The sequence below is a fragment of the Streptomyces sp. NPDC102283 genome (genome assembly GCF_044766265.1).
Classification (GTDB): Bacteria; Actinomycetota; Actinomycetes; order Streptomycetales; family Streptomycetaceae; genus Streptomyces.
Genome location: NZ_JBIWLQ010000006.1, coordinates 359073 through 416123, shown reverse-complemented (window position 1 = coordinate 416123; position 57051 = coordinate 359073). Strand labels below are relative to the sequence as shown.

The 57051-nt window shown below is 73.5% G+C and carries 47 protein-coding genes and 1 pseudogene (2 of these 48 running past the window's edge); 28 read left to right on the top strand and 20 right to left on the bottom strand.

Going from position 1 to position 57051, the window contains the following annotated elements; all coding sequences use genetic code 11:
* From ACIRJT_RS15280 to ACIRJT_RS15265, 4 genes are all read left to right on the top strand, one after another.
* Positions 1–3252, top strand: partial view of a type 2 lanthipeptide synthetase LanM family protein gene (locus ACIRJT_RS15280; RefSeq protein WP_403908869.1) — the 3' portion only. The gene continues 12 nt to the left of window position 1, outside the view; the window shows 3252 of its 3264 coding nt (coding positions 13–3264); the start codon falls outside the window, past its left edge; its stop codon occupies positions 3250–3252.
* Positions 3253–3348: 96 nt separating this feature from the next.
* The gene (locus tag ACIRJT_RS15275; protein WP_403908866.1) at positions 3349–3546 is read left to right on the top strand and encodes a hypothetical protein; all 198 of its coding nucleotides are present in this window, start codon (positions 3349–3351) and stop codon (positions 3544–3546) included.
* 79 nt (positions 3547–3625) lie between these two features.
* Positions 3626–6556 (top strand): AAA family ATPase, encoded by a 2931-nt coding sequence (locus ACIRJT_RS15270; RefSeq protein WP_403908863.1) that lies wholly within the window; start codon positions 3626–3628, stop codon positions 6554–6556.
* A gap of 234 nt (positions 6557–6790) precedes the next feature.
* Positions 6791–8821 carry a BTAD domain-containing putative transcriptional regulator gene (locus tag ACIRJT_RS15265; RefSeq protein WP_403908860.1) on the top strand — a complete coding sequence of 677 codons (2031 nt, stop codon included), beginning with the start codon at positions 6791–6793 and terminating at the stop codon, positions 8819–8821.
* On the opposite strand, the gene lanKC is transcribed toward ACIRJT_RS15265, so the two are convergent.
* The 3 genes from lanKC to ACIRJT_RS15250 form a co-directional block, all read right to left on the bottom strand.
* Positions 8808–11429 carry a class III lanthionine synthetase LanKC gene (lanKC, locus tag ACIRJT_RS15260; RefSeq protein ID WP_403908857.1) on the bottom strand — a complete coding sequence of 874 codons (2622 nt, stop codon included), beginning with the start codon at positions 11427–11429 and terminating at the stop codon, positions 8808–8810. The genes ACIRJT_RS15265 and lanKC overlap by 14 nt on opposite strands.
* Positions 11430–11439: 10 nt before the next feature.
* Entirely contained in the window at positions 11440–12828 is a 1389-nt protein-coding gene (locus ACIRJT_RS15255; RefSeq protein ID WP_403908854.1) for an MFS transporter, read from the bottom strand.
* A 145-nt stretch (positions 12829–12973) separates the two neighbouring features.
* Positions 12974–13129 (bottom strand): hypothetical protein, encoded by a 156-nt coding sequence (locus ACIRJT_RS15250; RefSeq protein WP_403908978.1) that lies wholly within the window; start codon positions 13127–13129, stop codon positions 12974–12976.
* A 323-nt stretch (positions 13130–13452) separates the two neighbouring features.
* Between ACIRJT_RS15250 and ACIRJT_RS15245 the strand changes: the two genes are divergently transcribed.
* The 9 genes from ACIRJT_RS15245 to ACIRJT_RS15205 all read left to right on the top strand — a co-directional run bounded on the left by ACIRJT_RS15245 (position 13453) and on the right by ACIRJT_RS15205 (position 24336).
* Complete coding sequence (locus ACIRJT_RS15245; RefSeq protein WP_403908852.1) at positions 13453–14607, top strand: radical SAM protein; 1155 nt, start codon at positions 13453–13455, stop codon at positions 14605–14607.
* On the top strand, positions 14604–15359 hold the full coding sequence (locus tag ACIRJT_RS15240; protein ID WP_403908849.1) for an iron-containing redox enzyme family protein: 756 nt from the start codon (positions 14604–14606) through the stop codon (positions 15357–15359). The genes ACIRJT_RS15245 and ACIRJT_RS15240 overlap by 4 nt, the downstream gene beginning before the upstream one ends.
* A complete protein-coding gene (locus ACIRJT_RS15235; protein ID WP_403908846.1) occupies positions 15356–15574 on the top strand; it encodes an aroma-sacti cluster domain-containing protein in 219 nt (72 codons plus the stop codon). Before ACIRJT_RS15240 ends, ACIRJT_RS15235 begins: the two co-directional genes overlap by 4 nt.
* A gap of 155 nt (positions 15575–15729) precedes the next feature.
* Positions 15730–19071: an adenylate/guanylate cyclase domain-containing protein gene (locus ACIRJT_RS15230; RefSeq protein WP_403908843.1), complete on the top strand. Its 3342-nt coding sequence runs from the start codon at positions 15730–15732 to the stop codon at positions 19069–19071.
* A 3-nt stretch (positions 19072–19074) separates the two neighbouring features.
* Positions 19075–20001 (top strand): S8 family peptidase, encoded by a 927-nt coding sequence (locus ACIRJT_RS15225; RefSeq protein WP_403908840.1) that lies wholly within the window; start codon positions 19075–19077, stop codon positions 19999–20001.
* The gene (locus tag ACIRJT_RS15220) at positions 19985–20620 is read left to right on the top strand and encodes a GAF domain-containing protein (RefSeq protein WP_403908837.1); all 636 of its coding nucleotides are present in this window, start codon (positions 19985–19987) and stop codon (positions 20618–20620) included. Before ACIRJT_RS15225 ends, ACIRJT_RS15220 begins: the two co-directional genes overlap by 17 nt.
* 100 nt (positions 20621–20720) lie before the next feature.
* Entirely contained in the window at positions 20721–21509 is a 789-nt protein-coding gene (locus tag ACIRJT_RS15215) for a sugar phosphate isomerase/epimerase family protein (RefSeq protein ID WP_403908834.1), read from the top strand.
* 178 nt (positions 21510–21687) lie between these two features.
* Positions 21688–23520, top strand: coding sequence for a glycoside hydrolase family 3 protein (locus ACIRJT_RS15210; RefSeq protein ID WP_403908831.1), 1833 nt, complete (start codon positions 21688–21690; stop codon positions 23518–23520).
* A gap of 126 nt (positions 23521–23646) precedes the next feature.
* Positions 23647–24336 (top strand): hypothetical protein, encoded by a 690-nt coding sequence (locus ACIRJT_RS15205; protein WP_403908828.1) that lies wholly within the window; start codon positions 23647–23649, stop codon positions 24334–24336.
* Between the two features lie 89 nt (positions 24337–24425).
* Here ACIRJT_RS15205 and ACIRJT_RS15200 read toward each other — a convergent pair whose 3' ends face one another.
* From ACIRJT_RS15200 to ACIRJT_RS15190, 3 genes are all read right to left on the bottom strand, one after another.
* Positions 24426–25910, bottom strand: coding sequence for a S28 family serine protease (locus tag ACIRJT_RS15200; RefSeq protein ID WP_403908825.1), 1485 nt, complete (start codon positions 25908–25910; stop codon positions 24426–24428).
* A 165-nt stretch (positions 25911–26075) separates the two neighbouring features.
* Positions 26076–26435, bottom strand: coding sequence for a hypothetical protein (locus ACIRJT_RS15195; RefSeq protein ID WP_403908822.1), 360 nt, complete (start codon positions 26433–26435; stop codon positions 26076–26078).
* 289 nt (positions 26436–26724) lie between these two features.
* Complete coding sequence (locus tag ACIRJT_RS15190; protein WP_403908819.1) at positions 26725–30456, bottom strand: ABC transporter ATP-binding protein; 3732 nt, start codon at positions 30454–30456, stop codon at positions 26725–26727.
* Positions 30457–30685: 229 nt separating this feature from the next.
* Between ACIRJT_RS15190 and ACIRJT_RS15185 the strand changes: the two genes are divergently transcribed.
* A complete protein-coding gene (locus ACIRJT_RS15185; protein ID WP_403908816.1) occupies positions 30686–31042 on the top strand; it encodes a hypothetical protein in 357 nt (118 codons plus the stop codon).
* Positions 31043–31112: 70 nt separating this feature from the next.
* Here the strand turns inward: ACIRJT_RS15185 and ACIRJT_RS15180 are convergent, their stop codons facing one another.
* Both ACIRJT_RS15180 and speB read right to left on the bottom strand, forming a co-directional pair.
* Positions 31113–32795: a thiamine pyrophosphate-binding protein gene (locus tag ACIRJT_RS15180; protein WP_403908813.1), complete on the bottom strand. Its 1683-nt coding sequence runs from the start codon at positions 32793–32795 to the stop codon at positions 31113–31115.
* Positions 32792–33775 carry an agmatinase gene (speB, locus tag ACIRJT_RS15175; protein WP_403908810.1) on the bottom strand — a complete coding sequence of 328 codons (984 nt, stop codon included), beginning with the start codon at positions 33773–33775 and terminating at the stop codon, positions 32792–32794. The genes ACIRJT_RS15180 and speB overlap by 4 nt, the downstream gene beginning before the upstream one ends.
* A gap of 181 nt (positions 33776–33956) precedes the next feature.
* Between speB and ACIRJT_RS15170 the strand changes: the two genes are divergently transcribed.
* The 3 genes from ACIRJT_RS15170 (at position 33957) to ACIRJT_RS15160 (ending at position 38049) form a co-directional block, all read left to right on the top strand.
* Entirely contained in the window at positions 33957–35528 is a 1572-nt protein-coding gene (locus tag ACIRJT_RS15170; RefSeq protein WP_403908807.1) for a PucR family transcriptional regulator, read from the top strand.
* Between the two features lie 60 nt (positions 35529–35588).
* Positions 35589–36437: a GNAT family N-acetyltransferase gene (locus ACIRJT_RS15165; protein WP_403908804.1), complete on the top strand. Its 849-nt coding sequence runs from the start codon at positions 35589–35591 to the stop codon at positions 36435–36437.
* A 967-nt stretch (positions 36438–37404) separates the two neighbouring features.
* A complete protein-coding gene (locus ACIRJT_RS15160; RefSeq protein WP_403908801.1) occupies positions 37405–38049 on the top strand; it encodes a hypothetical protein in 645 nt (214 codons plus the stop codon).
* 148 nt (positions 38050–38197) lie between these two features.
* Here ACIRJT_RS15160 and ACIRJT_RS15155 read toward each other — a convergent pair whose 3' ends face one another.
* On the bottom strand, positions 38198–39616 hold the full coding sequence (locus ACIRJT_RS15155; protein ID WP_403908798.1) for an FG-GAP and VCBS repeat-containing protein: 1419 nt from the start codon (positions 39614–39616) through the stop codon (positions 38198–38200).
* Positions 39617–39809: 193 nt separating this feature from the next.
* Here ACIRJT_RS15155 and ACIRJT_RS15150 point away from each other — a divergent pair, with 193 nt between their 5' ends.
* Positions 39810–40706 carry a class I SAM-dependent methyltransferase gene (locus ACIRJT_RS15150; protein ID WP_403908795.1) on the top strand — a complete coding sequence of 299 codons (897 nt, stop codon included), beginning with the start codon at positions 39810–39812 and terminating at the stop codon, positions 40704–40706.
* A gap of 56 nt (positions 40707–40762) precedes the next feature.
* Here ACIRJT_RS15150 and ACIRJT_RS15145 read toward each other — a convergent pair whose 3' ends face one another.
* Positions 40763–41698 (bottom strand): N-acetyltransferase, encoded by a 936-nt coding sequence (locus ACIRJT_RS15145; protein WP_403908792.1) that lies wholly within the window; start codon positions 41696–41698, stop codon positions 40763–40765.
* A gap of 124 nt (positions 41699–41822) precedes the next feature.
* The gene (locus ACIRJT_RS15140) at positions 41823–42509 is read right to left on the bottom strand and encodes a GPP34 family phosphoprotein (protein WP_403908789.1); all 687 of its coding nucleotides are present in this window, start codon (positions 42507–42509) and stop codon (positions 41823–41825) included.
* 246 nt (positions 42510–42755) lie between these two features.
* Between ACIRJT_RS15140 and ACIRJT_RS15135 the strand changes: the two genes are divergently transcribed.
* Positions 42756–43025 (top strand): DUF1905 domain-containing protein, encoded by a 270-nt coding sequence (locus ACIRJT_RS15135; protein WP_403908972.1) that lies wholly within the window; start codon positions 42756–42758, stop codon positions 43023–43025.
* A 162-nt stretch (positions 43026–43187) separates the two neighbouring features.
* Positions 43188–44105, top strand: a complete 918-nt coding sequence (locus tag ACIRJT_RS15130) for an alpha/beta hydrolase (RefSeq protein ID WP_403908786.1) — start codon at positions 43188–43190, stop codon at positions 44103–44105.
* On the opposite strand, the gene ACIRJT_RS15125 is transcribed toward ACIRJT_RS15130, so the two are convergent.
* On the bottom strand, positions 44092–44682 hold the full coding sequence (locus ACIRJT_RS15125) for a GNAT family N-acetyltransferase (protein ID WP_403908783.1): 591 nt from the start codon (positions 44680–44682) through the stop codon (positions 44092–44094). The two genes, ACIRJT_RS15130 and ACIRJT_RS15125, sit on opposite strands and share 14 nt — an antisense overlap.
* Before the next feature lie 27 nt (positions 44683–44709).
* Between ACIRJT_RS15125 and ACIRJT_RS15120 the strand changes: the two genes are divergently transcribed.
* Complete coding sequence (locus ACIRJT_RS15120) at positions 44710–45204, top strand: hypothetical protein (protein WP_403908780.1); 495 nt, start codon at positions 44710–44712, stop codon at positions 45202–45204.
* Between the two features lie 19 nt (positions 45205–45223).
* Here ACIRJT_RS15120 and ACIRJT_RS15115 read toward each other — a convergent pair whose 3' ends face one another.
* Positions 45224–45691 (bottom strand): hypothetical protein, encoded by a 468-nt coding sequence (locus ACIRJT_RS15115; protein ID WP_403908777.1) that lies wholly within the window; start codon positions 45689–45691, stop codon positions 45224–45226.
* Here ACIRJT_RS15115 and ACIRJT_RS15110 point away from each other — a divergent pair.
* Positions 45641–45826 (top strand): annotated as a pseudogene (locus ACIRJT_RS15110) (zinc ribbon domain-containing protein); the annotation flags it as partial. The gene ACIRJT_RS15115 and the pseudogene ACIRJT_RS15110 overlap by 51 nt on opposite strands.
* Here the strand turns inward: ACIRJT_RS15110 and ACIRJT_RS15105 are convergent.
* Positions 45785–45943 carry a hypothetical protein gene (locus ACIRJT_RS15105; RefSeq protein ID WP_403908975.1) on the bottom strand — a complete coding sequence of 53 codons (159 nt, stop codon included), beginning with the start codon at positions 45941–45943 and terminating at the stop codon, positions 45785–45787. The pseudogene ACIRJT_RS15110 and the gene ACIRJT_RS15105 sit on opposite strands and share 42 nt — an antisense overlap.
* Before the next feature lie 49 nt (positions 45944–45992).
* On the bottom strand, positions 45993–46337 hold the full coding sequence (locus tag ACIRJT_RS15100) for a hypothetical protein (protein WP_403908775.1): 345 nt from the start codon (positions 46335–46337) through the stop codon (positions 45993–45995).
* Between the two features lie 133 nt (positions 46338–46470).
* Here ACIRJT_RS15100 and ACIRJT_RS15095 point away from each other — a divergent pair, with 133 nt between their 5' ends.
* Both ACIRJT_RS15095 and ACIRJT_RS15090 read left to right on the top strand, forming a co-directional pair.
* Positions 46471–47268: a helix-turn-helix domain-containing protein gene (locus ACIRJT_RS15095; protein ID WP_403908772.1), complete on the top strand. Its 798-nt coding sequence runs from the start codon at positions 46471–46473 to the stop codon at positions 47266–47268.
* Positions 47261–47470, top strand: a complete 210-nt coding sequence (locus ACIRJT_RS15090; RefSeq protein WP_403908770.1) for a DUF397 domain-containing protein — start codon at positions 47261–47263, stop codon at positions 47468–47470. The genes ACIRJT_RS15095 and ACIRJT_RS15090 overlap by 8 nt, the downstream gene beginning before the upstream one ends.
* A 30-nt stretch (positions 47471–47500) precedes the next feature.
* Here the strand turns inward: ACIRJT_RS15090 and ACIRJT_RS15085 are convergent, their stop codons facing one another.
* The 4 genes from ACIRJT_RS15085 to ACIRJT_RS15070 all read right to left on the bottom strand — a co-directional run bounded on the left by ACIRJT_RS15085 (position 47501) and on the right by ACIRJT_RS15070 (position 51329).
* Complete coding sequence (locus tag ACIRJT_RS15085; RefSeq protein WP_403908767.1) at positions 47501–49888, bottom strand: ATP-binding cassette domain-containing protein; 2388 nt, start codon at positions 49886–49888, stop codon at positions 47501–47503.
* 191 nt (positions 49889–50079) lie between these two features.
* Positions 50080–50493: a VOC family protein gene (locus tag ACIRJT_RS15080; RefSeq protein WP_403908764.1), complete on the bottom strand. Its 414-nt coding sequence runs from the start codon at positions 50491–50493 to the stop codon at positions 50080–50082.
* A 10-nt stretch (positions 50494–50503) separates the two neighbouring features.
* Entirely contained in the window at positions 50504–50923 is a 420-nt protein-coding gene (locus ACIRJT_RS15075; protein WP_403908761.1) for a helix-turn-helix transcriptional regulator, read from the bottom strand.
* A 64-nt stretch (positions 50924–50987) separates the two neighbouring features.
* Entirely contained in the window at positions 50988–51329 is a 342-nt protein-coding gene (locus ACIRJT_RS15070) for a DUF5713 family protein (protein WP_403908758.1), read from the bottom strand.
* A 264-nt stretch (positions 51330–51593) separates the two neighbouring features.
* On the opposite strand from ACIRJT_RS15070, the gene ACIRJT_RS15065 reads away from it, so the two are divergent.
* The 3 genes from ACIRJT_RS15065 to ACIRJT_RS15055 are packed head-to-tail and all read left to right on the top strand — an operon-like array spanning position 51594 to position 54669.
* Positions 51594–52751: an acyl-CoA dehydrogenase family protein gene (locus ACIRJT_RS15065; RefSeq protein ID WP_403908755.1), complete on the top strand. Its 1158-nt coding sequence runs from the start codon at positions 51594–51596 to the stop codon at positions 52749–52751.
* 17 nt (positions 52752–52768) lie between these two features.
* Positions 52769–53653: an acyl-CoA thioesterase II gene (locus tag ACIRJT_RS15060; protein ID WP_215101797.1), complete on the top strand. Its 885-nt coding sequence runs from the start codon at positions 52769–52771 to the stop codon at positions 53651–53653.
* 38 nt (positions 53654–53691) lie between these two features.
* Positions 53692–54669: a cation diffusion facilitator family transporter gene (locus tag ACIRJT_RS15055; RefSeq protein WP_403908751.1), complete on the top strand. Its 978-nt coding sequence runs from the start codon at positions 53692–53694 to the stop codon at positions 54667–54669.
* Positions 54670–54748: 79 nt separating this feature from the next.
* Here ACIRJT_RS15055 and ACIRJT_RS15050 read toward each other — a convergent pair whose 3' ends face one another.
* Positions 54749–55603 carry a phosphatase gene (locus tag ACIRJT_RS15050; RefSeq protein WP_403908748.1) on the bottom strand — a complete coding sequence of 285 codons (855 nt, stop codon included), beginning with the start codon at positions 55601–55603 and terminating at the stop codon, positions 54749–54751.
* Positions 55604–55972: 369 nt separating this feature from the next.
* Here ACIRJT_RS15050 and ACIRJT_RS15045 point away from each other — a divergent pair, with 369 nt between their 5' ends.
* Positions 55973–57051 carry the 5' portion of a glycosyltransferase family 2 protein gene (locus tag ACIRJT_RS15045; RefSeq protein ID WP_403908745.1) on the top strand. 649 nt of this gene lie beyond the right edge of the window, so 1079 of the gene's 1728 nt are visible here — the first part of the coding sequence; it begins with the start codon at positions 55973–55975; its stop codon lies off the right edge, out of view.

The window sequence follows — 57051 nt, the reverse complement described above, 5'->3', positions numbered from 1 at the left end:
GATCTGATCGACAGAGGTACGAGTCGTCGTCTCGCCCCCGCTGCTGCCGTCGTGACCCGCGAAGCCGCGGCCGTCGCGGCCGTCGCCGCCGGCGACGGCTCGCCCTCACCCGCGCTTCTCGCGTCCTCCCCGCTCCCCTTCCCTTCCCCCTCCCCGTTCGGGGACGCGGCAGGAGAGCCGTGGTGGCTGCCCGGTGTCGTCGGCGGCAGCCCCTCCGGCGAACCCGACTGGGCGCTCTTCGCCCGGGAGGCCGTCGCCTCGGCGCCGCGCGACGTGGCGGTCGCCGACGGGGCCTACCCCGGGCTCAGCGGCTTCGGGCCGGTCGTCGCCCCGTTCGTCGAGGCGGCGGCCCGGCGGCTCCGGGACGCGCTCGCGAAGGGCGGGCCGGCGACGGAGGGCCTCCTGGGAAGAGGCCCGGTAGCAGGACGCCCGGCGGCAGGAGGCGCGGTAGCAGGACGCCCGGCGGCAGACAGCTCCTCGCCCGTCCTGGCTGACTTCCGGGAACAGTTGACGCGTCGGCTGTCCCGGATCGCGGCACGCACCCTCGTCACGGAACTGCACGAGGCCCGACGGCTGGGCCGGTTGAGCGGCGAGGGATCCGAGGAACGCTTCCGGGACTTCGTGCGGCGGACCGCCCGCCGCGACGGCCTCGCCCTGCTCGTCACCGGCTACCCCGTGCTGGCCCGCCTCCTCGCGACGGCCTGTCTGAACGCCGGGGACGCGTTCGCGGAGATGGTCGCGCGGCTCGCCGCCGACCGGCACCTGCTGGCCCCGTCGGGGGTGCTCGGCGACCGGGCCGGTTCCCCGGAGGGCGGGCTCGGCGGGAGCTCGGAGCCCGGGGCGCTCACGGGCGTCGAGGCCGGGGCGGGCGACAGTCATCGCGGGGGCCGGTCGGTGATGCTGCTGCGGTTCGCCGACGGCGCCCGGCTCGTGTACAAGCCGCGCCCGCTCGCCGCGCACCGGCACTTCAACGCCCTGGCCGAGTGGTTCGGTTCGCTGCCCGGCGCCCCGGAGCTGCGGGTGCTGCGCGTCCTGGACCGGGGGGAGTACGGCTGGGCCGAGTTCATCGAGGAGCGGCCCTGCGCCTCGGCGTCGGAGACCCGGCAGTTCTACGGGCGCCAGGGTGCGCTGCTGGCCCTGCTGCACACGCTGGACGGTACGGATCTGCACCACGAGAACCTGATCGCCTGCGGCCCGCACCCGGTGCTGGTCGATGTGGAGACCCTGTTCCACCCGCCGCTGGGGCCGGCCCGGTCCACCGATCCGGCCGCCCGGGCCCTGCACGACTCGGTCCACCGGGTGGGTCTGCTGCCCCAGTTGCTCGTCGGGGACACCACCGCGCTCGACATGTCCGCCATCGGCGGGGGCCGGGCCGCGTCGTCGCCGATCGAGACCGCCGACTGGGCGGATGCCGGAACCGACCGCATGCGGCTGGTGCGGCGGGCGGGCCGCTTCACCGAGTCCGCCAACCGGCCCCGGCTGGGCGGAGTGGCGGCCGACCCCTCCGCGTACACCGAGGCCCTGTGCGGCGGCTTCCGCGCCGGATACACCGCGATCAGCGAGCATCGCAGCGAACTTCTCGGCGCGGATGGGCTGTTGCGGCTCTTCGCGCGGGACGAGGTGCGCGTCGTACCCCGGCCGACCTGGACGTACACGACGCTGCTGGACGAGTCGACCCACCCCGACCTGATGCGGGACGCCACCGAACGGCACCAGGTCCTCTCGCTGCTGCGCACCCCCCTCCTGGGTGTGCCCGCGCTGCCCGGAGTGGAGGACGAGGAGGTCGCGGAGCTGTGGTGCGGTGACGTACCGGTCTTCGGCACCCGGCCGGGCTCCACGGAGCTGTGGAGCGGCACCGGCCGTACGGTGCCGGGGCAGCCCGGCGGCGACCCCGTCGGCCCCACCGGGCTGGCTCGCGTCGAGGCGAAGGTGCGCGCGATGGACACCGTGGACCGCCAGGACCAGGAACGGATCATCCGGGCCGCCATGGTGAGCACCTCGCCCGAGCCGCCGCACCGGGCGGCACCGGGCGGCCGGTCGCGGAGCGGGGCGACCGCACCGGAGCCCGAGCAACTGCTCTCCGCCGCACGGTCGGTGGGCGACCAGCTCGTCTCCCTCGCCTACCGGCACGAGCGCCGCACCAACTGGATCGGGCTCGAACTGCTCGGCGAACGCTACTGGCGGCTCACGCCGATGGCGGCGGACCTCGCGGGCGGTTACACCGGGCCCGCGCTCTTCCTGGCTCAGCTGGCCGCGCTCACCGGCGCCTCCCGGTACGCGGAGGCGGCCCGCGAGGCGCTCACCCCGGTGCCGGGGCTGCTGGACGCGTTGCACGGGCGGGCCGACGAGCTCGGGTCCCTGGGCTCCGGCGCCTTCGCGGGCCTCGGCGGCATCGCGTACGCGCTGACCGAGGTGGGCACGCTGCTGGGCGACCGGGAGGTGCTGGACCAGGTCGGTCCGGCCGTCCGGCTGAGCTGCGCGGCGAGCGCGGCCGAGGACGGGTACGGGGTGCGCGGCGGAGCGGCGGGCGGGCTCGTCTCGCTGCTCGCGGTGCACCACGCCACCGGCCGCCCGGAGGCTTGGCGTGGCGCCGAGCGCTGCGCCGAGCGGATCGCCGCCGCCCCGCTCCCGGGCACCGGGGGCTTCGCCGACGGGGCGGCGGGGATCGGCTGGGCGCTGCTGCGCTTCGCCGGGGCCGGGGGCGACGCCCGCCACCGGAGCGCCGGGCTGGAGGCCCTGCGCCGGGCGACGGCCGGAGCCACCCGCGTGAGCGTCGCCACCGCCGCCGGATCGCCGAACGGTACGGCCCACGCAACGGCAGCCGGAGCGGCCGCCGGGTCCGCCTGGTGCGACGGGGTGGCCGGAATCGCGCTGGCGATCGCGGACAGCCCCGACGCGCTGGCGGACCCGGGGCTGTCCGGCTGGCTCGCGGCGCGCTCCGGCGAGCTGGCGGGCATCGGGCCGCTCGTCGACGACAGCCTGTGCCACGGGGAGTCGGGGCTGCTCGAACTCCTCGGCCACAGCGCGCTGCCCGCCGCACGGCCCGCGTGGATACGCCGCGCCGGGACGCTGCTGGCCTCGGCGGACCGGGCAGGCCCGCAGTGCGGGACGCCCGGCCGCGTACCGCACCCGGGGCTGCTCACCGGACTGTCGGGGATCGGGCACGGGCTGCTGCGGGCCGGGTTCCCCGAGCGGATCGGGTCCACCCTGCTCCTGCGCCCCTCCGGCCCCCTGACCGAACCACGGCTCTGACGACGACCACATCACCACCACAACGACCACGACCGGCAGCACCACCAACATCACCACCAACATCACCATCACCATCACCCAGAGGATGAGGCAGAGATGAAGCAGTTCGGTGAAGCGACCCTGCAGGCGTCCGTCGAGATCGCGCACGAGGGCACGTCCGAGCACCCGGCCGGGCAGATCTCCTTGGGATCCACCGGAGGCCTCGGTGCGCGCGGCAGACTTCTCAGCGCCTCGGAGGGTGAGAGCGGCTACAGCCACGACCTGCCGTGGACCACCATGACGGCCCCTTGGTGAACGGTTCCAGCCAACTCAACCGCAAATGAGCCGAATTGGCCCGCTGCCGTAGGGGTTGGGGCTCCAGTAACCTGCGGCCATGCGAGCCACTTCGCCGGTCATCGTCGGGCGGGACGAGGAGATCGGACTGCTGAGCAGCGCCCTGGACGCCGTACAACGGCGTTCGGGGCGCGCGCTGTTCCTCCTCGGGGAAGCCGGTATCGGCAAGTCCCGGCTGGTGGGCGAGTGCGCCTACCGGGCGTACGGGCTCGGTATGCCGGTGCTGCGCGGCCGGGCCACCTCGACCGGGCTCGTCGTCCCCTTCCGTCCGCTCGCGGAGGCGCTGGCCTCCCGGTTCCGGGCCGCGGGCACGCCGACCGATCCGGAGCTGGCGCCCTACCACCCGGCGCTGGCCCGGCTGGTCCCGGAGTGGCGCAGGGACGGGTCCCCCGGCTATCCGGAGACGGTCGTGGAGCTGGCCGAGGCTCTGCTGCGGCTGCTGTCCGTGCTGGGCCGGGAGGCGGGCTGCACGATCCTGCTGGAGGATCTGCACGACTGCGACACGGAGACCGTCGCGGTCGTCGAGTACATCATCGACAACCTGGCCGATCTGCCCATCCTGTTCCTGGGCACCCTGCGTCCGGAGCCGGGCGCCGCCCTGGACCTCGTACGCTCCGCCGAGCGTCGGCACACCGCGGGGGTGCGGGAGCTGGGCCCGCTCCGCGACGACCGGGTGCGGGCGCTGACGGGCGCGTGTCTGGAGGCGCGTCCGGAGGAGATACCCGAGTCGGTGCACCGGCGCCTGGCCGAACGCGCGGCGGGCAACCCCTACTTGCTGGAAGTGCTGCTGGCGGACCTGCTGGACACCGGCCGGCTCCGGCGCACGGACGACGGGTGGGAGTCGGCGGAGCAGCCGGGCGGTGCGGTGCCCTCGGACATCGTCCGCAGCTGGGCCCGTCGGCTGGAGCGGCTGGACGAGCCGGTGCGGGACCTCTTACTGGCGTCGGCCACCCTGGGCAGCCAGTTCTCGGTGACCGTGCTCCAGACCGTCACCGGTTTCGAGGACCGGGCGCTGTTCACGCATCTGCGGTCGGCGGTGGAGGCCGGTGTCATCGCCCCGGACGGAGCGGCCCCCGACCGCTACACCTTCCGGCACTCGCTGACCGCCGAGGCCCTGATCTCCTCGCTGGCGCCGGCCGAGCGCGCGTCGCTCGCCCGGCGTGCCGCCACGGCCATCGAGCGCTCCGGGCAGCCGCTGGACGAGGACGGCCGGCAGCTCGTGGCCTCGCTGCAACTGGCCGCCGGCAACCGGACGGGGGCGGCCCGCCAGTTCGCGGAGGCGGGAAGACGGATGCTCGCTTCGGGAGCGCACGGTTCCGCCGTGGTGCTGCTGGAGCGGGCGCACCCGCTGGCCGCCGAGACCGACCGGGCCGCCGTCGCCGAGTCGTTGGCGGTCGCCCGTGCCGAGGGCGGCGATCTGGACGGCGCACTGGCGCTGGCGGACGCGCTGCCGCCGGTTCCGGCGCGTTCCGAGGCCGCCGCCCGGCGCGGCCTGATCCACATCGAGCTGGCCTGGGCGGCGGTCATGGCGGAGCGCCCCGCCGACGCGGCGCTCCAGGTCGAGGCGGCCCGGGTCCTGCTGGGCCCGTCTCCGCCGCCGGGCCGCCGGGCCGCGCTCGTGGTGGTCGACGGGTATCTGGCACTGCTTCCCGGGCACCGGCAGCGCGGGCACGAGCCCCGGGATCCGGCGGATTCCGAGCGGGCCGTGCGGGAGGCCGCGGAGACCGCCGAGGCCGAGGGGCTGCCCGTGGTGGCCTGTCAGGCCTGGCAGTTGCTGGCGCTGCTGCGGCGCGAGGAGGGCTTCGACGCCGCGGACGCCGCACTGGAGCGGATGCTGTCGATCTCCACCGAACACGCCCTGCCGGTCTGGCGGGTGGAGGCGCTGGTGCGGCTCGGGGCGAACGCCTTCATGCGGACCGGGGACGCGGCCCGGCTGCTCTCCGCGCGGGCGGCGGCCACCGAACTGGGGGCGTTGCTGCTGACCCGGACGGTCGACGGGCTGCTCGCGATGAACGCGGTGATGTGCGCCCGGTGGGAGGAGGCGCAGGAGATCATCGACCGCTCGGCGGAGGCAAGTGCCCGGGTCGGTGACCGGTCCGCCCACCGCTATCTGCTGCTGGCCGGGGCGACGATGGCCGCGCACCGGGGGCGGCGGCGGGACATGGACCGGGCGCTGGCCGCGTTCCGGCGGGCCGGGGGCGAGCAGTCGCTGCTGGTGCCGCTCCGGTCGGGGCTCTGCCGGGCGTTCGGGGCGCTCCTGGAGGAGGACCGGGAGCGGGCGGCGGCGGGTCTGGACGAGGCGCTGGCCTGGGAGGCGGACCACCCGAGCTACTACTACCTGAGCGGGCGGTACGGGCTGCGCCCGCTGCTGCGGGTGCTGTCGGGCGAGGCGGGCCGGGCGGAGCTGGCGGAGGCGCGGGGTGCTCCCGGGGGCGCTCTCGCCTGGAACCGGCAGTTCCTGGAGCTGGCGGAGGCGGTGCTGCTGGGCCGGGAGGGCGACCCTGCCGGGGCCGCCCGGCTGATGGCGTCGTTCGATGTGCGGTCCGCACCCTTCCCGGTCGCCCGCCACCTGGGCCTGCGGCTGGTCGCGGACGCGGCCCGCGCGGACGGGTGGGGCGAGCCGGTGGCGTGGCTGCGGTCCGCCGAGGAGTTCTTCTACGGGGCCGGGGTGCAGCCGGTCGCCTCCGCGTGCCGGGCCGCGCTGCGGCAGGCCGGGGCGAGCGTGGGTCAGCACCGGGGTGGCTGGGACCGGATCCCGTCACCGCTGCGGGCCGGCGGGGTGACCCCGCGCGAGTACGAGGTGTTCGTGCTGCTGCCGGAACGGCCCGGGAACCAGCAGATCGCCCGGCGGCTGTCCATCTCGCCCCGCACGGTGGAGAAGCACATGGCCAGTCTGCTGAGCAAGACCGGGCGCGCGGACCGGGCCGCGCTGTGCGAGTTCGCCGCCGAGTGCGCCGTCGAACCGGCCTGAGGCGGGGGCCGCCCGAACCGGCCCGGGCGGGCCGCCCGAACCGCCCCGAGGCAGGGTCCGCTCCGGGGGCCATGGGGGCCGGGTCGGGCAACATGGGGGCGCCGGACGGTTTCGGTCGGGTGGCCGGGCGGAAAATGCGTGCGGGGCCCCGATGTGCGGGGGCCGGGGCGGCAGCAGGATCGGGGCGTACGTACGGCCCAGTCCGCCGCCCGTCCCCCTCCCGGAGGCCCGCTGATGACCCGACCTCCCGCCCGTACCGGTTCCGCAGGTGCGGTGTACGTCTCCCTGCTCGGCCCGCTCACGGCAAGGCTGGACGGCCGTGAGCTGCCGCTCGGCCCGCGCAAGCAGCGCCTGGTCCTCGCCACCCTGCTGGCCCGCCCCAACACTCCCGTACCGGTGGGCGTGCTGACCGACGCGGTGTGGCCGGACGATCCGCCCCGTACCGCCCGCAAGAACCTCCAGGTCTACGTCAGTGCCGCCCGTGCCCTCCTGGGTCCCGCCGGGGAGGAGGGCCGGGAGCGGGTGGTGCACGGCTGCGGGGGCTACCTGCTGCGCATCGCCGAGGGCGAGCTGGACACCCTGCGCTTCGGGGCGCTGGCCCGCGCGGGCCGGGCGGCGGCCGGGCGGGGTGACCTTCCCGGCGCGGCCCGGCTGCTGCGCGAGGCGCTGGACCTGTGGGAGGGGCCGCCGCTGAACGATCTGCGGGACTCCGCCGAGGTCACCGAGGAGGCCGACCGGCTGGAGGCCCGCTGTCTGACGGTGTTCGAGGACTGGGCGGAGACCGAGATCGAGCTGGGCCGGGCCGCCGTCGCGGTGGACGGGCTGCGCGATCTGGTGGAGCGCCATCCGCTGCGGGAGCGGCTCCGGGCCGCCTGGATGAACTCCCTGCACCAGTCGGGCCGGCAGGCCGAGGCGCTGGCGGTGTACGACGACTACCGGCAGCTGATGGCCCGGGAGTTGGGCCTGGAGCCGAGTCCGGCGATGGCGGCGCAGTACCGTGCGATGCTCGGCCGGGGCCGCGAGGCCCGGCGGCCCGCCGCCCGGGAGGCGGGGAGCGCGAGGGCGCTGCCCGCCTGTACGGGGGCCTTCACCGGTCGCCGCGACGAACTGCGGGACCTGCTCGGCGTGCTGGGCGGCGGCGAGGAGCGTGTGGTGGTCGTCTCGGGCCCCGCCGGGGCGGGCAAGTCGGCTCTCGCGGTCCGGGCGGCCCATCTGCTCGCCGACCGCTTCCCCGACGGCCGCGTCCGCGTCCGGGTGCGCCGTGAGGACGGTACGGCGCGGAGCCGGGCGGAGGTCCTGGCCGAGCTGGGACGGCTGTGCGGAGTGGTGGGCGGCGCCGCCCCCGCGGGGGCGGAGGGCGGGCCGGCGGACGTTCGCGTGGCGACAGCCGCCCTCGCGGACGCCTGGCAGGAGTGGCAGGCCCGGCGCCGGGCGCTGGTCGTCCTGGACGACGTGCCGGACGAGGCGTCCGTACGGGGGCTGCTGTCCCGTTCGGGGAAGTGTTCCGTACTGATCACCGCCCGGGGGCAGTTGGCGGGCCTCGCCCCGGTCCACCGGATCGCGTTGCCCGCGCTGGCGGACGGTGAGGCGCTGGAGTTGCTGGGGGAGCTGATCGGGGCGGGGCGGCTGCGGGCGGACCGGGAGGCGGCGTTGCGGATCGTGCGGGCCTGCGGGGGGCTGCCGCTGGCGGTGGAGGTGAGCGGGATGCGGCTGGCGGTGCTGCGGCATCTGCCGCTGGCGGAGTACGCGGCCCGGCTGGGCGACCCGTCGGCCGCGCTGGACGAACTGGTCGCCGGGGACGTGTCCGTACGGCATCGGATCGCGTCCGGCTGGCAGGACCTGGCGGACGGCGACCGGTCGGCGCTGGGGCGCCTGGCGGGGCTCGCCGAGGACGGGTGCTTCACCCTGGACCGGGCCACGGAGGCACTGGGCTGCGGGGAGCGGGCGGCGATCCGGGCCGTCGAGTCGCTGATCGACGCCGGTGCGGTGACCTCGCCCGCCGGGGAGGTCACCGCGCACGCCGCGCTGTACGAGGTGCCGCGCCTGCTCGGCCTGTACGCACGCGAGCGGGAGGCTTCGGACCTCCCAGAAGTGCCGGCCGAGCGGGAAACCCCCGCCCGGCACGGTGTTCGGACCGGGCGGGAGGCGCCTGACCGGCTGGGCGGAGGGGTCCGGCGGGAGGCTGTCGACCGGCTGGGCGTACCGGTCGAGGGGGAGGCTCCCGACCGGCCGGGCGTACCGGCTTCCGCGCTCATCCCAGGGTGAGCAGTTCCAGCAGGTCGTTCGGCCGGTCGCCGGCGGGGGTCCCGTGGGAGGGTCCGCCGGCTTCCGCGCCGGCCAGGAAGTGCAGGGACATCAGCAGCCCCGCCGCTCCGGTGGCCAGGTCGGCGGAGCAGCGCAGCAGGCCCGCCCCCGGGACGAGCAGCCGGTCCTCGTCGGCGACCAGGTGCCAGGACAGGTTGCGTACGGAGGCCAGGACCCCGGGGTCCGTACGACCGTCCGGCGACAGGGAGCCCGCCACGGCCATGAGGCCCGCCCGACCGGTGAACAGGCCCGGCTCGCGGACGAACTCGAAGGCGCAGCCCTTGGCCACCCCGGGCAGCAGGGCGGCGAGTTCGGGGGAGTCGCGGCGGGCCAGATAGGCCCGGGCCACCAGGGCGAAACCGCCGCTCCCCTGGTCCAGGTAGAGGAAGTGCCGCCGGCCGTCCTTCACCTGGACGGTGCCGTCCGGCATGGTCACGCAGTGGGCCGCCTCCGCCTCCAGGGCCCGGCCCGCGGCCGCCAGGAACTGCTCGTCGCCGGTCAGGGCGTGCAGTTCGAGGTGGAGCAGGGCCGCTCCGCTCAGCCCGCGCAGCAGCCCCGCCGACGCGGGTGCGCGCAGCCCCGGCACGGACTCGCCCCGCACCAGCCGGTCCAGGTCGTGGGCGGTGCGGGCGGCGGCGTCGACGAGGTCGTGGTCGACCTTGGCGTCGGCCGGCCCGTCCCCCGCGCGGGCCGGCCGGGCCAGGCGCAGCGCGGCGAGCGCGATGCCCGCGCGGCCGTTCATCAGGTCGGCCGAGGCGGACAGGGGCGCGGCGGCGGACCGTTCGTAGAGTTCCCGGCCCTCCTCCCGGCGGCCCAGCGCGGACAGCACCACCGCGGTGCCCGGCAGCCCGCCGTAGAGGCCGCCCGGCGCCGCGGGGTCCCGTCGCCGGGCCGTGTCGGCGAGCCAGTCGGTCCAGGCGCGCGGCACCGGGGCGCCGGTGCGGTGCAGGGCGTGGAGCACCCCGGCCGCCCCGTGCGCGACGTCGCTCCCGCCGGTCGAGAAGACGTCGGGGTCCCCGGGGAAGAGGCGGTCGGTGCGCTCGGGCGTCGCCCCCGCGTGGACGCCCCGCAGCAGCCTCTCCCGCAGCCCGGCCCAGTCCGGCTCGGGTCCGTCGAGCAGCGCGGCGGTCTCCCTCTCGCGGCCGTCGGTGCTCTCCGCGGCCCGCAGCGCCGCAGGCCTGCGCGGTCCCGCTCCGGCGTCGAGGCCGTACCTCCGGCGGGCCCACCGTTCCAGGGTCAGGGCCTTGGCCCGGTCGTGGCCGGCCATCTCCATGATGGGCATCAGCATGTAGAGCCAGGTCGCCCAGAGCGCGTAGGCGTCGGCCTCCGCGCCGATGGTCCCGGCGGGCGCCTGGAGCCCCGGGGCGCCCGCCACCGGGGTGTCCGGGTCGTCGAGGGCCGTGGCGTACTCGAAGTCGATCAGGGCCACGCGGCCGTCGGGACGGATGATGATGTTGGAGGGGTGGAGGTCGCCGAAGCGCAGACCGCGCCCGTGGACGGCGGCCAGCGCCTCGGTCAGCCGCCCGGTCACGGAGTCCACCCAGGCGATGTACGGGGCGAGTTCGGCGGCCGTGCCGGTGCTGTGGAGCAGGGCGAAGCGGCCGACGATCTCCTCCAGGAGGGTGGTCCCCTCGATGTGCTCCTCGATCAGGAAGTGGTGCTCCCACACGGTCCGTACGCCGTGCACCTCGGGAACGCAGTCCAGCCCGGCCAGCGCGGTCAGGGCCCGGTGCTCGCGGTGCAGCCGGGTCACCGCGTCGTCGCCCGCCTCGTCCAGGCCGCTGTGCGGCCGGGCCTCGCGGAGCACCACCTGCCGGCCGGTCTCCCGGTGCCGGGCCAGGTAGATGCCGCCCGCGTTGGAGAACTGGAGGGACTCGGAGACGTCGTAGGGGAAGGCGGCGTCCCCGGCGGCGGCGCGGGCCGCCAGGTGCGGGCGCAGCTCGTCGGGCACGGTGACCCACGGCGGCACCCGGAACACCACCCCGCGCTCGTCGGGCACCAGCTCGCCCGAGGGGTGGCGCAGGGCCAGCACCCGTTCGCCGTCCTCGTCGAGGCACCAGCGGGAGACGAACGCCCCGTAGCGTACGTACACCGGGGCGTCGCCGATCCGCAGGTCGCTGAGGATGTAGGGGCCGCGGCGGCCGGCGAGAGCGCGGGTCAACTCGTCCAGCACCCGCAGGAACACGGTCTCGTCCGGCGGGTAGAGGGTGATGAACTTCCCGGCGCCCGCACGGGACATGTACTTGCCGGACATCAGCAGGAGTGCCCGCTCGCTGCGGAGGAACTTGAACGGTACTCCGTGGGCCCGGCAGATCCGGGCGGTGTCGAGCAGGGTCTCCTCGGCCTCCTCCGGGACGGTGGAGACATGGATCTTCCAGCCCTGCCCGGCCGGTTCACGGTCCTCGGGGAGCAGGGAGGTCCACAGGCCGCCGGCGACCCGGCGCCAGCCGTCGGCCGGCGGTTCGGAGTCCAGCGGGTAGCGGGTGCCCGCGTCCTTCAGCCGGGCGGGGGTCTCGTAGTACGTGCGGTCGGCGAGGCAGTAGAGCTGGGTCTGGTGGAGACCGGGCACGGGTTCCTCCTCAGGGTGCGCCGGGACCCGCGGCGTCGGGGGCCGGCCCTGCCGCGGCCCGCTCCGGGGCGGTCGCCGGGCGGGGGCGAAGGGTTCCGGCCGGTTCCGGGTGGTCCGGCTCCTCGGGCGTCGGCGGCGTCGGCTTCCCTTCCGCCGGCTCCGGTTCCCCGGCAGCCGCGTCCGGCTTCTCCCGGGACGCGCCCGCCCCGGCGCGGACGGAGGGGGCGAGCGTCACGACGGCCGCCGAGACGGCCAGCACGCAGCCGATCACGACAAAGGCGGTACTGCTGTCCAGCGTGGTCAGCAGGAAGCCACCGACCAGCGGGCCGAACGGCTGGACGACCGAGGAGAGGAAGCCCGCGGCGCTCTGCACCCGCCCGATCCGGTCCTCGGGCGTGACGACCAGCAGGGTCGAGAGGAAGCCGATGCTGGCGACCGTCGAGAGGCCCATGCAGAGCGCGCAGAGCAGTCCGGCCACCAGCGGGCTGCTGAGCCAGGCCAGCGCGGCGGCCGTCCCCACGCAGCTCCAGCAGGTGATGACGATGAGCGTCCGGACATGGCGTTCCGCCGCGAACCGGGGCGCGATCAGCGCCCCGGCGAGGGCTCCCGCCGAGACGCAGGTGATGACGAAGCCGCCGCCGAGGCCGGAGCGCCCGCCGTCGGAGAAGACGGCGAGCGCCGTGAAGGTGAGGGCGCCGAAGGAGAAGTTCATGCCCAGCCCGAAGACGAGCAGCACCGTCCGCAGATAGGGCAGTCGCCACAGGAAGGAGAGCCCTGCGGTGAGTTCCCGGCGGCTGAACACCGAACCCGCCCTGGTCCTGGCCTCCGAGCGGGTCCGCACGAGCGCCACGCAGACGGTGGAGAGGAACAGCCCGAGGAACTGGGCGGTGAAGGGCAGGGCCTCGTGCACGCCGAACAGCGCGCCGCCGACGAGCGGGCCGACCAGCCGGGCCGTGGAGCTGCGCGCCTGGAGCCGGGCGGTCGCCGTGCTCATCTGGTCCGGCGGCACGACCGCGCGCATCAGACCGAAGGCGGCGGGGGCGTAGACGCTGTTCAGTACGGCGCCGGAGGTCGCGACCAGCAGGACGAGGACCATCGGGGCGTGCCCGTTCCACACGGCGACGGCCAGGGCGGTGACGGCCGCCAGGCTGCCCACGTCGCACAGCCGCATCAGACGGCGGCGTTCGACCCGGTCGGCCATGACCCCGCCCGGCAGCATCGTGATCAGTACGGCGCAGACGGCCACCGTTCCCACGGCGCCGGCCTGCACGGCGGAGCCGGTCTCCTTGAGGATCAGCAGGGGCAGCGCGATGGCGCTCATCTGGCCGCCCAGAGCGGCGAAGAGGCCGCTCAGCCAGAGCAGCCGGAAATCCCGGTTGGAACGGAGCGGTTCGGCCATCGGGGGCTCCTGTCGTCCGTGGTCGTCGGCTGCGCGGGACGGGGCGGCCTCCATGGTGCGCGGAGGCCGCCCCGGCTTCGGCCGGCGCCACGTCTGCGGGGCTCGGGCCCCGTCGGAGGTGGCTACGACCGGATGGTCCGTCGGATCAGCCCAGGACGAGGCTCACGGTGCTGACGCAGTTGCCGGGGGGCTGGATGATGTCGTGGTTGTTGGCCGTCTCCTGGAGGTCCAGGACGGAGTGCGCCTCGACCTCGGGGGTCTCCTCGGCGTCGTCGGCGGCGGGCTTGGTGTTCTCGGACATGGTGGTCTCCATCCACTCGTCACAGCGGGGCCCGGGTTCCGTCGGGGATCGCCCCTCGGTGTCCGGTGCGGCCGGCCGTTGCCTGCCGTTGCCGAGAACGTTAGGAAGCCGCGCCTGGCGATCGCTTCGGTGGCGGTATGGCGGCGGTATCGGGCCAGCTGACGGCGTAGTTGACCGGTCCGCGGCCCTCGCCGGCGGCCCGGGGACCCGCCCCGACCTGGGCCCATACCGCCGCCGAAGCATCGGCGGACCGTCCGCGAACCGGCGCGGCGGAGCCTTGAGTACGCGCCCTACGCGCCCCGGCCCCGAAGGAGGCGGCCCGCATGGAACTCGCCGAACTGGTCGCACGGCGGCCCCTCCCGGCCGCCGGTCTGCTCCTCGGCCTCACCCGGCGCTGCCCGCTGCGCTGCGCGCACTGCTCGACCGGGTCGGACCTGTTCACCCGGGAGGAGCCGGACGGCGGTGAACTGGAGCGCTTCGTCGGCTCGTTCAGCGCGGAGAACCGTCCCGACGTCGTCATGCTCACCGGCGGGGAGCCGCTGTTGCTGCCCGCGCTCGCCGAACGGCTGAGCACGCTGGCGCGCCGCGCCGGGTCCCGTACCGCGCTGCTCAGCGGGATGTTCTTCGCCCGGTCCGGAGGCCTGCGGAGCGGGCGGGAGGGCCGAAGCGGTCGGGGCGGCCGGGGCGGGAAGGCGATTCCCCCCGCGATCCTGCGCGCGATCCGCTCCGTCGACCACTTCTCGGCCTCCCTCGACGTCCACCACGAGCGCGAGGTCCCGCGCGCCGACGTGTTCCGCGCCCTGCACCGGATCCGGGACGAGGGCGTGGCCGTGAGCTTCCACCTCACCGGGACCGGGGCGACCGACCCGTATCTCGCCGACATCACCCGGGCGGTGGACAAGGAGTTCGGCGGCCGGGTCCCCTGCCTGGTCAACGAGGTGCGGCCGTTCGGCCGGGCCGCCTCCTGGGCCAGGGCCGCCCGCACCGGCCCCGACCCGGCGGCGGCCTCGCCCTGCTCGATGGCCGCCTGGCCGGTGGTCGCCTTCGACGGCCGGGTGCTGGCCTGCTGCAACCAGGACACCGTCGACAAGCGGCCCGTCCCGGCCCACCTGGACCTCGGGCACATCGGCGTCGACGACTGGGCGACCGTACGCGGCCGGGCACTGGAGTCCCCGATGCTGCGCATGCTCCGCACGGTCGGGCCCACCCATCTGGCCGCCCGCTACGGCTCGGGCGCCGGGGCGGGCTCCTACTGCGACGGCTGCCGGGCCCTGGGCGGCGACGAGGCGGCGGCGGCCGGGGCCCGGGCCGTGGCGGGCGGGGCGGCCGGAGCGCTGCTGGACCTGACGGCCGCGGTGCGCGGCTCCCGGGAGGGCGCGCAGGGCGTCGTGCGCCGCCACGGCTGCGCGGTGTACGCGCCGCTGGTCGTCACGGGCGGACCACCGCTGCCGGAGACCGGCGGACGGGACGTCCGATGAGCACGGCGACCGGCGGCACGCGGCTCGGGCGCGCGGGGGCCTCCGCGCGGCTGCGGGTCAAACTCCTGCTGCTGGAGCCGGAGTTCCGGGACGCCACGCACCACATGTGGCGTGCCGAGGGGCTGTTGCCGCGCTACCGGACGTATCTGTGCACCATGCACGCCGTCATCCGCGCCTCCGTCCCGCTGATGGAGCTGGCTCTCGACCGCGCCCGGGGCCTGGCCGCGTCCGGCGATCCGTTGGCTGCGCCGCTCGCCGCCTACCTGGAGGAGCACATCCGGGAGGAGGAGGGCCATGACGCCTGGCTGCTGGAGGACCTCCGGGCGGCGGGCGGCGAACCCGGGGACGCGCTCGGTCCGCTGCCCTCTCCGCTGGTCGCCTCGCTCGTCGGGTCCCAGTACTACTGGATCGAGCACCACCACCCGGTCGCCCTGCTCGGTTACATCGCCGTGCTGGAGGGCTACGCGCCCGCGCCCGGTCTCACCGGCCGTATCGCCCGGCTGACCGGGCTGCCCGCCGCCGCGCTGCGGACCGTGCGGGAGCACTCGGTGATCGACACGGAGCACCTGGACGAGCTGTACGCGCTGCTGGACCGGCTGCCGCTCGGCCGGGGGCCGGAAGCGGCCGTGGCGGTCAGCGCGCTGCACTCCCTCGACGCGCTCACCCGGCTTTTCGTCCGGCTCGGGCGCTCCGCACCGGCGCCGTCGCTGCGGGGAGCCGGACCCGCCCCACTGATGGGAGTCACACCATGACCGGACCACCCGAGAACGGCGAACAGCCCGCGCTGCCCGCCGCGTTGTACGAGGCGGGCTTCCCCGTCGACCTGCTCACCGAGGAGCAGCGCGAGGTGCTGATCGGGCTGACCCCACAGGAGTTGGCGGTGCTGCTGGACGTCAAGGGCCGGCTGGACGCCGTGGGGCCGGAGGTCCAGGCGCACGGCGAGATAGCCGGCGGCGCCCTGTTCTGACCGGCGGCCGGTGACCGCTCACCGTGACGGGCCCGGCGCCGGGGTTCACCGCCGCCGGACCCGTGCCCGCCGGGGCGCAGGCGCCCGGTGACCCGCCCGCCACCCCCTGACCGCACAGCCCCGACCGCACGGCCCCCGGGAGAGAAGGACCCGCCATGAACTGCTCCTCGTGCCAGCAGGATCTGCCGCCCACGGCCCGGTTCTGTTCGTCCTGCGGGACGCCGTGCGCGACCGGCGGGGCCGCCGGGTCCGGCCCGGCCCCCGCCGCGCCGCCCGGGGACGAACGCAAGCCGGTGACCGTGCTGTTCTGCGATCTGGTCGGATCCACCGCGCTCTCCGGAGCGCTCGACCCGGAAACGCTGCGCGCGGTGACCCTGCGGTACTTCGAGGCGATGAGCGCGGAGATCGTGGCGCGGGGGGGCACTCCGGAGAAGTTCATCGGGGACGCGGTGATGGCGGTGTTCGGCGTACCGGTGGTCCGTGACGACGACGCCCGCCGGGCGCTGGCGGCGGCGCTCGGGATGCGCCGGGCGCTGGCCCGGCTGAACGAGGAGCTGGGCGCCACCCTGGGCATCGAGCTGGCCACCCGGATCGGCGTCAACACCGGTCAGGTGGTCGCGGGTTCGGACAACACCGCCCGGCAGGCCCTGGTCTCCGGGGAGACCGTCAACATCGCCGCCCGGCTGGAGCAGAACGCGGGCCGCGGCGAGATTCTGATCGGCCCGGGGACCCTGCTCGCCGCCGGCCCGACGGTGAGCGCCGAGCCCACCGGGCCGCTGCGGCTGAAGGGCAAGCGCGACAGCGTGGAGGCCTACCGGCTGCTGGCGCTGGGCGCGGACGACCCCGAGCTGCTGCGCCGCTTCGACGTCCCCTTCGTCGGCCGCGACGCCGAACGGCGGGCACTGGACGCCGCCCTGGAGCGGTCCGCCCGCGCCGGCGGGGCCGGGCTGCTGCGCGTCACCGGGGAGGCGGGCATCGGCAAGACCCGGCTGGTACGGGAGTGGCTGGCGCGGCGGTCGGCGTCCGGGGCGCTCACGTACGGCGCGGGGCGGTGCCGCAGTTACGGGGACCACGGCACCCTCGCCCCGCTGGCCGACGCGGTGCGTTCGCTGGTGACGGCCGGGACCGCGCCCACGCCCGGGCCCGGTGCGGGGTCCGACCCCGTACTTGCGTCCGACCCCGCGTCCGACCCCGCGTCCGGTCCTTCGTCCGGTTCTGCGGGCGACGAGAGGGACGCGGGCGGCGGTCTCGCGGTCGACGACGCGATGGCCCTGCTGTCCGGCGGCCTGCTGCGCGACGGCACGCCGAACGCCCCCTTCGAGGACATGTGCGCGGCCCTGACAGCGGTCCTGGAACGGGCCGCCCGGTCCCGCCCGGCCGTCCTGGTGCTGGACGACTGGCACGCGGCGGCCCCGCTGCTGGTCCGCACGGTGCGCCGGCTGACGGACGGCTCGGGGTGCGCGGGCGTGCTGGTGCTCTGCGCCGGGCGGCCCGACGGACCGGACGAGAGCGGTGGGCCGGGCGAGGGGGCCGGGCCCTCCGCCGGTGCGGAGGCGCATCTCCAGCTCACCGGCCTGCCGCCCGAGGAGGCGGCGCGGCTGGCCGCCGGTCTCGCCGGTCCGGAGGGCGGGCCGGCCCCGGTGGACGACCGGCTCCTGGCGCGGGCCGGGGGCAATCCGCTCTACCTGGAACAGCTCCTGGTCGGCGACCGGGCGGACCCGGCGGTCGCCGACGGCCCGGGGGAACCGGCCGCCCACGAGGATCTGCCGCCCACGCTCCAGGCCCTGCTGGGCGCGCGCATCGGGGCCCTGGCCCGCGCGGAGCGCGGGGTGGTGGACCTGGCAGCGGTGATCGGCCGGGAGTTCACCGCGCCGGAGCTGGTCCGGCTGGAGCTGTCCGTACGGGCCGGAGAGGGCCAGGACGCCGGGCCGCTCGCCGGGGCGACCGGCGCGGCCGGGGCGGCCCCGGAACAACGGCGGTACGTCGAGGAGGCGTTGGCGGTGCTGGGCCGTCGCCGCCTGGTGGAGTCGGGGCCGTCGGGGGGCCGGGAGGCGGCGGCGTACCGGTTCAGCAGCGGACTGGTGCACGAGGTCGCCTACGCGTCGCTGTCCAAGCGGGCCAAGGCGGAACGCCACGCCTGGGCGGCGGAGCTGCCCAGTGTGCTGCGGAGCGGCGACGGCGCGGTGGGCGGCCATCTGGAGCGCGCCTACCGCTACCGCGCGGAGCTGGGCCTGCTGGACGATCCGGCCCGGCGGCTGCGCGAGCGGGCCGCCGCGGCGCTGGGCCGGGCCGGGGCGCAGGCCGCCGCGCGGTCCGACCTGCACTGGGCGCACGGCCTGCTGGAGCGGGCGGTGGGCCTGTGCCCCGGGGAACCGGCGGCGACGCGACGGCTCGGCGAGGTCCGGGTGGCGCTGGGCCGCACCGGAGAGGGGGCCGAACTGCTGCGCCAGGTAAGGGACTCGGGGGCCGATCCCGTGGAGGCCGCGCATGCCCGCCTGGCGCTCGCGGTGCTGGATCCGGGCGGCCCGGGGCCCGGCCCCGCCGCTGTGGCCCGGGCCGTGCTCCCGGTGTTCGAGGCGGCCGGGGACTCGGCGGGCCGGGCGCGGGCCCATCTGCGGCTCGCCCAGCAGTTCCAGCGGTCCGGGCGGCACGAGGAGGCGGAGCGGGACCAGGCGCGGGCCCTGGAGCACGCGGTGCTGGCCGGTGCGGAGCCGGAACGGGCCGGGGCGCTCGGCGCGATCGGCGTCTCCCTGTGGCGGGGGCCGGTCCCGGTGCCCGCCGCGGTGGTCCGCTGCCGGGCGCTGCTGGCGGCGCACGGGGCGGGCCGGCCCACGGTCCGGGTCACCCTCAACTGCCCGCTGGCGGTGCTGTACGCGCTCCACGGCCGGCCCGACGAGGCGTACCGCTGTCTGGCCGAGGCGGAACGGCTGGCCGGGAAGCTGGGGTTCGCCGAGGCGGAGGTCTTCCTTCCGGTGTTCCGGGCGACGGTGGAGGCGCTGCTCGGCAACGGCACGGCGGCCCTGGGCCTGCTCGGCAGGGCGGACGCGGCGGCCCGGCGCACGGGTGCGGTCGGGATGCGGACGGCGGTGGCCCTGGACGCGGCCCGGCTGGAGCTGGACGCGGGCCGGGAGGACCGGGCGGCGGCCCGGCTGGCGGGCGTCGGGGACACGTCGGGGCTGAGCCGTGCGGACGCGGTGGACCTGGCGGGACTGCGGGCCCGGCTGGCGGTGCGGGACCGCCCGGAGGAGGCGGCGGAGCACGCGGACGGGGCGGTCCGGGCCTCGCTGCTCACGGACTCCCCGCTGGTGCAGGCGACGGCGGAGCTGGACCGGGCGCAGGCGCTCGCCGCCCTGGGCCGGTGGCCGGAGGCCGGGGCCTCGGCCCGGGCGGCCGGGGCGCACTTCACGGGCAAGGGGCACCTGCCGGGGGTGCGCCGGGTCGCCGGGTTCCTCGCGCACCCGCCCCGGCCCATGGCCACCACGAGGGAGAGGAGCTGACCGATGACGACCACGGAACCGGAACGGACGGGGCCGGGAGAGCCGCGGACGGCCCCAGGGGCACGCAGGGCCCCGGGGCAGGGGCTGACCTGGAGTCTGCGCGGGCGCGGCCCCGAGGACGTACCGGTGCTGGCGGACCCCGGGCCGCCGCTCGGCCGCCCGGCCGGGCCCGCCACCGGGCGCGGGATACGGGTGTGCGTGGTGGATTCGGGCGTGGAGCGGGACCATCCGCTGATCGGCCCGCTGGCCGGTTCCTGGGTGGTCGTCAAGGACGCGGAGAGCGGGGAGATCACGGTCGAGCCGACGACCACCGGGGACACCTGCGGGCACGGCACCGCGTGCGCGGGCATCGTCCGCCGGACCGCCCCGGAGTGCGAGATCCACAGTGTGCGGGTGCTCGGCGAGCGGTTCTCCGGCACCGGCGAGGTCCTGATGGCCGGGCTGCGCTGGGCGGTGGAGCAGGGCTTCGACGTGGTCAACCTCAGCCTGTCGACCACCCGCACGCGGTTCGCGCAGGAGCTGCACAGCCTCGCCGACAACGCCTACTTCGCCCGTACGGTGATCGTCGCCTCGGCCCACAACACCCCGGTGGAGAGCTTCCCCTGGCGGTTCGCGTCGGTGATCTCGGTGGGCAGCCACCAGGAGGACGACCCCGAACTGCACCTGTACAACCCGGATCCCCCGGTGGAGTTCTTCGGTCCCGGCCAGAACGTGACCGTGCCGTGGCTGGGCGGCCGGACGATCCGCACCACGGGGAACAGCTTCGCCACGCCGTACGTCGCCGGGCTCTGCGCCCGCGTGCTGTCCGCGCATCCGCGGATGACGGCCTTCCAGCTCAAGAACGCCCTCTATCTGTCCGCGGCCAATGTGCGCCACGCGCCGCGTCCTTCCACTGCGGCAGGAGATGTCCGTGATGACTCAGAGATCTGATTCCGCCCCCTCCCTCTCCCCCACCGCCGCCCCGGTCGCCGACGCCGAGGTGGCGGACGCGCCGCGCCGGGAGTTGCTCCAGTCGGTCGTCGACGTGGCCCGTGCCATCTTCGGGGCCGAGGCCAGTTCGGTCTTCCTGCTCGACGAGGAGGCGGACGAGCTGGTCTTCCAGGCCGTGTCCGGGCAGGGTGAGGAGTTCCTCGTGGGCCGCCGGTTCCCGGCCGGTCGCGGGATCGCCGGGTGGGTGGCGACCTCCGGCGAGCCGATGGTGGTGGACGATCTGAGCGCCGATCCGTCCTTCGACCGCTCGCTGGCCGAGTCGACCGCGTACGTACCGAACGCCCTGATGGCGGCCCCGCTCATCAGCGACTCCCGGATCCTCGGCGTGCTGGAGGTGCTGGACCCCTCCCCGCAGGCCCGGTCGGGGGTCAGGGAGCTGGACCTGCTCGCGATGTTCGCCCGGCAGGCCGCCGCGGCGCTGCGGGTGGTCACCCCGGAGCGGGTGCGGGAGGCCGAGCAGCGCGCGGCGTCCGGCGCGGGCCTGCTGGAGGGTGCGCGGCGCGAGGACGCGCTGAAGCTGCTGGGTAGCCTGGAGCGACTGCTGCGCGGCGTCGGCTGAGGAGGCCGACGGCCGGGTGCGACCACCGGCCCCCGCCCGGGAGTGACCACCGGCCCGGCGGGCAGGAGCGGGGCGAAGGCACTAGGGAAGGACCTCCACGATGAAGCTCGCATTCTCCACGCTCGGGGTGCCGGGAACGCCGGTCTCCGAGGTCGTCCGGCTCGCCGCCGGGAACGGCTACCGGGGGGTGGAGCTGCGCGTCCACCCCGAGGAGCCGGTGCACCTGGGGCTTTCGTCGCTGGAACGGGCCGATGTGGTCGAGGCGTTCAAGGCCGGCGGGGTGGAGATCCTGGCCCTCGCCGGGTATGTGCGGGCGGCGGCCGAGGGGGACGACGAACCGGTCCTGGCGGAGCTGTCCGAGCTGGTGAAGCTCGCCCGGGACCTGGGCGCGTCCTACGTCCGGGTCTTCCCGGGCGGCGGCGACCAGGAGCAGGCGGAGGCCGACGCGACGGCCGCCCGGCGGCTCGGTGCGGCGGCGCCGGCCGCCGCCGACATGGGTGTGAGCATCCTGCTGGAGACCCATGACTCGCACCGGGCGGGCCTCGACGCCGCCCGGGTCGTCGCCGCGGTCGGGCACCCCCGGGTCGGCGCGATCTGGGACGTGCTGCACACCTGGCTCGCCGGCGAGGAGCCGGCCGCCAGCCACGCGGTGCTCGCCCCGCACCTGGGATACGTCCAGGTGAAGGACGTGGCGTCGGCGGACGACCTCACTCCGGTGGCGCTGGGCTCCGGGGTGCTTCCGCTGGCGGACTGCCTGGACGGGCTCGATCCGGACACGTGGGTGTGCTGGGAGTACGAGAAGCGCTGGCACCCGGGGGCGCCCGAGCTGCCGGGCCTGCTGGGCGCGGGGCGCGAACACCTGCTGCGGCTCGGCGCGCCGAAGCAGTAGCGGCGGGGCGGCACGAGGGCCGGGGAAGGGTCCGGCACGAGGGTGCGGGGGCCGGTGCGGGGCGGCGTGCGCGCGCCCTCGGGTGTCGGTGCGGGGCGGCGCGGCCCCTTGACCGGAAGTTATTTTCCCTATAAGCGTACTTCCTTGGAAGTTTCTTTCACCCCGGGAAGGAGCTCACGTGCCCCACCGCACCTCAAGACGCACCCTCCTCACCGCCACCGCGGCCGCCACGGCGGCAGCGGCCACCGGCGCCCTCGGCGTCCCCTCCCCCGCATCCGCGGACTCCGGACACGCCTCCACCGACCGCCGGCTGCGGCGGATCATCGCCGCGATGAGCCTGGAGGAGAAGGTCGGCCAGCTGTTCGTGACGCGGGTCTACGGGCACTCCGCCACCGACCCCGACCAGGCCGACATCGACGCGAACCTCAAGGAGATCGGGGTCCGCACGGCCGCCGAGTTGATCTCCACGTACCACGTCGGCGGCATCATCTACTTCACCTGGGCGCACAACACCCGCGACCCGCACCAGATCGCCGACCTCTCCAACGGCCTCCAGCGCGCCGCGCTCGCCGGGCGTTCCCGGCTGCCGCTGCTCGTCTCCACCGACCAGGAGCACGGCATCGTCTGCCGGGTCGGCGAACCCGCCACGCTGCTCCCGGGCGCGATGGCCCTGGGCGCGGGCGGCTCACGCTCCGACACCCGCCGGGCGGCCTGGATCGCGGGCGCCGAACTGGCCGCGCTCGGCGTCAACCAGAACTACGCGCCGGACGCCGACGTCAACGTCAACCCGGCCAACCCCGTCATCGGCGTACGGTCCTTCGGCTCCGACCCCGACGCGGTCGCCGCCCTGGTCGCGGAGCAGGTGAAGGGCTATCAGGGCGCGGGCGTCGCGTCGACCGCCAAGCACTTCCCCGGCCACGGCGACACCAGCACCGACAGCCACACCGGGCTGCCCGTCATCAGCCACACCCGCGCGCAGTGGGAGGAGCTGGACGCCCCGCCGTTCCGCGCCGCGATCCGGGCCCGTATCGACTCGATCATGACCGCGCACATCGTGGTGCCCGCGCTCGACCCGTCCGAGGACCCGGCCACGCTCTCCCGGCCCATCCTCACCGGCATCCTCCGCGAGGAGCTGGGCTACGACGGGGTGGTGGTCACCGACTCGCTCGGCATGGAGGGCGTGCGCACGAAGTACGGCGACGACCGCGTGCCGGTCCTCGCGCTGCTGGCGGGCGTGGACCAGCTGCTGAACCCGCCGAGCCTCTCCGTCGCCTGGAACGCCGTGCTGGAGGCGGTGCGGGGCGGCGAGATCAGCGAGGCGCGCGTCGATGAATCGATCCTGCGGATCCTGCGGCTGAAGAGCCGACTGGGCCTGTTCCGCGACCCGTTCGTCAGCCGGCGGGGCGTCGAGCGCACGGTCGGCAGCCGCGCCCACCGCGCCGCCGCCGACCGGATCGCCGAGCGCACGACGACCCTGCTCGCCGACCCGGGCGCCCTGCTGCCGCTCTCCCGCCGCAGCCACCGCGACCTCCTGGTGGTGGGAGCCGATCCGGCCTCCCCCTCCGGGACGACGGGCCCGCCGACCAGCACCCTGGCCAACGCCTTCGGTGAACTGGGCTTCACCGCACGGGCGTTGTCCACCGGTACGGCTCCGAACCAGGCGAAGATCGCCGAAGCGGTCGCCGCCGCCGAGGGCAGGGACGCGGTGGTCGTGGCGACGTACAACGTCACGGCGACCAGCTCGCAGCGCACCCTGGCCACGGCCCTCGTGGCGACCGGCGTCCCGGTGGTCACCGTCGCCGTCCGCAACCCGTACGACGTCGCCCACCTCACCGGAACCGGAGTCGCCGCGAGCCTCGCCGCGTACTCCTGGACCGACGTCGAACTGCGCGCCGCCGCCCGGGTGATCGCGGGCCACGCCGATCCGGAGGGCACCCTCCCGGTCCCGGTGCAACGCGCGGACGACCCGACGCAGGTGCTGTATCCGGTGGGCCACGGACTGTCGTACTAGCCCTACGGCGACCGGACGGCCCCGCCCTCCGGCCTGGGACGCAAAGCACCCCGCGCACCTGGCGTGGCCCCGCTCCGGCGGGCCACGCCGGGTGTACGTCTGTACGGACGTATCGGGGGTTTCTTCATGGACGACCACACTTCCCCAGGGGCCCGGCGTCGACCGCCGGTTCCCTCGCGGGTCCCGGTCGGGGTCCGGGTCGCGGTCCGGGTCGCGGTCCTGGCCGTGGCCCTGCCCATGGCCGCACTCCTGCTGACCGCCTGCCGGGTCCCGGACAGAGCGGCCACCGACGACCGGGGCCCCGCCCCTGCTCCCCTCTCGCCCGGCCCGTCACCGTACGGGGTGGTGTTCCTCGGCCCCGGCGACTGCAGTTCGCGCGGCCCGGAGATCCGGGAGGTGTTCTGCCGCAGCGAGAAGGCCGTGGCCACCGTGCTCGCCCGGCACCTCGGCACCCCGTCGTCGGGCCCGCCCTGCCCCGACGGGACGGACTTCGTCCTGCACGTGTCGGAGACGGGCAGCGGAGCCCGTTCCCGGCTCACCACCGGCTACGCCTGCATGCGGAATCTGGAGCCCCCGCATCCGGGCGATCCGGGGCGGGGAGGCGGCCCGCTGACGGTGGTCGGGGACTGTGTCACGGCCTCCCGCGCGGGCGAGGTCACCGAGACCGCCTGCGCTGACACGGCCGGACGCGCCCCGCGCTACCGGGTGGAGTCGGCGGTGCGGCGACGGGCGCAGTGCCCGGACACCACCGACCTGTTCGTCGCCCTGGGCGGGCAGAGGCCGGTGGGCTGCGCCCGCCGGTCACCGGGAGAGTGACCGAAGGACGCAGCCCGTGCGAGCCGCCGAAGACGCCGACGCGAAGACGCCGATGCGAAGACGCCGACGCGGAGACCGTGCGGGGTCCGCTACGGGCGCAGCGTGGCCTCGTCGCGCTCGATCTCGCCGTTGCGCCTGTCCAGCTTCTTGTCGAACTTCGCCAGCGGCTTCGCCTTGGCCGGGTCGGCCTCGACGGCCGCCGGGGCGACGCCCGCCCAGCGCAGGATGTCGGCGGTGGCCTTCGCCTTCTGGGCCTCAGGGAGACCGGAGACCTTCGAACCGTGGTTGCCGCCGGGGACGGTGTAGACGTAGCTGTCCTTCGCGCCGCGTCCGAGGCGGAACGGCTCCGCGCTCCACGGGTCGTTCTCGCCGTTGACGTACATCATCTGCCGGGCGTTGCGCTTGACCCAGCGGTCGATGTCCCGCATCGCGCCCCGGTCGAACGTCATCGGGATGGAGCGCGGCACGAAGTTGCGCGGGGGCTGGTAGCCGTAGCGGCTCAGGTTGCCGAGCCAGGGCTGCTTGATGTCCGGCGAACCGAGCTGGGTGCCCGCCTGGTAGTAGTACGGGGTGTACGTCGCAAGGCCCTGGTCGATGTAGCCGGAGAAGCCGGCGATGGCATCGACGGAGTTCCAGATGTCCTCGTCGGTGGCCTTCTTGGCGTCGGCCGGGATGTCCACGCAGTCGGCGAGCAGGCTGTACTGCCAGAACGCGAACGTGTAGTCCATGACCGTGGCCTCGTACGCCCGGTCGAGGGATCCGACGGTGTTGAAGGTCCAGCCGTTGGCGGCGGCCAGCTCCTTGTACTTCTTCTGAAGCGGGGCCCGGCGGATCAGCGCCTCGCGCTGCACACCGGCCAGCCTGTCGCGGCATTCCTTGGTGCCGACGTCGGCGAAGAACCGGTCGTACGCCGAGTCCTCCTTGTCCACGACGTCATTGGGCGCGACGTAGGCGACGACGCCGTCCATGTCCTTCGGGTAGAAGCGCTCGAAGTACGTGGCGGTCATGCCGCCCTTGGACCCACCGGTGGCCAGCCACTTCTTGTCGTAGATCTTCTTGAGCGCCGTGAACACCCGGTGCTGGTCGCCGGCGGCCTGCCGGATGTCCAGCTTGGACCAGTCGGCGGGGGCCGGCCGGGACGGGGTGAAGTAGCGGTACTCCAGCGAGACCTGGTTGCCGTCGATGATCTGCGTCGGCTCGCTGCGGCTGGGGTTGGTGGAGACGTTGTAGCCGCTGGTGAAGAAGACCGTCGGGCGGCTCACGTCCTTGTGCAGCAGGGTCAGGCGCTGCTGGAACGTGCCCTTGGACGGGCGCTTGTGGTCGACCGGCTGGGTGTAGTTGAGGACGAAGTAGCGGTAGCCCGGGTACGGCTTCTCCTCGATCAGACTCATGCCCGGGATGGCCAGGATGCGGTCCTTGATGTCCTCGTTGCTCGCTTCGCTGCCCGCGACAGTTCCGCTGCTCCGCTTCGCGGCCGGTTCCGCGGCGGTGGCCGCACCGGCCGAGGCCCCCGTGGCTCCGACCGTGCCTATGAGCACGGCGAGCGAGAGGACCCCTGTGAGTGACTTGCGCATGCACACTCCCCTTGATTCACAACAGTCGCCGTGAACTTATCGGGGCAACACACGCCACGCCAGACCCGGTTGTTCGTGTCAGTCGGGAAGATCGGTGCCCGTGGGGAAGATCTGTCCCTGTGGGGAAGGTCCGTGCCCGTGGGGAAGATCTGCCGGGCGGCCGGATCAGCAGAGAATCCATCCGGTGGAGCCGGACTTCTTGCCGATCGCGCCGGTGGCCCGGACGCAGCGGTTCAGCGCGCTGACGGTGACGGGCCCGGCCATCTTCGTGTACGAACCCTTGTCGGTGACGGCCCGTCCGCCGCGCGCCTGGAGCGTGACGCTCATCGTCCGCCGCTTGCCGGGCTTCTTGGCGACGGTCACGGCGCACGCCTGCGCGCGGCTCTTGTAGACGCGCAGTTCTCCGGTCGAGAACTCGACGGTCTTCGCGGGGCGGCCGGAGCAGCCGGCGGCGGCCTGCGCGGTGGCGGGGACGGCGAGCAGCGGGACGAGCCCGGCGAGGAGGGGAAGGACGAGAAGGCGCACGAGGAGGCGCCGCGTCCTCCGCCCGCCCGGTCCTCTTGGTCCGCTCGGCCCGCCCGGTCCGGCGGGGGCCGTCCCCGGCCCGTCCGGCAGCGCCGGTCCCGTCGGCCCCGCAGCCTTGTCGAACACGTTCGCCCCCACCTGACGTCTGTACGCACCCGTGCGTCTCTGGCTACGACGCAGCAGACCGGCGGGAGGTTGCACGGCAGCACCCCTTCGGCCCCATCGTGCTCGCGGCCGAAGGCCTGGACCGTCCCCGCGACCCGGTGGACCCGGTGGACCCGGTGGCCGCTCAGACGCCCGCCGGCTCGTCCTCCCCTATGCCCTCGCCTATGAAGGCGCGCCACAGCCGGGCGTACCGCCCGCCCCGGGCGAGCAGCTCGTCGTGCGTGCCGTCCTCGACGACGCGCCCGTGGTCCATGACCACGACGCGGTCGGCGCGGGCGGCGGTGGTCAGCCGGTGGGCCACCACCAGCGTGGTGCGGCGGCCGGCGATGCGGTCGGTGGCCTGGTTGACCAGGGCCTCGGTGGCGAGGTCCAGGGCGGCGGTGGCCTCGTCCAGGAGCAGGATGTCCGGGTCGACGAGTTCGGCGCGGGCCAGCGCGATGAGCTGGCGCTGGCCGGCGGAGAGGTTCCGGCCGCGCTCGGCGACCTCGTGGAGGTAGCCGTCCTCCAGCGTGGCGATCATCTCGTGCGCGCCGACCGCGCGGGCGGCGGCCTCCACCTTGGCGTCGGTGGCGTCGGGCAGCCCGTAGGCGATGGCGTCGCGGACCGTGCCGGCGAAGAGGTACGCCTCCTGCGGGACGACGCCGAGGCGGTGCCGGTAGGCGGTCATGTCCAGGGTGCGCAGATCGGCTCCGTCGGCGGTGACCCGGCCGGCCGTGGGGTCGTAGTACCGGGCGACGAGCTTGACGAGGGTCGACTTCCCGGCCCCCGTCTCCCCGACGAACGCCACCGTCTGACCGGCCGGGATGCGCAGGTCGACACCGGTCAGGGCCTCCTCGTCGGAGCCGTACGCGAAGGAGACGTCCTCGAACGCGATCTCGCCGCGCAGCGAGAGCACGTCGAGCGGCGCGTCCGGGTCGGCGGTCGAGGTGGGCTCGCGCAGCAGCTCCTGGATGCGGCCGAGGGAGACGGTCGCCTGCTGGTAGCCGTCGAATACCTGGGAGAGCTGCTGGACGGGGGCGAAGAACAGCTCGATGTAGAGGAGGTAGGCGACCAGGGCGCCGACGGTCAGCGTGCCGTTGTCGACCCGGCCCGCACCGACGATGATCACGGCGGCGGCGGCGACCGAGGCCAGCAGCTGGACGAACGGGAAGTAGACGGAGATCAGCCACTGGCCGCGTACCCGGGCCTGGCGGTAGTGGGCGCTGCGCTCGGCGAAGCGGGCGGCCCCGTCGTGCTCGCGGCCGAAGGCCTGGACGATCCGGAGGCCGGAGACGGACTCCTGGAGGTCGGCGTTGACGGCGCTGATGCGGGTCCGGGCCAGCTCGTACGCCTTGACGCTGCTGCGCCGGAAGAAGACCGTGCCGATGATCAGCACGGGCAGGGTGGCGAAGACGACCAGGGCGAGCTGGAGGTCCAGGACGAGCAGCGCGACCATGATGCCGAAGAAGGTGACCACGGAGACGAACGCGGTGACGAGCCCGGTCTGGAGGAACGTGGCGAGCGCGTCCACGTCCGTCGTCATCCGGGTCATGATCCGGCCGGTCAGTTCCCGCTCGTAGTAGTCGAGGCCGAGCCGCTGGAGCTGGGCGAAGATCTTCAGTCGGAGCGCGTAGAGGATCCGCTCGCCGGTCCGGCCGGTCATCCGGATCTCGCCGGTCTGCGCCACCCACTGGACGAGCACGACGACCAGCGCGATCAGGGAGGCGGCCCACACCGCGCCGGTGGAGAGCTGGGAGACGCCCTCGTCGATGCCGTGCCGGATCAGGACCGGCAGCAGCAGGCCCATGCCGGCGTCGACGGCGACGAGGCCGAGGCTGATCAGCAGGACCCCGCCGAAGCCGCGCAGCAGCCGGCGCAGCCCGTAGGAGTCCTCCGGCCGCACGGCGGCGGTCTCGTCGATCTCGGGGGTGTCGGTGGCCGGCGGCAGGGCCTCGACCTGGGCGAGCAGCTCGGGTGTCGCGGGCATGCCGGCGACGGTGGTGTCCCGCTTCTCCTCCTCGCGGATCCAGAGCGCGGGGGTGATGCCGCGCTCCGCGTCGAACTCCGCTTCCAGCTCCTCCTGGAGGGCGCGGTCGTCCTCGGGGCCGGCCTCCGGAGCCGGCGGCCGGTGGCCGGGCGAGGCGCCGCCCAGCTCGTCGGGGTCGGTGAGGAGGCGGCGGTAGAGCGCGGAGGTGCGCTCCAGCTCCTCGTGGGTGCCGATCGCGGCGAGCTTCCCGCCGTCCAGGACGGCGATCCGGTCGGCGAGCTGGAGGGTGGAGCGGCGGTGGGCGATGAGGAGTGTCGTACGGCCCGCCATCACCTGCTTGAGGGCCTCGTGGATCTCGTGCTCGACGCGGGCGTCGACGGCGGAGGTCGCGTCGTCGAGGAGGAGGAGTCGGGGGTCGGTGAGGATGGCGCGGGCCAGGGCGACGCGCTGGCGCTGGCCACCGGAGAGGGTGAGCCCGTGCTCGCCGACGGTGGTGTCGTAGCCCTTCGGCAGGTCGGCGATGAACCCGTCGGCCTGGGCGGCGCGGGCGGCCTGTTCGATCTGCTCCTGGGTGGCGTCGGGGAAGCCGTAGGCGATGTTGGCGCGGATGGTGTCGGAGAACAGGAAGCTGTCCTCGGGGACGAGCCCGATGGCGGAGCGCAGGGACGCCTGGGTGAGCTCACGGACGTCGTGGCCGCCGATGAGGACGGCCCCGTGGGACACGTCGTAGAAGCGGGGCACCAGGAGAGAGACGGTGGACTTGCCGCTGCCGGACGCGCCGACGACGGCGACGGTCTCGCCGGGTTCGACGGTGAGCGAGAAGCCGTCGAGGACGGGGCGCTCCTCCTCGTAACCGAAGCGGACGTCGTCGAACTCGATGCCGGCCGGGGCGTCGTCGGGCAGCTCCTTCGTACCGTCCCGCATGGAGGGCTCGGTGTCGATGAGCTCCAGGACCCGCTCCACACCGGCCCGGGCCTGCTGGCCGACGGTGAGGACCATGGCGAGCATCCGGACCGGGCCGACGAGCTGGGCGAGGTAGGTGGAGAAGGCGACGAACGTGCCGAGGGTGATCTCGCCGCGGGTGGCCAGCCAGCCGCCGAGGGCGAGCATGGCGACCTGGCCGAGCGCGGGCACCGCCTGGAGGGCCGGGGTGTAGCGGGAGTTCAGCCGGATGGTGCGCAGCCGCCCGGCGAACAGCCGGCGCCCGACCTCGCGGAGCTTGCCGGTCTCCTGGTCCTCCTGGCCGAAGCCCTTGACGACCCGGACCCCGGAGACGGCCCCGTCGACGACTCCGGCGACCGCGGCGGCCTGGCTCTGGGCGTACCAGGTGGCGGGGAAGAGCCGGGTGCGGGAGCGGCGGGCGATGAACCAGAGGGCGGGGGCGACGGCGAGGGCGACGAGGGTCAGGGGCAGCGAGAGCCACGCCATGATCACCAGGGAGATGAGGAAGAGCAGGACGTTCCCGATGGTCATCGGGAGCATGAACAGCAGGCCCTGGATCAGCTGAAGGTCGCTGGTGGCGCGGCCCACGACCTGCCCGGTGGACAGCTCGTCCTGACGTTTCCCGTCGAGCCGGGTGATCGTCGTGTACATGTCCGTACGCAGGTCGTGCTGGACGTCCAGGGCGAGTCGGCCGCCGTAGTACCTGCGGATGTAGGTGGCTATGTAGACGAGGACGGCCGCGCCGATGAGCAGTCCGGTCCAGACGGCGAGGGAGCGGGTGTGGTCGGTGACCACGTCGTCGATGATCACCTTGGTGATGAGCGGTACGAGGGCCATGACGGCCATTCCCGCGAGCGACGAGCCGAGAGCGAGCACGACGTTGCGCCGGTATCGCCACGCGTACCCGGTCAGCCGCCGGCCCCACCCCTGTTGCTCTGCGCCCGTCACGCGTTGCCTCCCGTTCGCCCCGTCCGCACGCATCCGGTCCCCCGGACCCGCGGGCCTTGTCTTCCGGAAGGCTCCAACGCGGCGGGCTGCGGATTTCATCCCGCCGCAACAAACGGGGCGGCGAACCGGGCCGATGGCCGGAGGCGCGCGGGGCCGGAGTCCCGGGACCGGTTCGACCGGCGTCGGGCACGGGTAGTGATGGGCATCGCGAACGATTGGGAGGGAACCCATGGCCAACGCTCAGCCGACCGACGCCTACCGCTGCGGACAGCTCTACGCGGTGATCACCGCCCTGGAGAAGCTGGCCTCGCCGAACGGGAGGTCGGCCCTGGACCAGCCGGGCACGCGGGCCCGGGCGGCGAAGCGCCCGTACGAGTTCCTGCACAAGCCGCTGAACCGGGCGGTGGAGTTCCTGATGGCGGCGCGGGTCAGGCGGAAGGGAGCGGAGGCCGAGGCGCTGTTCCTCGCGATACCGGGTCTGCTGCCGGACTCGCTGAATCTGCCGCGCACGCTCAGCGACGCACAGCAGGAGCAGTTCGGCGACGGCTTCCACGCCTGGAACACGACGCCGGCGGGCAAGGCGTAGCCGACGCGCCGCCGGAGCGCGTACGCGAGGATGCACGCGCTCCGGCGGACCACGCCCGCGTGTGCGCCGTCTACAGGTGCGTCGGCTCGAACATCCGCAGCAGGGCCGGGAGCACGACGACCGACGGCCCCGGGGCCGCCAGCGCCTTGCCGAGGTCGGCGGCGAGGGACTCCGGTGCCGTACGGACGGCGGGGACGCCGAAGGACTCGGCGAGCGCGACGAAGTCCGGGCGGGTCAGCTCGGTGCCGGTGGCCTCGCCGAAGGCGTCCGACATGTACTCGCGCAGGATGCCGTAGCCGCCGTCGTCGACGATCAGCCAGGTCAGCGGCAGGTCGTACTGGCGGGCGGTGGCCAGCTCCGCGATGGAGTACATCGCGCCGCCGTCGCCGGAGACCGCGAGCACGGGCTTCGTCGGGTCGGCGACGGCGGCGCCGACGGCCGCCGGGAAGCCGTAGCCGAGGCCGCCCGCGCCCTGGGCGGAGTGCATGGTGTTGGGGCGGCGGGCGTCGAAGCCGGACCAGGCCCAGTACGCCAGGATCGTCATGTCCCAGAAGCTGGGCGCGGTGTCGGGCAGCGCCTCGCGGACGGCGGCGAGGACCCGCTGCTCCAGGGTGAGGTCCTGGGCGTCGATCCGGACCCGTACCTTCTCCAGCACCGTGGCCACGCGCTCGGCGGCGCCCGTGTCCTCGCGGGGCTCGACGGCCTCCAGGAGGTCGGACAGGGCCTCGCGGGCGTCGGAGTGGATGCCGAGCGCGGGGTGGTTGGACTCCAGCTTCCCGGCGTCCGCCTCGATCTGGATCACCCGGCCGCGCGGGCGGAAGGTGTGGTAGTTGGAGGAGAGCTCGCCGAGCCCCGAGCCGACGACGAGGAGGACGTCCGCGTCCTCCAGGAAGTCGGTGGTGTGCCGGTCCTCCAGCCACGAGCGGAGCGAGAGCGGGTGCTCCCAGGGGAACGCGCCCTTGCCGCCGAAGGTGGTGACGACGGGGGCGTCGAGCTTCTCGGCCAGCGCGCGCAGCTTGCCGGAGGCGTCGGAGCGGACGACTCCGCCGCCCGCGATGATCACCGGGCGCTCGGCGTTCGACAGCAGGTGCGCGGCGGCGATCGTCAGCTCGGGGCGCGGGTAGAGCTCGCGCGGGGTGGCGTCCATGGCGCTGACGACCGGGAGCATCGTCCCGGCGAGCAGCACGTCCTGCGGGATCTCCACCCAGACCGGCCCGTGCGGGGCGGTCAGCGCGGACTCCCAGGCGGCGGCGATGGCGGAGGGGATCTGGGAGGCGCTGCGCACCGTGTGGACGGACTTCACGATGTCGCGGACGGAGGCCTGCTGGTCACGCAGCTCGTGGAGATAGCCGTGCCGCCCGCCTCCGAGCCCCGCCGTGGGGATCTGGCTGGAGATGGCGAGGACGGGCGCTGAGGCGGCGGCGGACTCGTGGAGCGCGGCGAGCGAGGTGAGCGCGCCGGGCCCGGTGGAGAGCAGGAGCGGGGCCACCTCACCGGTGATCCGGCCGTACGCGTCGGCGGCGAAGCCCGCGTTGTTCTCGACGCGGAGTCCGACGTAGCGGAGGGAGGAGCGGCGCAGCGCGTCGAACATGCCGAGCGCGTGCTGGCCGGGCAGCCCGAAGACGGTGGTCGCGCCGAGCCCCAGGAGGGACTCGACGACGAGGTCGCCGCCGTTGCGGCCGGCCGGCGGATTCAGTACGGCGGCGGCCTGGGCGGCGGTGAGTTGCGGCCGGTCGTCGTGGTCGTGGCTCACTTGGACGCGGCCCCCTTCGCCTTCTCCGCCGCGATCTGGCGGGACATGATCGTCGTCAGCTCGTACGCGGTGTGCGAGGCGGCCACGGAGGTGATCTCGGCGTGGTCGTACGCGGGGGCGACCTCGACCAGGTCGGCGGAGACCAGGTGGCAGGAGGAGAGCCCGCGCAGGATCTCCAGCAGCTCGCGGGAGGTGAGGCCGCCGGCCTCGGGGGTGCCGGTGCCGGGGGCATGTGCCGGGTCCAGGACGTCGATGTCGATGGAGATGTACAGCGGCCGGTCGCCGATGCGCTGCCGCAGCTGGTCGGCGATCTCGTCGACGCCGCGCCGCATGACGTCGGCGGAGGTGACGATGCCGAAGCCCATCTTCTCGTCGTCGGTCAGGTCCTGCTTGCCGTACAGCGGGCCGCGGGTGCCGACGTGGGAGAGGGCGGAGGTGTCGAGGACGCCCTCCTCGACGGCCCGGCGGAACGGGGTGCCGTGGGTGTACTCCGCGCCGAAGTAGGTGTCCCAGGTGTCCAGGTGCGCGTCGAAGTGGAGCAGGGCGACGGGCCCGTGCTTCTTGGCGACGGACCGCAGGAGAGGCAGGGCGATGGTGTGGTCGCCGCCGAGGGTCATCAGGCGTGCGCCGGTGCCCAGCAGGTCGTCGGCCGCGCCCTCGATGGTCTCGACGGCCTCGTTGATGTTGAACGGGTTCGCCGCGATGTCCCCGGCGTCGGCGACCTGCGCGAGGGCGAACGGGGAGGCGTCCTGCGCCGGGTTGTACGGGCGCAGCAGCCGGGACGCCTCACGGATCGCGTTGCCGCCGAAGCGGGCGCCGGGCCGGTAGGAGACCCCGCTGTCGAAGGGCACGCCGACCACGGCGACGTCGGTCCGGCCGACCTCGTCGAGCCGGGGCAGCCGGGCGAACGTCGCGGGCCCGGCGTACCGCGGGACGCGGGAGGAGTCGATGGGGCCGCGCGGCGATTCGGTGCTGCTCATGGAGGTGTGCCTTTCCTTCGGTTTCTTACGGTGTCACGTGTGCGGGCCCGCCGATCCGTCCGGCCCACCCCGGCCTGCCAGCCGTCGCACTTCGCCTGGGCGCGGCGCACATGCGAGGAAGACGGTAGGTGGCCGAAAGCCGACACTGAAGAGTACGTTTCCTCCACTCACGACGCACTGAATGGATGAACCGTCCATGCCGAACCCTTCCGCGGGCACCTCGCAGCCGACTCCGCCGCCCGGTCCGCCGACCCCGCCCATCCCGCTGGCGGAGCTTCTGGCGCGCGAGGAGCTGGGCCTGCGCCGGATCGCGGGCCCGGCCGACGCCGATCTGCTCTGGGTGCACACCTCGGAGATGGCCGACCCGTATCCGTATCTGCTCGGCGGCGAACTGCTGCTGAGCGCCGGCGTGCTGCTGACGGACCCGGACCACTACGTCGGCCGGCTGGTGGAGGCGGGGGCGGCGGCGCTGGGTTTCGGGGTCCGGCCGGTGCACGAGACGGTGCCCCGGGCCCTGATCGAGGCGTGCGACCGGGAGGGCCTGCCGCTGCTGGAGGTACCGCCGGAAACCCCGTTCACCGCGATCGCGCGGGCGGTCTGGCGGCTGATGGCCGAGGCGCGCCACGGCGAGCTGCGCCGGGTGACCCGCGCCCAGCAGGCGCTGGCGACGGCGGCGGCCCGCCCCGATCCCGTACCGGCGGTCCTCCACCAGCTCGCGACGCAGCTCGGCGGCCGGGCGGTCCTGCTGACGGCGCGGGGCGAGGAGGTCCACGCGGCGGGCCGCCGCCCGGGCCCGGAGGCGGCGGGGGCCCTGACCCGGCTGGCCCGGGTGGTCGCCCGCGAACGCCCCGGCTCCCCCTCCTCGGCCACCGACACCCACGGCGGCACCCACCTGTCCGCGTACGCGCTGGGCGGCGGCGAGGGCCTGGTCCTGGCGCTGGCGACCCGGCAACGGGAGTCCGGCGACCACACGGTGGCGGGCATCGCGGTGGTCCTCCTCTCCCTCCTGGCCGCCCCCCACCAGGGCGCGGACGCGGCGGGCCGTTCGGCGGCCCTGGTCCGGATGCTCCTGGGCGCCTCCCCCGCCGAGGCGGCCCCGCTTCTCGGCGCCACCGGCCCCTGGACGGTGATCCACGCCCGCCGCACGGACGGGGCCCCGGCGGACGCCCTGACGGCCGGGGCCCTCGGCGCCGCCCTGGGCACGGCCCTGGTCGACGCGGGGGGCGGGGCGGGCGAGGCGGTCCGGCTGCTGCTGCCGTGCGACGAGGAGGGGTCGGCGGCGGGCGGGGAGCCGCTGAACGACGATCCGGCGAGGACGGATTCACGGCGCCGGTCCGACCGGGCCGACCGGCTCACCCCGCAGCCAGGCTGGACGCTCGGCGCGTCCGCGCCCACCCCCGTCACCGCTCTCGCCGCCGCCGACACCCTGGCCGCCCGCGCCCTGGCCCACGCGCGGGCGACCCGAGCCCCGTTGACGGTGGACGCCCCCACGAGCGGCCTCGCCGCACTGGTCCCGCCCGAACAGGCGGCCGCCCACGCCCGAGCCCTCCTCGCCCCGCTCACCGCGCCGCTGGCCGACACCCTGCGCTGCTGGCTCTCCCTCCACGGCAGTTGGGACCGTACGGCGGTGGCCCTGGGCGTCCACCGCAACACCGTCCGCCAACGCATCGGGCGGTGCGTGGAGTTGCTGGGCGCGGACCTGGACGACATGGACGTGCGGGCGGAGTTGTGGTTCGCGCTGCGGCAGGCCTGACCACCGCCCCGGAGGCAAAAGCCTTCGCGCCTCCGTGACGCGCTGACTAGTCTCCCGCGCATGGCCTCACTCGCGCGGCACCGCCTGTCCCCTGCCGACACCGGCCCGGCGCTGCGCGCACTGCGCGCGTGGACACCGCCCGACGCCCCGTCCGGGAGCCTGCACCCCGGGGACGTGGGCTGGCTGCTGCGGCTGGACGACGCGACCGTCTACCTCTGGACCGACGCGCAGACCTCCTCGCAGGCCGAGGCCCGGCCCGACGCCGCGGCGAAGGCGGCACCCGTGGCGGTCGGCTTCCTCGACGGCCCCGTGCTGCGCGTGACCACCGCGCCGGGGGCCGACTTCGGAGCGCTCGCGGCGGACGCGGAGGACCTGCTCGCACCCGGCAACGACGCGACCGACGGCCTGCCCGTACCCGGCTGGGAACCGGACACGGAGGAGCCCTGGCTCGTCTTCTCCTGGACCCCGGAGCCGGTGTCGAACCGCGCGGTGGAAATCACCGGGTCCGACGCCGCCGACCGGGCACTGGTGCATCGAGCCGCCTTCGCGGGATCCACGTTCTCCGTCGACCACTGGCGCAGGATGAAGGAGTCCCCCGCGGGCCACCTCGCCGTGGAGACGCTCGTCCGCACACCCTCCGGTGACCCCGCCGCCGCCGCGACCGGCTGGTTCGGGGGCGCGGGCAGGTGCGGACTGCTCGAACCGGTCGGCACCGACCCGGAACACCGCGGCCGCGGCTACGGCCGCGACGCCGTACGGGGTGCCTGCGCGGCACTCGCCGACCGGGGCGCGAGCACGGTGGCCGTCCTGACGCCGGCCTCCAACGAGGCGGCGGCGGCGCTCTACCGATCGGCCGGATTCACGCTCGTACGCGAGAACCACGACTGGACGCGCCCCGGCCGGGGGTGAACACCGCTTCCCTCACGTCCCGGCGCCCTGGTGTGTACTCCACAACCGTCCCTCGGTATGTTGCAGTGGCAAAGGGGGACTGTGTGGCACGGGATTACGACAGTCAGCTGCTGGAATCGGTGGGGGTACGCCGCCGCAGAACGCGGGACGCTCTGCTCTTCGGCGTGGGGCGCGCACGGCGCACCGCCGACGAGCGGCTCGGGAAGGTATTCGCGGGCATCGCCATCACCGCCGTGCTCTGCGCCGGGTACGTCGAGCGCCGGCCTCACCAAGATCAGCGACGTCATGGCCGGCCTCAGGGGCACGGGCAGCGTCGAGATCCCGACGCTGCCGCCAGGCGCGATCACCCTGCCGGACGGCGGGTTCAAACTCGCGGACGGCACTCTGCACCTTCCCGAGGGTGCGACCGTCCCTGAGGCCGCGTTCACCATCCCGAGGAACTCGGTCAAGCTCCCGGAGGGAGCGGAGATCCCCGCCGGAGCGATCGACCTCGGCGACGGCGTGGTCCACCTCCCCGAAGGTATGACCCCGCCCGCAGGATCCCTACCGATCCAGGAAGGCGCCCTCAAACTCCCCGTCTTCAAAGGCACCGACAAGGACGGCAACATCGTCCACGTGGACCGCGAGGGCAACATCCTCGGGAAAGACGGCACGCTCAAGCAGCACCACACCGCCTCTCAACACGAGAACCCACCCGCAGGCAGCTTCGCGCCTGCCGAACAACTGACGCCGGCAGGTCACGGGCGGGGGGATCACCGCCGAGGGTGTCGGCCACGAGAGGCCGGCACACAATCTGGACGACGCAAACGGCGACGCGCACCGCGGAGGCGGCTCATCAGCCCCACCGTCGGGGCCCTATGGGCCAGAGGGCCCCGAAACGCAGGCGGGGGGCCACGGTGGCGGCAGCCCGGCGGCCTTCGATCCACCGCGTGGATTCTGATCCGGAGAATTCAGGAGATTGCCGACCATGCTGATGCGCGCGCCCAGCGAGAGTGGCTCGTGGTCCTGGAACCTGGAGGACGTCACGAAGCCTGGTCCGGAGTTCGCGCTCGTGACTGCGGCACGCATGAGCGGGGTGCTGGAGAAGCACGGCCTGCTGGTGCCGTCCTCACTTGAGTGGGCCTGGTTCGAGACCGGCAGGGGCGGCCTCGGTGTCCACAGCCGCCTGGACCTCGGCACGCGTTCGCTCGACGATCCTGCGTTGCCCGATGCGCTCCGCGCCTGTCGGCCGACCGGTCACCCGCGGGCAGAGATCGGCGGAATCCTCGTGCTCGGCTCGGGCGCCTGGTTCAACGCGGACGGGGAACGGCACAGGGAACACCGTCTGGTGGAACTCATGGTGGCGCCGGACGAGACGGACCTCTGGGTCGAACTGTCCGTGTACCACGATGTCTGGGGTCCGTGCGATTTCCGGGGCGAGCCGCATCCAGCCATCCACGCCGCCAACGCGCCGCGGCTCGCATCGGCCCTCCAGGAGCTTGTTCAGGTGCTCGGAGCCGAGGCGGAACCGGGAGAGCCGACGTACTACGGTCGAGCGGAGGGATACGGGCTGAAGGCGCCCGAGATGATTGACGGGCGGGGCCCGGACCTCACCGACGCAGTGCTCGGCTAGGCACCCGATCCGGCCCCCATCTCCCTTCGGCCAACCTCTGCACGAGATCAGAAGTGCCCTGTACTGGTCCGCGCTCCGCCACCGACACCGACACCCACGTGACGTGCGATGCCACCGCTTCCGCCGACGCGCGCGGCTCCTGAACCCCTCAGCCCAGCAGGCCCCCGAAGCGGACCGCCGACGGCGTCACGCCCAGGCTCGACTCGCCGAAGGAGACGCTGCCCTTCGTGACCGGGCCCGTGCGGCTGCCCTTGAGGAGCCAGACGCCTCCCTGGTTGGTGTTCTCCCCGGGGGCCGCCACCGCGAGCGTGGCCGGTACGCCCTTGGCCGGGGCCACCACGTGGACCTCGCCGCCGAACGCGTCACCCTGCTCGTCGGCTCCGGGGACGTTCGCCGTCGACTGGCCGATCACCTTCGTGTCGGCTCCCGTGATGCCCGAGGCGCGGCCCTTGAAGACCAGGACCCCGCCGGCGTCCTTGGCCGTGCCCACGTCCTCGCCCGGCAGGCCCACGACGACCTCGCCGTAGCCGTCGCCGTCCAGGTCCCCCACCGAGGCGCTCGCGCCCAGGTCGTCGCCCGCCTCGTCCGCACCCGGCACACCTGTGGTGTCCTGGGTGATCCACTTCGGCTTCACCGCGGTGTTCTGGCCCTTGGGGCCGCCGAGGACGACCGCCACCGCGCCGCCCTTGCTCGGGAAGTCCAGGTCGCTGTCCCCGCCGGTGGGCCGGCGGGTGAAGACCAGGTCCGGGTAGGCGTCGCCGTTGACCGAACCGACTGTCACCGTGGAGTGCTGCAGGTACGTCCCCGGCGCGGTGACGATGGGCGTGTAGGTGAAGCCCGTACCCGTCGACAGGTACAGCGACCGCCCGCCGCAGTCCGGCTCGTCGTCGCAGCCACTGCTCACCAGCAGGTCGTCCTTGCCGTCGTTGTTCATGTCCACGACCTGCACTCGCTCGAAGACGGTGACGCCGTCGGCGGTGAGCGCCGTGCGCGTGCTGCCGACCGATCCGTCCGCGCCGATGTTCTCGTCCAGCACGATCTTTCCGACCCACTCGGTGCGGTCGATGCCGGCCGCGTCCGTCCGGCCGTCGCCGTCGAAGTCGCCCAGCGCGTATCCCTGGCCCCGGAACTCGACGGCCCGGGTGCCGAGGCCGCTCTTGCCGCCGAACAGGATGGCCTTCGGGCCGCTGCCCGGCGAGACCAGCAGGTCGGTGTACCCGTCGCGGTCGATGTCCGCGGGCGTTCCCGCCCCGAAGCGGGCGTTCGCGGCGGCCGTGCCGGGGATCCCGGACGTGTTCTGGTTGATCACCCGGTGGCGGGCGGGGCTGATGCCCTTCGCGTCGCCCGGATAGACCACCAGGTACCCGGCCTTCTTGAGACCGGACACGGTCCCGTCGGGCACCGAGGCGTACATGTCCTCGTATCCGTCCCCGTTGAAGTCCACCTGCTGACGCTCGGCGGAGACCGGTGCGGCCGCCACCGCCGTACCGGAGAAGGCCGGTGCGGCCGCCGTAGCCGCGAGCGTCACGAAGATCGCCGACGCGGTGCGGAGTCGAGAAGTCTTCATCGTTGTTTCATCCCCCAGATGTGCTCACGTGAGCACGTGCTCACGTGCTTAGGAAGACCATCCACACCCCGAATGGTTGTGCACTCCGGAACCAGCCCGATCTCCTTGCGCGCGAGGATGGCTCCAGAGCCTTCTCCTTGCGTTATCGGCAAGCTTGCGTGCATCTCGCGCAAGGATCCGTACGCTCGATCTCATGGCTCACGAACACCAGCACCAGCACCAGCACCAGCACCAGCACCAGCACCAGCACGGACATGCGGCTCACTCCCACGGTTCCGACGCGACGCCGAACGGCCTCCCCGAGATCCTCGACCTCGACGCCGCGCTCTTCGCGCCCCACCTGACCGCACTCACCGGGCGCATCGCCTGCCTGGCCGGTGACGACGTCCGGAGGATCGTCGACCTCGGCTCGGGCACCGGGACCGGCACGTTCGCCCTGTTGGAGCGGTTCCCGACCGCCCGGGTGACCGCTGTCGACAGCTCCCCCGAGATGCTGGAGCGCCTCGCCTCGGCGGCCCGGGACCGGGGGCTCGGCGACCGCGTGCGCACGCTGGAGGCCGACGCCGGTACGGGGCTGCCCGGGGTCGTCGACGCCGACCTCGTCTGGGCGTCCGCGTCCCTGCACCACCTGGACGATCCCGCCACCGCCCTGGCCGGCATCCGCGCCGCGCTGCGTCCCGGCGGGCTGCTGGCCGTAGCGGAGGTGGACGGGATGCCGACCTTCCTGCCCGAGGACGGGGAGCCGGGCGCGCTGGAGCGCCGCTGCCGCCAGGCCCTCGACGGCCTGCATGCCGAGCAGTTGCCGCACCGGGGCGCCGACTGGGGCTCCCTGCTGACGGCCGCCGGCTTCTCCGTCGAGCAGGAGCGCGCCGAGCCGTGGGAGCTGCGCGCCCCGCTGCCCGAGGGGGCCGGCCGGTACGCCTATCTCGTCTTCGAGCGCATCCGCGGCAACCTGGTCGGGCGCATCTCGCCGGCGGACCTGGCCGCGCTCGACCGGCTCATCGGCGGCGGGCCCGAGGACGTACGCCACCGGGACGACCTCGTGGTGCGGTCGATCCGTGAGACGTGGATGGCCCGCCGCCCCGCCTGATGCCTGATGCCGGGGCCGGTCCCGGTCCGGCCCCGGCATCAGGCCCCGGTCAGGCCTCAGACCGTGCGCAGCTCCCATCCCCGGGCCGTTCGCGTGACCTCGCGGAAGCCGTGGCGGTGCAGGGCGTCGATCTCGTCGACGTCCTCGGGGTACGCGCAGGTGATGAGACGGTCGATGCCGCAGGGAGTCAGCCAGTCCCGGGCTTGGGCGAGCAGCCGGGCGAGAGTCTTCTCGGCCTCCTCCGGGGCGTCGGTGACCAGGTCGACATCGGCCAACTCCGCCAACCCGCCTCCACGGCCGACACGTTCGGGGCGGTCGAGCGTGGTGTCCAGCTCCAGGTGGCCCAGCACGCGGTCACCGGCGAGGGCGGTGAAGCGGGTACCGAGGGAGCCGAGCGTCCGCAGCAGGGTCGGACCTTCCCGCCCGGCCTGCTCACCGGTGTCGGGAAGGCCGCTCACATCGGCAAGCAGCAGCACCTCCGTGGCGCCCGTGTGCACGAAACCAGCCCGCTCCAGCGCTGAGCGGACGTGCGGCCAGGCGGCGGGTACGCCGTACACCCCCGGGCAGGGAAGCGTTCCGTCGGCGTGGACGCTGCGCGCCCGCCACCGGGTGGCGGTCGCCAGGCACGCGGAGAGCAGGAGGTCCGCCGCGTCCGAGGAGACGGTGTCGCCGTCGCCGTCGCCGGGGTGGTGCACGACCCAGGGGATGGCCGCGGCTCCCCGGTAGTCGGGGCCGACGTCCGGCTCGTCGCGGTAGCGGTGCAGATGGGCCGCCGCGACGACGCGGCCGCGGTGCTCGGTCACGAGCGTGAGGCGCTCCGCGACCCACGGATCGACGATGTACTCGTCGGGCCGGGACTCAAGGCTGCTCAGGACAGTGTTGACCGACGTGCTGACGCCGGGAAGCACCGCGGCGACATGGCGGTTCACCAGGTCGGTCAGCTGGTGGCGGTCACTGCGGCGGAAGGTGCGCACGGCAGGTGAAAAGGACATGGCGATCCTCTGGAGTGGAGTGAGGGAAGACCGCCATGCGATGCGGCACACCGCGACGCTAACAGATGCGTGGAAGGTGCCACCGGCCCGTCTGCGACGGCTTCCGCGGAGCGGTGCGCTCCGTTCACGTGGTGACCGCGACGACCGTTCCCGCCGAGACCGCCGCCACGGTCCGCATCACCGCGGCGTTCACCGCTTCCGCGCCCCAACTGCTCTGCTCCAGTTCCTTCGCCCGCGTGTAGACCTTGCCGGACCACGGGATGGAGCGGTGCAGGGTCGGCAGTGTGCCGCTCGCGGAGAGCAGTCCGACCAGTGCCGCCGTACGGGCGTCGGGTTCCGCTCCGTCGATCAGGACGGCCCGGACCCTCTCCACCAAGGCCTTCTTGTACCCGGTGTCCGCGACCGTCGTCGACGTCGTACGGAACAGGCCCAGCGTCTTCTTGGTCTCCTGGCGCAGCGCGCCGCGCTCGACGAGCCGGTCGAGGACCGCCTCCCGCGTGACCACCCCCGTACCGATCTCGATCAGCAGCGTCTGTACGCCGCGCACGCGCTCCCCGACCTTCGCGTGGGCGGCCCGGAGCAGCGGATCGAACGGCGCACGGCCGGCCACGGCGTGGACCTTGACGCCGTTCAGCCCCTGGTCGTCCTCGTCGGCCCTGATCCGGCCGCCGAGGCCCAGCTCGACGAGGGCCGCGCCGCCCAGCGTGTAGTACAGCGTGCCCGCCCCCGCGATGGCTCCGGACCTGTCGTCCATCATCAGCAGCGTCAGGTCCTCGACGATGAGCGTCTCGTTCTCGGTCTGCATGGTCATGTCCCACCGTCGGCGTCGGATGAACCCGGCTCTCTCCTCTCAAGCCTGCCCCGCGAGGAGCGGGCGGGGCGGTGTGGGCTGTCACCTCTGTTCATGACAGACGTCATGAACAGAGGCCGTGCGGGGTCCGGCGGTCGTTGTGGTCTCGATGAGTTTTCCCGCCCGCCTCGGTCCTACTGGTGGAGGGCAACAGCCCCCTCCTCATCGAAAGCTCCCGGACAGGCGGTATCCACGATGACCGAAACGATGAACAAGCAGTTCACCGCGATCCTGCGGAAGAGCCCGGAGAAGGGTGGCTGGACCTACGTCGTGTGGCCCGGGTCGGCCGAGTTCTTCGGCACCCGCGGCCTGGTGAAGGTCCGGGGCACCATCGACGGTCACCCGTTCCGCAGTTCGTTCATGGCCCTGGGCGACGGCACGCACAAGCTGCCGGTGAAGGCGGACGTACGCAAGGCGATCGGCAAGGAGGAAGGGGACAGCGTGACCGTCGTCCTGGAGGAGCGGGTGGACGCTTGACCTCCGGATCGATCGCCCTGTCGTGGCAGCGGCGATCACCGCAGCGGTGCCGAACCGCGCCCCACGATCCGCCGCTACATTGGCTGCCGGGCGGGCAGCCGGGTTGAGCCGGGACGGCTGAGCCAGGACGGCTGGGCCAGGACGACGGATGAGGAGCGACGCGTGCGATTCGCGCTGGAAGCACTGCTGGTCGACGTGCCGGACGAGCAGGCCGCCGAGGCTCGCGCCTTCTACCGGTCGAGGGTGGCCGGCCGTGGGCCCGCCTCGTACGAGGAGCTGGAGGAGGCCCGCGCGAAGAAGCCCACTCCTCGTGCCGCCGTTCCGCCCGCCGCCGAAGAGACGGTCGAAGCCGCCGGCGTACGGGTCCCTGTCCGGATCTTCCTCCCCGCCGGCGGCCCGCCCCGGGCCGTCTACCTGGGCATCCACGGCGGCGGCTTCTACATGGGCTCAGCAGCACAGGGCGACGAACGCCACCGCGAACTCGCGGACGCGCTCCAGATCGCCGTCGTCGGCGTCGACTACCGGCTCGCGCCCGAGCACCCCTGGCCTGCCGCGCCCGACGACTGCGCGGCGGTCGCGCTCTGGCTCGTCGAGGAGGCCGAGGCCCGCTTCGGGACCTCCCGGCTCGCGATCGGCGGAAGCTCGGCCGGGGCCACCCTCGCCCTGGCGACCTTGCTCCGGCTGCGGGACCGGGGCGTCGTCGAGCGGTTCGTCGGGGCCGCGCTCCGCTTCGGTACGTGGGACCTGAGCGCGGGAACCCCGGGCGGCCGCCTCATCGCCGACGAGTACTTCCTCCAGGCGTACGCCGGCCACGTGGCCGACCGCACCCTTCCCGACATCTCGCCCCTCTACGCCGACCTGAGCGGGCTTCCCCCGACGCTGCTGGTCGTGGGCAGCGAGGACATCCTGCTGGAGGACAACCTGACGCTGGCCGGTCGGTTGTCGGCGGCCGGCAACGACGTGGAGCTGCGCGTCTATCCCGACGCGCCCCACGGCTTCACCGGCCACCCCACCGCGCTGGCCGCGACCGCGCTCGAAGGCATCCACTCCTGGCTGCGCGACAGGATCAGTCGCCCCTGACCCGGGCGTGCAGATGCATGTCGTGCCGGCCGTCGTCATGCACGGCCGCGTTGCGCTTGGTGCCCTCCAGGCGGTAGCCGGCCTTCGTGGCGACCCCGCACGAGGCGTGGTTGCGCGTCGAGTGGTCCAACTCCAGGCGGTGGAAGCCGATGTCGTCCAGCGCCCACGCGCTGACCGCCGCGAGTGCGCGGGTGGCGACCCCCGCGCCGCGTGCGTCCGGGAGCACCCAGTACGCCGCGTTCGCGACGCCGTCGTCGAAGTCCAGGCCGCGCAGCGCCATCCGGCCGAGCACCTCGCCGCTGTCGCGGGCGACGGCCCAGTGGCAGCCCTTCTCCCGCTCCCAGTCCCGGCGGTAGCCGTCGAACCACTCCCGGACCCGGTCCTCGGTCGAGGGCCGGTGCGTGTGCCAGCGGCGGGTCTCCTCGTCCTCGTACGCGGAGAGGAAAGCCGCCGCGTCCCTCCGCTCCCAGGGGCGCAGCAGCAGGCCGTCGCCGCCGCTTACCGGGAGCACGGGTTGCGGAGCACCGGCGAGGCAGCCGGAGATCATCGTGGGCGGTGTCGACAGGACGCGGGTCATGGCTCCCATTCTCCTTACGCTTCCCGCGTGAACACGTTCCACGGCGGTAACGGCCGATACCTGGAGATGACCAACGGCGGCACGGCGGTGTTCGTGAATGTGCTGATGCTCGCCGTGTCCACGCTCGCCCACGACCCGTGGGACTTCCGGTTCGCCGCTCTGCTGACGCTCCAGGACCAGAGCCTCATGGGGCGCGGGGTGGTCGGCTTCGGCCTGGCGGACCTGGACTGGGGGGACACTCCGCAGGAGCGGGCCGCGGCGAAGGACTTCCTGCTCCGCGTCCTCGATCTGGCGCTCTCCCGCCACCGATGGGAGGAACTGACGTACGAGCCTCCCCGCGCCGAGGGCTACCTGCGCACGTACCGGTCGATGCTGGAGGAGTTCGACCCTGCGACAGCGAAGGCCGACGCGGCTGCTCTGCCCGGGCCGGAGAAAGCCGCGATGGCCTCGTGCGTACGTCACCGGGTGCTGGACGGGTCGCCGTTCTGGGACGTGTGCGTGTTCTGCTCGGCCGGGGTCTGAGTGCCCGTGTCCCGCCCTCTCAGGAGCGTCCGCCGCGCTGCCAGCGCTGCGCCCCGAGGAGCGTGGGTCCGCCCGAGAGCCGGTCCGCGAACGGCTGGACCAGGTGCCGTGCCTCGTCCGGGAGCGCCTGTACGGCCGCGACCACTCCCGTCGTGCGGGCCCCCTCGTCGTCGACCAGAACCGCCACGAAGCTCAGTCGCCCGTCCGGCTCCGCGCCCAGCAGCCCCTGCTCGACCGGGCCCGAGGCACGGTCCTGCGCAGGCCACCGGGCGGTGATCAGCGTGTACGGGGCGTCCGCCGCCGGTTCGCGGCGCAGCAGCACCACCGTCGCGTCCGCCGTGAACGCCCGGTAGAGACGGGCCTTCCAGAACGGCTCCTCGGTCGCGAACCGTTCGGCGGCCGCACGGTCCGCGACGTCGACGACGTGGACGCTCCCATTGCTGTAGACCCCCGCAACACCTCCCGGCGGTGTCCCGAATGCGGGCACACCGACAAGGAGAACCGGCCCACACAGGAGAAGTTCCACTGCGTCTCGTGCGGCCACTCAGCGCACGCGGACACGGTGGGCGCCCTGAACGTTCTACGGGCCGGGCTGGTCCGTCGCAACGCCGACCAGGCATAGCGAGAAGCCCCCTCGTTCACGAGGGGGAGGAGTCACGTAGGACCAGTGCTCCTCGGACAGCTCCATCAACTGGTCGGCCACATCCGGCTGGTCCTGGGCGTGAACGTAGAACGGCATGCCGCGACCGTACCGGAGCGGTCCCGGCCGGCCGCTCACGCCTCACGCCTCACGGCCGCAGCCGGACCAGCCCCGGGCCTGACGGGTGACCGGGCTCGAAAGCATCGGGAATCCCCAGCCTCAGGCCCCGGCTCCGGGCGACCCGGTGGACGTCCCGCAGGGAGTGCGCCAGAGCGGCGGCGACGTGGCGGAGCTGGACGCTCGTGGACCCGTCGTCCGCGACCATGTCGTCCGCGTGGTCCAGGAGTTCGTACGCCATGCCGAGCTGCATGGCCTCGACCCGGTCGGCCGTACGCGAGACCTGCCCGTCGCCGTCGCCGACCACGTAGCAGGGCCTGCCTTCCGTTCCGGTCCAGGGAAGCAGGCGTGCGGCGTTCTGGGGCTGTTCGTTCATGGGGGCGCCAACTCCGTGCGCGGTGGGGGTGAATTCTTCGCTGCGTAGCGATCCACTCACAGAGTGCGAGCGACGCGGCTAGGCTCGCCAGGGGGTTCGGGGTGACATCGCGCTCGTCGCACGGGAGTTGGCTGTGAGTAATACCTATGGCACATGGTTGAAGGCTCAGCGGGAGGCGGTCGGGCTGACGCAGCAGCAGGTTGCGGACATGGCGATCATGACGCGGTCGCATATCTCGCACATCGAGGCAGGGCGTCGCATGCCGAGCGAGGAGGACGCCCTGCGGCTGGACAAAGCGCTGGGCACAGGGGATGTGCTGACCACTTTCCGGCCCCAGGCAGATGACCGTTCCGTCGCGGAACGATTCAAGGCTGCTCGGAAACTTGAGGAACAGGCGACGTTCATCCGCGAGTTCGCCATCGCCTATTTTCCCGGAATCCTCCAGACACCCCGGTACGCGGATGCGGTGCTGGGCACAGCATTTCCGCCGTACAGCGATGAGGAACGTGACAAGGCCGTCGTCTCACGACTGGAGAGGGCCAAGATCCTGGAGCGTCCCACGTCGCCCGTAGTCTGGGCGGTGCTGGATGAAGCTGTCCTCCGGCGCGTGGCGGGGAGTGCGGACATCATGGCGGAACAGATCATGCATGTGGTGCGTCTGACCGAGCATGGCCGAATCCGCGCCCATGTACTGCCTCTGGGCGGTCCCATCTGCAATCTGCACCAGAGCATGGTGACGCTGATGCACTTCGAGGATCAGCCACCAGTGGCGTACTCCGAAGGCACGCAGGTGGCCAAGGTGCACGATGCACCGCACTTGGTCGAGCGGATCGAGGCCGCCTACGCTCTGGCCATGAGCGACGCGCTGTCCCTCCCCGAGTCGCTGAACGTGCTCAGGGCAGCGGCGAAGGAGTACGGATACCGTGAGTGAAGGCACCAACCTGCTCGCCACATGGCGGAAGTCGACCTACAGCGGCCCGGACAAGGACAGCTGCCTGGAAGTCCACGACCACCACCCCACCGCCGTCCCCGTCCGCGACTCCAAGGTCCCCGGCGGGCCCGCCCTGCTCATCCCCGCCGCCGGGTGGACCTCCTTCGTGGACGCGGTCAAGCGCGGGGCCCTTTCCGCCTGACCCGAGAGACAAGCGGAAAGGGCCCGGGGCTCACTCCCCCACGTACTCCGCCAGGTGCTCGCCCGTCAGCGTGGAGCGGTCGGCGACCAGGTCCGCCGGGGTGCCCTCGAAGACGATCTGCCCGCCGTCGTGGCCGGCGCCGGGGCCGAGGTCGATGATCCAGTCGGCGTGGGCCATCACCGCCTGGTGGTGCTCGATGACGATCACCGACTTTCCGGAGTCGACCAGCCGGTCCAGCAGGCCGAGGAGCTGTTCCACGTCCGCCAGGTGCAGGCCGGTGGTCGGCTCGTCGAGTACGTAGACGCCGCCCTTGTCGGCCATGTGCGTGGCCAGCTTCAGGCGTTGGCGTTCGCCGCCGGACAGGGTGGTGAGCGGCTGGCCGAGGCTCAGGTAGCCGAGGCCGACGTCCACGAGTCGGTCGAGGATCTTGTGTGCGGCCGGGATGGCCGCCTCGCCGGAGGCGAAGAACTCCTCGGCCTGGGCGACCGACATCGCGAGGACCTCGCTGATGTCACGGCCGCCCAGGTGGTAGTCGAGGACCGAGGCCTGGAACCGCTTGCCCTCGCAGTCCTCGCAGGGGCTGGAGACGCTCGCCATCATGCCGAGGTCGGTGAAGATGACGCCCGCGCCGTTGCAGGTGGGGCAGGCGCCCTCGGAGTTGGCGCTGAACAGGGCGGGCTTCACGCCGTTGGCCTTGGCGAAGGCCTTGCGGATCGGCTCCAGGAGTCCCGTGTACGTCGCCGGGTTGCTGCGGCGGGAACCCTTGATGGGGCTCTGGTCGACCGAGATGACGTTCTCGCCCGCCGGGATCGAGCCGTGGACGAGCGAGCTCTTTCCGGAGCCCGCCACTCCGGTGATGACGGTGAGCACGCCGAGCGGGATGTCGACATCGACGTCCCGGAGGTTGTGCGAGGTCGCGCCGCGGATCTCCAGCGCCCCGGTGGACTTGCGCACCTCCTCCTTGAGCACGGCCCGGTCGTCGAGGTGGCGGCCGGTGACCGTGTCGGAGGCGCGGAGTCCTTCGAGGGTGCCCTCGAAGCAGACCGTGCCGCCCGCCGTACCGGCCCCGGGGCCGAGGTCGACCACGTGGTCGGCGATGGCGATGGCCTCCGGCTTGTGCTCCACGACCAGGACCGTGTTGCCCTTGTCGCGCAGGCGCAGCAGCAGGTCGTTCATGCGCCGGATGTCGTGCGGGTGCAGGCCGATGGTCGGCTCGTCGAAGACGTAGGTGACGTCGGTGAGCGAGGAGCCGAGGTGGCGGATCATCTTGACGCGCTGGGCCTCGCCGCCGGACAGGGTGCCGGAGGGACGGTCCAGGGCGAGGTAGCCGAGGCCGATCTCCACGAAGGAGTCCAGGGTCTGCTGGAGGGCTTCGAGGAGCGGGGCGACCGAGGGTTCGTCCAGGCCGCGGACCCATTCCGCGAGGTCGCGGATCTCCATCGCGCAGGCGTCGGCGATCGAGATCTTGTTGATCTTCGAGGAGCGGGCGCCCTCGGTGAGCCGGGTCCCCTCGCACTCGGGGCAGGTGGCGAAGGTGACCGCCCGGTCGACGAACTCCCGGATGTGGGGCTGCATCGACTCGCGGTCCTTGGACAGGAACGACTTCTGGATCTTGGGAATCAGCCCCTCGAAGGTGAGGGTGGAGCCCTCGACCTTCACCTTGGTCGGCTCCCGGTAGAGGAAGTCCTGCATCTCCTTCTTGGTGAACTTGGCGATCGGCTTGTTCGGGTCGAGGAAGCCTGAGTCCGCGTAGATCCGCACGGTCCACCAGCTGTCCGACTTCCAGCCGGGGATGGTGAACGCGCCCTCGGCGATCGACTTGGAGTCGTCGTAGAGCTGGGTGAGATCGATGTCGGAGACCGAGCCGCGGCCCTCGCAGCGGTTGCACATGCCGCCGGTACGGCTGAAGGTCGCCTTGACCGCCTTCTTGTTGCCGCGCTCGACGGTGATCGCGCCGCTCGCCGTCACCGAGGGGACGTTGAAGGCGAACGCGCCGGGCGGGCCGATGTGCGGCTCGCCCAGCCGGCTGAAGAGGATGCGCAGCATGGCGTTGGCGTCGGTGGCGGTGCCGACCGTGGAGCGGGGGTCGCTGCCCATCCGCTGCTGGTCGACGATGATCGCGGTCGTCAGCCCGTCGAGGACGTCGACGTCGGGTCGCGCCTGCGTGGGCATGAAGCCCTGGACGAAGGCGGGGTAGGTCTCGTTGATCAGCCGCTGGGACTCCGCGGCGATCGTGGCGAAGACGAGCGAGCTCTTGCCCGAGCCGGAGACCCCGGTGAACACCGTCAGCCGGCGCTTCGGGAGCTCGATGCTGACGTCCTTCAGGTTGTTCTCCCGCGCGCCGTGCACGCGGATCAGGTCGTGGCTGTCGGCAGCGTGCGGCGCGGGCGGCTGCTGGGTCTTCGTTCGCGGAGCCATGCTCGTCGTCTCTCCATTACTGGTGCGCGGAGCCTGCTGGTGCGGGGGCCCTGCTGGTACGGCTCGTGGGGCTTGGTAACGCGGCTCGTGGGGCTTGGTACGGGCGCCCGTTGGTGCGCGGAGCCTACTGGTCGTGCGTGAGGGCCGGGGCCTGTTTCGGCCCCGGCCCCTCAGGGGCTGATGGGCTGGTGCTACTTCTTGGCCTGGGTGATGCGGAGCATGTTGCCGGCGGGGTCGCGGAAGGCGCAGTCGCGGACGCCGTACGGCTGGTCGATCGGCTCCTGGAGCACCTCTCCGCCCGCCGCGCGGACCTTCTCGAAGGCCGCGTCGACGTCCTCGGAGGAGAGGATCACGCCGCGCAGCATGCCCTTGGCGAGCAGCTCGGCCATGGTCCGGCGGTCGGCTTCCGGGGCGTTCGGGTCCGCGAGCGGGGGCTCCAGGACGATCTCCACGTCGGGCTGCGCGGGAGACCCGACGGTCACCCAGCGCATTCCTTCGAATCCGACGTCGTTGCGCACCTCCATTCCCAGGGCGTCGCGGTAGAAGGCGAGCGCCTTGTCGTGGTCGTCGACGGCGATGAAGCACTGCGAGAGCTTGATGTTCATGCATTTCACGCTACGGGCGGGCCTTGCGATCCGCTTCTCCATTCCTGACCGGTCTCGTGAGCAGCTTGGCGACGCACGCCGGGATGGTCTCGCCCGCGTCGTGGGGGCGGGCCCGGTAGGCGCTCGGGCTCTCGCCGACCAGCTCGGTGAAGCGGGAGCTGAACGAGCCGAGTGACGTACAGCCGACGGCGAAGCAGACGTCCGTGACCGACAGGTCGCCCCGGCGCAGCAGTGCCTTGGCCCGCTCGATGCGGCGGGTCATGAGATAGCTGTACGGGGTCTCGCCGAAGGCCGCCCGGAAGCTGCGGGAGAAGTGTCCGGGCGACATCAGCGCGGCACGGGCCAGCGAGGGCACGTCGAGCGGTTCGGCGTACGCGCGGTCCATGCGGTCGCGGGCCCGACGCAACCGGGCCAGGTCCTCCAGCCTCACCCCTTCACCCTCCCACGGCCGCCGGCGCCCAGCCCGTCCCCCGGAGGCAGGAGGCTGGAGGCGGTCACCACTCGCGCTCGGCGATCAGCTTCTCCGGGTCCGCGTCCACGAAGCCGTACGCCGTCGCGATGATCCAGAAGGCCTCGCCTATCTCCTCGCGGGCGACCGTCTCGATCTCGCTGCCCGCCGCCTCGAACTCCGCCTCCAGGTCGTTGAAGGCCCGGGTCGGCGCGGCGGTCAGGGCGTACAGGGCGGTGAGGTCAGCGGGCCTCTCGGCCTCGATCCGCTCGCACAGGGCGCGCAGGACCGCCGTGCCCTTGTCCAGGACGTGGTCGGGGAAATAGTCGTCCTCGTACAACAGGGCCAGGAACGTGTACTCCGCCAGCTGCTCGCGCGTGATGGTCACGATGGTCTCCCGCATACGTCCGTACGTTCCGTCGCCGTCAAGTTCCGTCGCCGTCGTTCCGATACTCCCCCACGCCACTGACAATCGGCCCGCACACTGGTTCCGGGCCGGTGCCTCCGGGGCTCCGCGTGCCGAGCATCACCCTGGACAGCGACCACAACCGGCGGGTAACTTCGAAGCAGGTCTGAGCAAGCGCTTAGCCGAGCACGACGAGCACCGCGAGAACAACGAGATCGAATCGACTGCCGACCTAGGAGGCATCCCGTGCGCCGTACGGTATTCAACGAGGACCACGAGGCGTTCCGGGAGACCATCCGCGCCTTCATCGCGGCCGAGGTCGTGCCGGTCTACGACGAGTGGTTCGCGGCCGGCCAGGCGCCGCGCGACTTCTACCTCAAGCTGGGCGAGCTGGGCGTCTTCGGCATCGAGGTCGACGAGGAGTACGGCGGCGCGGGCATCGACTCGCACAAGTACGAGGCCGTGATCTACGAGGAGACCGCCCGTGCGGGCGTCTCCTTCGGCGGCTCCGGTGTGCACACGCTGCTCGGCCTCCCGTACATCAAGATGCTGGCCACCGGCGACCAGAAGAAGCGCTGGCTTCCGAAGTTCGCGAGCGGTGAGGAGATGTGGGCCCTCGCGATGACCGAGCCGGGCACCGGCTCCGACGTCGCGGGCATGAAGACCACCGCCAAGCTCTCCGAGGACGGCACGCACTACGTCCTCAACGGGTCAAAGACCTTCATCACCGGCGGTGTCCACGCCGACCGCGTGATCGTCTGCGCCCGCACCGCCGCCCCGCGCGAGGACGACCGCCGCTTCGGCATCTCCCTCTTCGCCGTCGACACGAAGTCCGCGGGCTACTCGGTCGGCCGCAAGCTCGACAAGCTGGGCCTGCGGGTCTCCGACACCGCCGAACTGGCGTTCGTCGACGTCAAGGTCCCGGTCGAGGACCTCATGGGCGAGGAGAACAAGGGCTTCGGCTACCTCGGCACCAACCTGGCCTCCGAGCGCTGGGGCATCGCCTTCGGCGCGTACGCCCAGGCCGCGGCCGCCGTCCGCTTCGCCTCGGACTACGTGCGCGAGCGCACGGTCTTCGGCAAGACGGTGGCCTCGTTCCAGAACACCAAGTTCGAGCTGGCCGCCTGCCAGGCCGAGGTGGACGCGGCCCAGGCCGTCGCCGACCGCGCGCTGGAGGCCCTGGACGCCGGTGAGCTGACGGCGGCCGAGGCCGCCTCCGCGAAGCTTTTCTGCACCGAGGTCGCCCACCGCGTCATCGACCGCTGCCTCCAGCTGCACGGCGGCTACGGCTTCATGAACGAGTACCCGATCGCCCGCCTGTACGCGGACAACCGGGTCAACCGCATCTACGGCGGTACCAGCGAGGTCATGAAGTCGATCATCGCCAAGTCCATGGGCCTGTAAGGGGTTACGTTCCGTCCATGAACGAGAGTCCCGACCCCCTGCTCGATCTGCTCCACCTGCTCGACCTGGAGCAGATCGAGCGGGACATCTTCCGGGGCGTGAGCCGCAGCGCGGTCGTGCCCCGGGTGTTCGGCGGCCAGGTCGCGGCCCAGGCGCTCGTCGCCGCGGGCCGCACCGTCCCGGACGACCGGGGAGCCCACTCCCTGCACTCCTACTTCCTGCGGGCGGGCGACCCCGGCGCGCCCATCGTCTACACCGTGGACCGCATCCGCGACGGCCGGTCCTTCACCACCCGCCGCGTCGTCGCCGTCCAGCACGGGCAGCCGATCTTCCACCTCTCCGCGTCCTTCCAGAGTCACGAGGAGGGCATGGAGCACCAGGCGCCCATGCCGGCGGCCCCGGACCCGGAGACCCTGCCGACGGCGGCCGAGATGCTGCCCCGGTACGCGGACCGCTTCAGCGATCCGGGGGTCGTGGACCGGCTGATCGAGGCTCGGGCCGCGGTGGACCTGCGGTACGTGGACGCGCCGCCGTTCGGCACGGTGGGCGAGGCGCGCGAACCGCGGTCCCAGGTGTGGTTCCGCACGAACGGCAAGCTCGCGGACGACCCGCTGCTGCACGTCTGCCTGGCGACCTACGTCTCCGACATGACCCTGCTCGACTCGGTGCTCCTCGCCCACGGGCGGGGCGGCTGGGCGGTCGGGGACGTGGTCGGCGCGAGCCTGGACCACGCGATGTGGTTCCACCGGCCGTTCCGGGCGGACGAGTGGCTGCTGTACGACCAGGAGTCGCCCTCCGCCTCCGGCGGGCGCGGACTGGGCCAGGCCCGTATCTACACCGCCGACGGGCGGCTCGCCATCACCGTCATCCAGGAAGGCGTCGTCCGCGTCCCCCGGGGATGAGCACCACCTGAAGCGTCATTTCGGACATACTCCCCACCATGAGTGACGCGGAAGCGAGCAGCGGAACCGATGGCGGGGAGTCCACGTTCACCGTGATCGTGGCGGCCGTCGCCAACCTCGGCATCGCCGTGGCGAAGGCCGTCGCCGGGCTGATCAGCGGCTCCAGCGCGATGCTCTCCGAGGCGGCCCACTCGGTCGCCGACACCGTCACCGAGGTCATGCTCCTCGCCGCGCTCAAGCGGAGCGGGAAGCCGGCCGACGAGGACCACCCGCTCGGCCACGGCCCCGAGCGCTACATCTGGGCGATGCTCGCCTCCATCGCCACCTTCGTCGGCGGGGCCGTCTTCTCCCTCTACGACGGCGTCCACACCCTGGTCGAAGGCGAGGAGCTGGGCGACCCGCTCGTCTCCTACCTCGTCCTGGCCGTCGCCTTCCTCCTGGAGGGCTACTCGCTGCGCACCGGGGTCAAGCAGGTGCGGCGCGAGGCGTCACGGCTGCGGGTGCCGGACACGTACTACCTGCGCCACACCCCGGACACGGCGGTCAAGGCCGTCGTGATGGAGGACTCGGCTGCCCTGATCGGGCTGCTGCTGGCGGCGGGCGGGCTGCTCGGCGGGCAGCTCTCGGGCTCGGGCGTCTGGGACGGGATCGCGTCCTGTCTGATCGGCCTGCTGCTCGTGTACGTGGCCTGGGTGCTCGGCCGCACCAACGCGCAGCTGCTCATCGGACGGCCGCTGCCCCCGGCGATGCGGGCCGGGGTGCGCGAGGAGCTGCTGTCGGTGCCGCACATCGTGGACGTACTGGAGCTGACCACGCTCATCCAGGGGCCGTCCGAGATCCTGATCGCCGCGAAGATCGACTTCCGGGACATGGCCACCGCCGCGGAGGTCGAATGGGCCTGCGAGGAGGCGGAGGCGCAGTTGCGCGAGCGGTTCCCGTCGGTGCGGCGGGTCTATCTGGACCCGACGCCGGGGCGGGCACAGCGGGTGCGGCGGCAATGGGACACCGGCCCCTGATCCCTACGGCGTCAGCTCCGCCACCGTCCTCGCGATCCGCCGCTCCCGTGCCTCCCGCGCCTTCGCTCCCCCCGGTCGGCTACGCGGCCGGCTCCTCCACGGGCTCCCCGGGCTCTGCCGGCCCCACGGGCTCTTCGGGCTCCGCCGGCTCCTCCTCCAGCAGCCCCGCAGCGTGCAGCAGGTAGTCCGTCATCGGGTCGTAGAAACGCGGGTCGGTGACGTGGTCGTCCAGCGGGACCGTGACCTGGAGGGTGCCCTCCGCCTCGCCGAGGAACAGGGCCGGGTCGTTGCAGTCCGCGTAACCGATCGCGTCCAGCCCCCGCTGTCCTGCGCAGCCCGCCCAGCCGTGGTCGGCGACGACCAGGTCGGGCAGCGGGCGGCCGAGGTGGGCCATGGCGTCCAGGATGGCGGCCATCGGGGCCGGGGAGTGGGTGTGCCAGAGGGTCGCCCCGCGTTCCAGCATCGCGACGTCGGCGAACTGGAAGACCATGCCCTCGTCCGCCATCAGCCCGGACGGGATGCGGACGATCTCGCAGCCCGCGCGGCGCAGCGCGTCCGCCGTCTGCCGGTGCACGTCCAGCATGCCGCCGGGGTGCCCGGTGGCGAACAGGACCCGCTCGCGGCCGTCCGCGGCCTTGCGCAGCCGGGCCGCCATCCGCTCCAGGGCGTCGACCGTCAGCTCCGGGTCGATGGTGTCCTGGCCCTGCCGGTGCGCCGGGTCGTCGTTGACGCCGCAGCGCTCGGCCATCACGGCGAGCACGTCCTGCTCGTCGGTCCAGCGGTCGCCCAGCTCCAGGCCCAGCCAGTAGTGGCGGTCGCCGTTGGCGAGCTTGCGGTAGTGGGAGAGGTTGTTGTCGCGTGGAGTGGCGACGTCCCCCGCGATACGCGTACGGACGAGGTGGTCGACGAGGGCGGCGCGGCTGGGTATCGGCATGGACCCATTGTGCCGTCCGGTGTGCGGGGCGTGCCCGGTGTCCTGCCGGGCGGACGGGGGCGCCGGGCGTTCCGCGCTGCGGAAGGTCCGCTTCCGGCCCGGACGTGCGGGCAGGTGGCCGGCCAGGCGTCCGGGTCGACGTCCGGCCGGGCAAGTCTTCCGGGACTGTTCACCCCCGCGTGACCTGCTTCTTCCCCCGTCGGACGGGGGTGGAGCTCGAATGGGATCACCCAGAGGTCTGGACCAATTGAGTCGCGCCAAACCGGTGTCCGATTCTGTCCGTTGGGGCGCTCTCGGGTAAGTGGTCTATACCTTTGACATTAGGGTGGGCCACCTGAAACGGGCACATACACAGCCGTGGGGGGCTTTATGACCGTGCATCACCTTCCGCAACCTCCGTCCGACGACGAGCTCTACTGGTACTTCGGGCCGCAACGCCGGTGGGTGCTGGTGAGCAGTTCGCTGGCCTTCGTGTTCACGGCGGCGACGATGTTCACCTTCGCGCTGCGGACCCCGGCGCTCTGGGCGTTCCTCGCGATCCTCGGCCTGAACGTCGTGGCCCTGCTGCTGTCCTCCGTGAACAGCCTGCGTCAGCGCCGGCTGACCCGGGCCTCGCACGAGGTGCTCGTCCGCGCCTGGCGGCCCGCCGGACTGCCGGGCGTGGACCTCTATCTGCCGACCTGCGGCGAGCCGCTGCCCGTGCTCGCCAACGCCTACCGCGCGGTCGCCGCCCTCGACTGGCCCGACGCGCTCACCGTCTGGGTGCTGGACGACGCCGACCGGGCCGAGGTGGCGGCCCTGGCGGCCGAGCACGGCTACCGGTACGTCGTGCGCCCCGACCGGGGCCACCTGAAGAAGGCGGGCAACCTCAACCACGCGCTCACGCTGTCCGGGGCCGAGTTCATCGCGATCCTGGACGCGGACTTCGCGCCCCGGCCGGACTTCCTGCGCCATCTGGTCCCGTATCTCGCGGACCCGGCCGTCGGCATCGTGCAGAGCCCGCAGTGCTTCGACACCGACGCGGGCATGGACTGGATCCAGCGCGCCGCCGGGGCCGCTCAGGAGTGGTTCTTCCGCTGGATCCAGCCCTCGCGGGACGCCAGCGACGCGGCGATCTGCTGCGGCAGCAACGCCGTCTACCGGCGCTCCGCGATCGACCTGGCGGGCGGCTTCGCCCGGCTCGACCACAGCGAGGACCTGTACACCGGACTCGCCCTGCACGAGCGGGGGTTCCGCACCCAGTACGTCCCGGTCCTGGTCGCCAAGGGCACCTCGCCCGACACCGTCACCTCGTTCGTCAACCAGCAGTACCGGTGGGCGATGGGCAACCTGCACCTCCTCGGCACCCCGGTCCTGGGGCGCATGGGCGCGCCCTGGCGGATGCGGCTCTGCTTCTACGAGGGCGTCGTCGGCTACCTGACCACGGCCGTGAACACCTTCGCCGCCCC

Excerpts from the sequence above, each read along its gene's own strand:
- ACIRJT_RS15275 (WP_403908866.1), top strand. The coding sequence starts at position 3,349 with ATGAAGCAGTTCGGTGAAGCGACCCTGCAGGCGTCCGTCGAGATCGCG.
- ACIRJT_RS15270 (WP_403908863.1), top strand. The coding sequence starts at position 3,626 with ATGCGAGCCACTTCGCCGGTCATCGTCGGGCGGGACGAGGAGATCGGA.
- ACIRJT_RS15265 (WP_403908860.1), top strand. The coding sequence starts at position 6,791 with ATGACCCGACCTCCCGCCCGTACCGGTTCCGCAGGTGCGGTGTACGTC.
- ACIRJT_RS15255 (WP_403908854.1), bottom strand. The coding sequence starts at position 12,828 with ATGGCCGAACCGCTCCGTTCCAACCGGGATTTCCGGCTGCTCTGGCTG.
- ACIRJT_RS15250 (WP_403908978.1), bottom strand. The coding sequence starts at position 13,129 with ATGTCCGAGAACACCAAGCCCGCCGCCGACGACGCCGAGGAGACCCCC.
- ACIRJT_RS15245 (WP_403908852.1), top strand. The coding sequence starts at position 13,453 with ATGGAACTCGCCGAACTGGTCGCACGGCGGCCCCTCCCGGCCGCCGGT.
- ACIRJT_RS15240 (WP_403908849.1), top strand. The coding sequence starts at position 14,604 with ATGAGCACGGCGACCGGCGGCACGCGGCTCGGGCGCGCGGGGGCCTCC.
- ACIRJT_RS15235 (WP_403908846.1), top strand. The coding sequence starts at position 15,356 with ATGACCGGACCACCCGAGAACGGCGAACAGCCCGCGCTGCCCGCCGCG.
- ACIRJT_RS15230 (WP_403908843.1), top strand. The coding sequence starts at position 15,730 with ATGAACTGCTCCTCGTGCCAGCAGGATCTGCCGCCCACGGCCCGGTTC.
- ACIRJT_RS15225 (WP_403908840.1), top strand. The coding sequence starts at position 19,075 with ATGACGACCACGGAACCGGAACGGACGGGGCCGGGAGAGCCGCGGACG.
- ACIRJT_RS15220 (WP_403908837.1), top strand. The coding sequence starts at position 19,985 with ATGACTCAGAGATCTGATTCCGCCCCCTCCCTCTCCCCCACCGCCGCC.
- ACIRJT_RS15215 (WP_403908834.1), top strand. The coding sequence starts at position 20,721 with ATGAAGCTCGCATTCTCCACGCTCGGGGTGCCGGGAACGCCGGTCTCC.
- ACIRJT_RS15205 (WP_403908828.1), top strand. The coding sequence starts at position 23,647 with ATGGACGACCACACTTCCCCAGGGGCCCGGCGTCGACCGCCGGTTCCC.
- ACIRJT_RS15200 (WP_403908825.1), bottom strand. The coding sequence starts at position 25,910 with ATGCGCAAGTCACTCACAGGGGTCCTCTCGCTCGCCGTGCTCATAGGC.
- ACIRJT_RS15185 (WP_403908816.1), top strand. The coding sequence starts at position 30,686 with ATGGCCAACGCTCAGCCGACCGACGCCTACCGCTGCGGACAGCTCTAC.
- speB (WP_403908810.1), bottom strand. The coding sequence starts at position 33,775 with ATGAGCAGCACCGAATCGCCGCGCGGCCCCATCGACTCCTCCCGCGTC.
- ACIRJT_RS15170 (WP_403908807.1), top strand. The coding sequence starts at position 33,957 with ATGGATGAACCGTCCATGCCGAACCCTTCCGCGGGCACCTCGCAGCCG.
- ACIRJT_RS15165 (WP_403908804.1), top strand. The coding sequence starts at position 35,589 with ATGGCCTCACTCGCGCGGCACCGCCTGTCCCCTGCCGACACCGGCCCG.
- ACIRJT_RS15160 (WP_403908801.1), top strand. The coding sequence starts at position 37,405 with ATGCTGATGCGCGCGCCCAGCGAGAGTGGCTCGTGGTCCTGGAACCTG.
- ACIRJT_RS15155 (WP_403908798.1), bottom strand. The coding sequence starts at position 39,616 with ATGAAGACTTCTCGACTCCGCACCGCGTCGGCGATCTTCGTGACGCTC.
- ACIRJT_RS15150 (WP_403908795.1), top strand. The coding sequence starts at position 39,810 with ATGGCTCACGAACACCAGCACCAGCACCAGCACCAGCACCAGCACCAG.
- ACIRJT_RS15145 (WP_403908792.1), bottom strand. The coding sequence starts at position 41,698 with ATGTCCTTTTCACCTGCCGTGCGCACCTTCCGCCGCAGTGACCGCCAC.
- ACIRJT_RS15140 (WP_403908789.1), bottom strand. The coding sequence starts at position 42,509 with ATGACCATGCAGACCGAGAACGAGACGCTCATCGTCGAGGACCTGACG.
- ACIRJT_RS15135 (WP_403908972.1), top strand. The coding sequence starts at position 42,756 with ATGAACAAGCAGTTCACCGCGATCCTGCGGAAGAGCCCGGAGAAGGGT.
- ACIRJT_RS15125 (WP_403908783.1), bottom strand. The coding sequence starts at position 44,682 with ATGACCCGCGTCCTGTCGACACCGCCCACGATGATCTCCGGCTGCCTC.
- ACIRJT_RS15105 (WP_403908975.1), bottom strand. The coding sequence starts at position 45,943 with ATGCCGTTCTACGTTCACGCCCAGGACCAGCCGGATGTGGCCGACCAG.
- ACIRJT_RS15100 (WP_403908775.1), bottom strand. The coding sequence starts at position 46,337 with ATGAACGAACAGCCCCAGAACGCCGCACGCCTGCTTCCCTGGACCGGA.
- ACIRJT_RS15085 (WP_403908767.1), bottom strand. The coding sequence starts at position 49,888 with ATGGCTCCGCGAACGAAGACCCAGCAGCCGCCCGCGCCGCACGCTGCC.
- ACIRJT_RS15080 (WP_403908764.1), bottom strand. The coding sequence starts at position 50,493 with ATGAACATCAAGCTCTCGCAGTGCTTCATCGCCGTCGACGACCACGAC.
- ACIRJT_RS15060 (WP_215101797.1), top strand. The coding sequence starts at position 52,769 with ATGAACGAGAGTCCCGACCCCCTGCTCGATCTGCTCCACCTGCTCGAC.
- ACIRJT_RS15055 (WP_403908751.1), top strand. The coding sequence starts at position 53,692 with ATGAGTGACGCGGAAGCGAGCAGCGGAACCGATGGCGGGGAGTCCACG.
- ACIRJT_RS15050 (WP_403908748.1), bottom strand. The coding sequence starts at position 55,603 with ATGCCGATACCCAGCCGCGCCGCCCTCGTCGACCACCTCGTCCGTACG.